The following is a 54977-nucleotide window of genomic DNA, read 5'->3' as shown; positions in this document are numbered from 1 at the left end:
GCAGGCTGTGCTGGACAACATCGAGCTGAGCGTCGAGCCCGGGCAGATCGTTACCCTGATCGGCCCCAACGGCGCCGGCAAGACTACGCTGGTGCGCGCCGTGCTTGGTTTGTTGAAGCCGGACAGCGGCAGTGTCTGGCGCAAGCCGAAACTGCGCGTCGGCTACATGCCGCAAAAACTTCACGTCGATCCGACCTTGCCGCTTTCGGTGTTGCGTTTTCTGCGCTTGGTACCGGGCGTTGACCGCCCGCGTGCGCTGGCTGCGCTGAAAGAAGTCGGCGCCGAACACGTCATCGATAGCCCGGTGCAAAGCGTTTCCGGCGGCGAAATGCAGCGCGTACTACTCGCTCGGGCGCTGCTGCGCGAACCGGAACTGCTGGTGCTTGATGAGCCGGTTCAAGGCGTCGATGTCGCTGGCCAGGCCGAGCTGTACAGCCTGATCACCCGTCTGCGCGACCGCCATGGCTGCGGCGTGTTGATGGTGTCCCACGATTTGCATTTGGTGATGAGCACCACCGATCAGGTGGTCTGCCTCAACCGTCACGTCTGCTGCTCCGGGCATCCCGAGCAGGTCAGTGGCGATCCGGCGTTCGTCGAGCTGTTCGGCAAGAACGCGCAGAGCCTGGCGGTTTATCACCACCATCACGACCACGCTCACGACCTGCACGGTTCGGTGGTCAAAGGGCCGGTTATTGGCCAACCTCACGTTCACGGAGACAACTGCAAGCATGGCTGATTTTCTGTTGTATGCCCTGCTTGCAGGTCTGGCGTTGGCGATCGTTGCAGGTCCGCTGGGTTCGTTCGTGGTCTGGCGGCGCATGGCGTATTTCGGCGACACCTTGTCCCACGCTGCCTTGCTCGGTGTGGCGTTGGGCTTTCTGCTGGATGTCAGTCCTACGGTCGCGGTGACGGTCGGATGCCTGCTGCTGGCGGTGCTGCTGGTCACGCTGCAACAGCGCCAACCGCTGGCGTCTGACACGCTTTTGGGAATTCTCGCACCGAGCACGCTCTCTCTCGGCCTGGTGGTACTAAGCTTCATGCATGAAGTGCGGATCGACCTGATGGCCTATCTGTTCGGCGACCTGCTGGCGATCAGTCCAACCGATCTGGCGTGGATCCTCGGCGGCAGTGCGGCGGTGCTGGTGTTGCTGGTGACGCTGTGGCGGCCGTTGCTGGCGATTACCGTGCACGAAGAGTTGGCCAAGGTCGAAGGCCTGCCGGTTGCAGGTCTGCGCATGGCGCTGATGTTGTTGATTGCGGTGGTGATCGCGGTGGCGATGAAAATTGTCGGCGTGTTGCTGATTACCTCACTGCTGATCATCCCGGCGGCTGCGGCACAGCGTCACGCCCGCTCGCCGGAGCAGATGGCGCTGGGCGCGAGCCTGCTGGGCATGCTCGCCGTGTGTGGCGGGCTGGCGTTGTCGTGGTTCAAGGACACCCCGGCCGGCCCGTCAATCGTTGTGACGGCGGCCGCACTGTTTCTGTTGAGTTTTGTTCTGCCCCGTCGTGGGGTGTAGACTTGGCCGCTTTTTGCGCAAATAGAGAGTCGCAGGAATGAAGCCGTTCGCCTCCCGTTATCTGCTCCTTGTCGCATTTTCAGTGCTACTGGGCGCCTGCCAAAGCACGCCGCCGGTGGCCGAAGTCCCCGATGCGCGAGCTACGGCCATCGCACAGCTGGAGCAAAGCCTGGCCAGCAGCGAACTGGCCACTGCCGAAGATCAGTTGGCCGCTTTGCAGAAAGAAACCCCAAACGATCAATCCCTTGAGCAATACCAGCGGCAATTGGCCGAAGCGTATCTGCGTCGCAGCCAGATCGTGCTGCAGAAGGGCGATGTGAATGCTGCCGCTACGGCGTTAAGCCGTGCTCGCGCGTTGATGCCGAAAGCGCCGGCGCTGACCGGTGGCGTCAACGGTGCCATTACTGAAGCGCGCAAGGCTGAGCTGGAAAAGGCTGAGGCTGCATTGCTGGCCGCCGAGGCCAAGCCGAAAGCTAAAGTGATTGATCCGACCGCTGAGAGCACTACGGTTGCGCTGAACATCACCGATAGCCGCAAACTTCGTCGTCAACTCGACGCGATCGCCGCTGATGTGGTGAATTACGAGTGTGGGGTGACCATTCAGGCACCGCGCACCGATGACTATCCGTGGCTGGCGACTCTGCTGACCAAGCGGGTGAAGAAGTTGAACCCGGATTTTGATCTGAAGATCGTGAAACAGACCGTGCGCACAGTGCCGGCGCAGATGGTTCTGAGCCCGCGTAAACCCTAAGAAGCTTCGCGAGCAGGCTCGCTCCCACAGGGATCTCCAGAGAACACAAAATTCGTGTTCAAAGGAGAACCCTTGTGGGAGCGAGCCTGCTCGCGAAAGCGGTCTTTCTATTCCCGAAGATCTTAAGCCGGAATGGCTTTCGCCTTAGGCTCCCGCGCCCAAACCCGATGCTGCCCGATCGCCGCAAAGAACGGCTTGGTCAACGCTGGCACATCCTTGCCCTGCAGCAATCCGTCATCCGCCTCCAGTTTCAGCAGATCCTGCAATTGCTTGGCCTCGCCGTGCAACGCAATCGCCTTCAGATGCTTGTACGCCTCCAGCAGGTAGTGCAGCGCCACGCCATCACCGCTCAACGCCTTCACCGACGCCGCGCCACCCGGCACGAACACCGCGTCAAAAATCACCGACGGCATGCCTTCCATCGAAGCATCTACTGGCAACATTTTGCCGTCAGCGGTCTTCACCGGCGCTGAAGTTGCGCCGAGTAACTTGGCATGCGCACCTTCAGCCGCCAGAGCCTTCTTCATCGCATCAATCGCTGCACCATCGACGCCATTCGCGGCAAGAATCGCCACTTTTCGCGTCTTGATGTTTTCCGGCAACAGGTTGGCCTGACTCAATGACGGCGAATGATCGAAAGAGGTTTTACGAGCCTCGACCGTGCCTTTGCCTGGTGCCGGCAGACCTAGATTGGCCGCAACGCGCTTGGCCAGTTCGAGGTCAATGTTGGCCAGAATCTCGTTCACTTCCCGCGCACGGATGAACTCGCGCTCAACCTTGCCCAGCTCGAAGCTGTAAGCGGCAATGATGTGCTCCTTCTCGTGATCGCTCATGCTGTTGAAGAACAAGGTCGCCTGAGAGAAGTGATCGCTGAACGACTCGCTGCGCTGGCGGATCTTGATCGCATCAATGCGCTCTGGATAACTTTCGAAACCACCGTCCTGCGCGGCCGGAGGGGTTTCTTTGGGCCAGCCGCCATCAATCGAGTTCGGCTCATACGAGGCGCGGCCCTTGTCGATCACCGTGCGGTGCTGCGCATCACGCTGGCCATTGTGGAACGGCGCAACCGGCCGGTTGATCGGCAACTCGTGAAAATTCGGCCCACCGAGTCGGCTGATTTGCGTGTCGGTGTAGGAAAACAGCCGACCTTGCAGCAGCGGGTCATTGGAGAAGTCGATGCCCGGCACGATGTGGCCAGGGCAGAACGCGACCTGCTCGGTCTCGGCAAAGAAGTTGTCCGGGTTGCGGTTCAGCGTCATCTTGCCCAGCGGCGTGATCGGCACGATTTCTTCGGGGATCAGCTTGGTCGGGTCGAGGATATCGAAGTCGAAGTCGTGCTCGTTTTCCTCCTCGATGATCTGTACGCCGAGTTCCCATTCCGGGTAATCGCCCATTTCGATCGCTTCCCAGAGGTCGCGACGGTGGTAGTCGGTGTCTTTACCGGCAAGCTTCTGCGCCTCGTCCCACACCAGCGAACAAGTGCCGGCGGTAGGGCGCCAGTGGAATTTGACGAAGCGCGATTTGCCCTCCGCGTTGATCAGACGGAAGGTGTGCACGCCGAAGCCCTGCATGCTGCGCAGGCTTTTCGGGATCGCCCGGTCGGACATTGCCCAGATGACCATGTGCGCCGATTCCGGCACCAGCGAAACGAAATCCCAGAAGGTATCGTGAGCTGAGCCACCGGTTGGGATTTCATTGTGCGGTTCGGGTTTGACCGCGTGGACGAAGTCGGGAAACTTGATCGCGTCCTGAATAAAGAACACCGGCATGTTGTTGCCGACCAGGTCGAAGTTGCCTTCATCGGTGAAGAACTTCACCGCGAAACCGCGTACGTCACGCACGGTGTCGCCGGAACCGCGTGGGCCCTGAACCGTGGAAAAGCGCACGAACACTGGAGTCTTCTTGCCCGGATCTTGTAGGAAACCGGCCTTGGTCAGCGTCGAATGGTTCTCGTAGGTCTGAAAGAAACCATGCGCGCCGGTGCCGCGCGCATGGACGATGCGTTCCGGGATCCGCTCATGGTCAAAATGCGTGATCTTTTCCCGCATGATGAAGTCTTCAAGCAGCGACGGCCCACGAGGGCCGGCCTTGAGGGTGTTCTGGTTGTCAGCGATCTTCACACCTTGGTTGGTGCGCAGGGCCTGGCCGGTGGCGTCGGAGCGAAACTTTTCCAGGCTGTCGAGTTTGGCGTTGGTGTTGGCGCGATCCGGGGCATCGGTTCCGGCCATCTGGCTTTTATCGGTCGTAGGCTTCTTGCTCATCAGTCGTAAACTCCTCGGTTGACCCCGATGCTGGCCGGGGACTCTTGAGTGGTTCCCGGGCACGGCACCCAGGGTTTTCAAGTCGCTTACTTAGTGACTGATGGGCTGCTTTGGACGTTCCTTTTTTATGACCTTTGATCTTGTTATTGCCAAATCGAAGGTTAATTGCGAAATAAATGCTAAGAACCTCTATACGGACAGGCTAAAATGCGCGCCCGGCTAACCGCTGATCCTTTTCTAACGCGCCCCACAAGGTTCGCTACGTGATCGAGTTTCAAAACGTCCACAAGACTTACCGCGTCGCCGGTAAGGACATTCCCGCGCTGCACCCGACCAGTCTCTCTATCGAGAACGGGCAGGTGTTCGGCCTCATCGGCCATTCCGGCGCGGGCAAAAGTACCCTGCTGCGTCTGATCAATCGCCTGGAGAACTCCAGTGGCGGCAAGATCATCGTCGACGGCGAAGAAGTTACCGCGCTCGACGCCAAAGGCCTGCGCCGTTTCCGCCAGCAAGTCGGGATGATCTTCCAGCACTTCAACCTGCTTGCCTCCAAGACCGTGGCCGACAACGTTGCGTTGCCGCTGACCCTGGCCGGCGAACTGTCGGGCAGCGAAATCGACAAGCGTGTTGCCGAATTGCTGGCGCGCGTCGGTCTGTCCGACCACGCCAAGAAGTACCCGGCGCAATTGTCCGGCGGTCAGAAGCAGCGCGTCGGCATCGCCCGCGCCCTGGCGACCAAGCCGAAGATTCTGCTGTGCGACGAGGCCACCAGTGCCCTCGACCCGCAGACCACCGCGTCGGTCCTGCAACTGCTGGCCGAGATCAACCGCGAACTGAAACTGACCATCGTCCTGATCACCCACGAGATGGACGTGATACGTCGCGTCTGCGATCAAGTGGCGGTGATGGACGCTGGCGTGATCGTCGAGCAAGGTTCGGTGGCCGATGTGTTCCTGCATCCAAAACACCCGACCACCAAGCGTTTTGTGCAGGAAAGCGAGCAGATCGACGAAAGCGAGCAGCGTGATGACTTCGCTCACGTGCCGGGCCGCATCGTGCGTCTGACCTTCCAGGGCGAAGCGACCTACGCGCCGTTGCTTGGCACCGTCGCCCGGGAAACCGGCGTCGACTACAGCATCCTCGCCGGTCGTATCGACCGCATCAAAGACATTCCGTACGGGCAATTGACCCTCGCCGTCACCGGTGGCGACATGGAAGCGGCGTTCGCCCGCTTCACCGCCGCTGACGTTCACATGGAGGTATTGCGCTAATGGAAGACCTGATCAGTTTCTTCACCAATATCGACTGGTACGAAATCTGGCTGGCAACCGGCGATACGATGCTGATGCTCGGTGGTTCGCTGCTGTTCACCGTATTGCTCGGCCTGCCGCTGGGCGTGTTGCTGTTTCTGTGCAGCCCGCGTCAGTTGCTGGAAAACCGTGGCCTCTACGCGTTTATGTCGCTGGCAGTGAACATCCTGCGTTCGCTGCCGTTCATCATTCTGTTGATCGTTATGATCCCGTTCACCGTGCTGATCACCGGCACGTCGTTGGGCGTGGCCGGTGCGATTCCGCCACTGGTGGTCGGTGCCACACCGTTCTTCGCACGTCTGGTGGAAACCGCGCTGCGTGAAGTCGATCGCGGGATCATCGAAGCGACCCAGTCGATGGGCGCGACCACGCGGCAGATCATCATGAACGCTTTGCTGCCGGAAGCCCGCCCGGGCATCTTCGCGGCGATTACGGTGACGGCGATTACACTGGTGTCCTACACGGCAATGGCCGGTGTGGTCGGTGCCGGTGGTCTCGGCGACCTGGCGATCCGTTTCGGTTACCAGCGTTTCCAGACAGACGTGATGATCGTCACTGTGGTGTTGCTGTTGATTCTGGTGCAAGTGCTGCAGATGGTCGGTGATCGACTGGTCGTGCATTTCTCGCGCAAATAAGCAGTTTTGTATTGAACAGATGAGCCGGCCATTCGCTGGCAGGCGCCAGACGGTCGCCTCATAAGGAGTTAGCTGAATGAAAAAACTGATCGCTGCTTTTGCTGCCGTTGCAGCATTCTCGGCCCACGCCGAAACCCTGACCGTTGCCGCCACTCCGGTGCCGCACGCAGAAATCCTCGAGTTCGTGAAGCCGGCGCTAGCCAAAGAAGGCGTGGAGCTGAAGGTCAAGGTCTTTACCGACTACATTCAGCCGAACGTACAGGTCGCGGAAAAGCGTCTGGACGCCAACTTCTTCCAGCACCAGCCGTATCTCGATGAGTTCAACAAGGCCAAGGGCACTAGTCTGGTTGCCGTGACCGGTGTGCACCTGGAGCCGCTGGGCGCTTACTCGAGCAAGCTCAAGGAGCTGAAGGATCTGCCAAGCGGCGCCAACGTGGTGATCCCGAACGACGCCACCAACGGCGGCCGCGCGCTGTTGCTGCTGGCCAAGGCTGGCGTGATCACTTTGAAGGATCCGACCAACATCCTGTCGACTGTCAAAGACATTGCGACAAACCCGAAAGACCTGAAAATCCGTGAACTGGAAGCCGCGACCATCCCGCGCGTGCTGACCCAGGTTGATCTGGCGCTGATCAACACCAACTACGCACTGGAAGCCAAGCTCGATCCGTCCAAGGATGCGCTGGTAATCGAAGGCAACGACTCGCCGTACGTGAACATCCTCGTGTCCCGCGCGGACAATAAGGACAGCGACGCGATGAAGAAACTCGCTGCTGCGCTGCACAGCCCGGAAGTGAAGAAATTCATTACCGAGAAGTACAAAGGCGCGGTGTTGCCGGCGTTCTGATTCAGGAATGCTGCAACGAAAAGGGGACGCCATGCGCGTCCCCTTTTTTGTGTCTTGTGCTTGGCTTTGGACCTGCTGTGAAGCTTCCCCTCACCCCAGCCCTCTCCCGAGGGAGAGGGGGCCTATCTTCAAGCTTTTCGAGCCTGAGTTCGACTCACAATTGCAGGTCGGCGCAACTCGAACAAACACCTCGGTCAGTTCCCTCTCCCTCTGGGAGAGGGCTAGGGTGAGGGGCTTTTCGCTCTTCAGCTTTTATTTGCGGTTAAGCATCACCGGCAGCTGCGCAACCAGTTTGGCATTATTCAACGGCGCCCGAATAAACCCCCGCTGCGTCCCGTCCGGGCCGATCACCGCGAGATTACCGCTGTGATCCACCGTGTAATTCGGCTTACTGGTATCCGCCGGAATAAACGGAATACTCACCGCGTTCGCCACCTTCTGCAGCTCTTCGATCGAAGTCGGCGTCAGGCCAATGAACTGGGGATCAAAATAGCCTAGGTACTGCTTCAACTGCTTGGGGTTATCGCGGTTCGGATCAACGCTGACCAGCACGATCTGCAACTTATCCACAGCGTCTTTCGGCAGCTCACTCTTGATCTGCCGCAGCTGCGCCAACGTTGTCGGGCAGATGTCCGGGCAGAACGTGTAGCCGAAGAACAGCAGGCTCCACTTGCCTTTCAACTCGTTGATCGCCACCGGTTTGCCGTCCTGATCGGTCATCGTCACATCCGGCAGATTGCGGCTCTGCGGCAGCAGGATAATGCCGGCGTCGATCAGCGCAGTCGGGTCGCCCTGGCCCTTGCCGCTCAGTACTTTGTTGACGGTAAGTCCCAGGATCAGCGCGATCACGGCGACGAGGATGAAGACGGTTTTCTGGGTTCGAGTCATAGGTTCAACAGTAAGTAGTGGTCTACGAGCAGGGCAATGAACAGCAGAAACAAGTACCAAATAGAGTACTTGAAGGTGTTGATCGCCGCGTGCGGCCGAGTGCCACGGTACAGCACCACGGCCCATTGCAGAAACCTTGCGCCGAGGGCGAGGGCGCAAATCAGGTAGAGCATGCCGCTCATGTGAATCACGTAAGGCAGCAGACTTACCGCCAGCAGCGCAAAGGTGTACAGCAGAATGTGTACTTTGGTGTAGTGCTCGCCGTGGGTGACCGGCAGCATCGGGATGTCGGCCTTGGCGTATTCCTCTTTGCGATGGATCGCCAGCGCCCAGAAGTGCGGCGGCGTCCAGGCGAAGATGATCAGCACCAGCAACAACGGTTCGGCACTGACGTGGCCGGTGGCAGCCGTCCAGCCGAGCAGCGGTGGCGCGGCGCCGGCGAGGCCACCGATAACGATGTTCTGTGGCGTCGCGCGTTTGAGGAAACCGGTGTAGATCACTGCGTAACCGAGCAGCGAAGCCAGGGTCAGCCAAGCCGTCAGCGGGTTGGTGAAGGTCAGCAACAAGGCCTGCCCGAGCAGCGCCAGCACCAGTGCAAAGGTCAGCGCCGCCGCGGGCGACACCCGGCCTTCCGCCAATGGCCGTTTGTGTGTGCGCGCCATCACCGCATCGATGCGCCGATCGACCACATGGTTGACCGCCGCCGCGCCACCGGCACACAACGCAATGCCCAGATTACCGAACACCAGTACCGTCCACGGCACCCCGGCGCGGGTCGCGAGGAACATGCCGACCAGCGAGGTGATCAGCATCAGCACCACGACTTTCGGTTTGGTCAGCTCCAGATAATCACGCCAGATCGCCTGATGCGGGCGCTCGCCAATCAGAATCGCCACGGTGTTTCTCCTTTTATGGTGATGGGCGCGGCCGCGTGTTTGCGCGGGCTCAGGCGCCAGCGCGCGAGCACCGGTTGTTTGACCCGGACCAGACTGGTGCGCGCGTGGTAATTGACCAGCACCATGGTCAGCAACAGCGCCGCACCGCCAGCGTTATGCGCGACCGCCACTGGCAGCGGCAGATGGAACAAGACATTGCTGATGCCGAGGGTGATCTGCGCCGCGAGGGCAATCAACACAAGACCGGCCAACCGCGTCATGCCAACCACTTTCAGTTGCCAAGCGAGACCGAGCAGCACCAGCGTCACCAGCAGCGCGCCGATACGATGAGTCAGGTGAATCGCCGTGCGTGCATCGCTGTCGAGTTGCCCACCCAGATAATTCGGGCCGATGTGCTGGGTCAGGTGAAAACCGTTGGCGAAATCCGCCGGTGGCAACCATTGCCCGTGGCAGGTCGGGAAATCAATGCAGGCCACCGCCGCGTAGTTGGAACTGACCCAGCCACCCAGCGCAATCTGGCCGATCACCAACAACAATCCCACCGTCGCCCAATACTGCAAACGCTTGGGCACGGTCAGCGCCGGCAGCACACCGGACAATCGCAACGTCAGTAAAAACAGCAGACTCAGCGTCGCAAAGCCGCCGAGCAAATGCCCGGTGACCACCTGCGGCCAGAGCTTGAGCGTCACCGTCCACATGCCGAACGCCGCTTGCGCGAACACTACGGCCAGCAGGAACAGCGGCAACTTCAACGGCTGCCCCGGATGACGACGGTTAACCCACGCGCGTCCGGCCAGAATCGAAATAAGCAGGCCGAGGGTGCCGGCGAAATAGCGGTGGATCATCTCGTTCCAGCCCTTGCGCGCCTCCACTGGCGAGTCGGGGTAATGCAGTTCGGCATGGGCCAGTTGGGCTTCGCTTTTCGGCACGCTGATAAACCCGTAGCAGCCCGGCCAGTCCGGACAGCCGAGGCCGGCGTGGGTCAGGCGCGTGTAGGCGCCGAGCAGCACCACAATAAGTGCCAGCAGGGTGGCAAACAGCGCGAGGCGAAATCCAGGTTTGGCCATGACGATGCCCTTATCCGATGTTCGACAGTTTCAGCAGGTGCCGCAGGTCGTTGAGCAGATCCTTGCCTTTTACATTCGGCTCGTAACGCAGTACGAGATTGCCGTGAGGGTCGATGATCCACAGTTGCGGCGTGGCTTTGTCTCCGGTTGTCTTGCTGAACACACCGGCGTCCAGCGGGTAGCGTTGCAGTTGCGGATATTCGCGGCTCAGCTTGGCGTCGTAATCAGCGCTCACCGGTTGCGCAGCAGCAAGGGCGTGGCTTGCGCGGCCGGCATCGCGACCGAGGCCGATCTGGATCTGCCGCGCCAGATACACCAGTTGCTGGCAGTCCACCGCGCAGTCTTTCGGTGCGGTGACCAGTATCTGCCAGCGCTCTTCCTCCGCTTGCACGCCGAGGTCGGCGCGGGTCTGGCCGTTGCCGATCAGTTCGCCGTGATAGCTGCGACCTTCTGGCACCCAGAACTGCAATTTGTACATGCCGGTGGCGAGCACCATCGGCCCGATCACGCCAAGCACAATCAGCAATAATTGAATGCGCCCGCGACGACGGGTGGCGGCAGGCTTCGCCTCAGACATGCTGGGTGGATTCATGGCCGTTCCCATGGTGGTTCTCCTTTGCGTTGTGCAAGCCCAAATAGACGTAGAGGCCGAGCAGGGCGGTGGCCATGGCGAACCACTGCACGGCGTAACCGAGGTGTTTTTCCGGGCCTATGGCGACCACCGGCCAATCGGCCTCGTAGCTGGCCGGGCCGGGTTCGGCGCGTAATTCGTAGGTGAAGCCGTCGCGCTCAAGGGTTTTCCACAGCTTGACGGGTTCGACGGCAGTGATGGTTTGCGGCCAGGTGCTGCTGACCGGGTCGGCGTGCAACTGAAAAGTGGAGCCAGGGGCGACGTAGACCCAGGCATCGACATTCAACGCTTCACTGGGCGTAGTGAATTGTGGCGGCACGCGGCGATCCGGCCACGGCAGCCAGCCGCGATTGACCAGCAGCCACAATCCGGTGCGTTGATCCTGAAAGGGTTGCAGCAACTCGACGCCGACCTTGCCGTTACGCTGGCGGTTATCCAGCAGCAAGCTGTGCGCGGCATCGAACTGACCGTGCAGATGCACGCGGCGATAAGCCGGATCAGCGCTATTGAGCAGTTCGCTGCTGGCCATCGGTTCGGCAGCGCGGCGTTCCGCGTAACGGGCGAGCAGGGCGGTTTTCTCGGCACCCCGACTCAATTGCCAGAAGCCCAGCGACACCAGCAGCGGCAGCAACAACGCCACCACCACGGTCGGTATCACGCCTGGGCGAAAGCGCTTCATGGCTGCGCCACAAAGTCAGTCGTTGCGATCGCTATACTCAACTGCATCGCCTGTCCCCCGGAGTTCTTCCCATGCTCAAAACAGCCATCGTCCTGATGCTGATTGCCACGGTGATCAGCCTGTTCAGCGGCCTGTTTTTCCTGGTCAAGGACGACAGCAGTTCCAATCGCCTGGTCATCGCCTTGAGTGTTCGGGTGGCATTGGCCGCCGCCACCGTCGGCTTGATCGCCTGGGGCTTTTACAGCGGCCAACTGGTGTCGCATGCGCCTTGGTAGCTCTGGTCCTCAGAGCACGTAAACGAAGATAAAGAGCCCGATCCACACCACGTCGACGAAGTGCCAATACCAGCTCGCCGCTTCGAAACCGAACTGGTGCTCGTTGTCGAAGTGGCCCTTCATGATGCGCATCAGCATCACAAACAGAATGATCGTGCCGATGGTCACGTGGGCGCCGTGGAAACCGGTGAGCATGAAGAACGTCGCGCCATAAATGCCCGAACCGAGGGTCAGGCCCAGTTCGTGATAGGCGTGAATGTATTCCTCAGCCTGGAAGCCGAGAAACGCGCAGCCGAGCAGCACGGTGATCGCCAGCCAGATTTTCAGCGCGCCGCGATGGCCCTTCTTCAAGGCATGGTGAGCGATGGTGATGGTCACACTGGAGCTGACCAGCAGGATTGTGTTGATCAGCGGCAGGCCCCACGGGCTGATGACGTCCTTGGGCGGCGGGAACAGTTTCGGATCCGGCGTGTGCAGCAGCGGCCAGGTGAACTGGAAGTTCGGCCACAGCATGTGCGCGATGCCTTTGGTGCCTTCACCGCCGAGTGCTGGTCCGGAAACGTGCCGCACATAAAACAGCGCGCCGAAGAAGGCAGCGAAGAACATCACCTCGGAGAAGATGAACCAACTCATGCCCCAGCGAAACGAGCGATCCAGCTGCGCGCTGTAAAGCCCCGCGCGGCTTTCCTTGATCACCGCCCCAAACCAGCCGAACAGCATGTACGCCAGCAACAGGCTGCCGACGAAAAAGATGTACGGGCCGTGGGATTCCGGGCGCGTCGCCTTCAGATCGTTGAACCAGACGGCCAGACCATAAACGGTGATGGCCATGCCGAAGGTGGCAATGATCGGCCATTTGCTTTGGGGCGGAACGTAATAATGCTCATGAGTTGCCATTTATTGTTCTCCTTATCGGGCACGCTCAACCGCCAGTGTTTACAGCCACCGGCGGATGTCGGGCGGTGATATCGAACAGCGTGTAGGACAGCGTCAGGTGCTTCACATCCTTGGGCATGTCGCGGTCAACAATGAAGCGCACTGGCATCTCGATCTGCTGACCGGGCTGCAGCACCTGCTGGGTAAAGCAAAAGCATTCGGTCTTGTGGAAATACGCCGCCGCGTTGCTCGGCGCGATGCTCGGTACGGCTTGCGCACTCATCGGTTTGTCAGTGGGATTGCGTGCGATAAAGATCATCTCGTTGACCGCGCCGGGATTGGCGGTGAGTTCGTCATGCTTGGGGTAGAAATCCCACGGCATGTCGACGTTATTGGTCGACAGAAACTGCACACGGACCTGGCGGGAAGTGTCGACCACCTGCTCACCCTCGTACTGCCCACCGGTCTTGCCATTGATGCCGAAGGCTTTGCACATCACGTCGTAGATCGGCACCAGGGCAAAACCGAACACAAACATCGCCACCACCACGCCGAGCAGGCGGGTGACGAGTTTTTTCATCGAGATCGAATCAGCCATGGTTCATGCCTCTCATCAGATCCCTTGTGGGAGCGAGCCTGCTCGCGAAGCAGACAACTCGGTGCATCAGATGAACCGCGTCATCGTTCTTCGCGAGCAGGCTCGCTCCCACAGGGAGATCTGTGTTCATTTCACTTCCGGCGGTGTGGTGAAGGTGTGATACGGCGCCGGTGACGGCACGCTCCACTCCAGACCTTCCGCACCATCCCAAGGCTTGGCCGGTGCTGGCGGGCCGCCGCGAATGGTCTTGATGACGATGAACAGGAAGAATATCTGCGTCGCGCCGAACATGAACGCGCCAATCGAGGAGACCATGTTGAAGTCGGCGAACTGCAGGTTGTAGTCCGGAATCCGTCGCGGCATTCCCGCAAGCCCGACGAAGTGCATCGGGAAGAAGGTCAGGTTCATGCCGACGAACGACAGCCAGAAATGCAGCTTGCCGAGGGTTTCGTCGTACATGTGGCCGGTCCATTTCGGCAGCCAGTAGTAGGTCGAGGCGAAGATCCCGAAGATCGCCCCCGGCACCAGCACGTAGTGGAAGTGCGCGACCACAAAGTAGGTGTCCTGGTACTGGAAGTCTGCCGGGGCGATGGCCAGCATCAGTCCGGAGAAACCGCCGATGGAAAACAGGATCACGAACGCCACCGCGAACAGCATCGGCGTTTCGAAGGTCAGCGAGCCTTGCCACATGGTGCTGGCCCAGTTGAACACCTTCACCCCGGTCGGCACCGCGATCAGCAGCGTGGCGTACATGAAGAACAGCTCGCCCACCAACGGAATGCCGACCACGAACATGTGGTGCGCCCAGACGATGAACGACAGGAAGGCGATGCTCGCCGTCGCGTAGACCATCGAGGTGTAGCCGAACAGCGGCTTGCGCGAGAAGGTCGGGATGATCGAGCTGACGGCGCCGAAGGCCGGCAGGATCATGATGTACACCTCGGGATGCCCGAAGAACCAGAACACATGCTGGAACAACACCGGGTCACCGCCACCGGCAGCACTGAAGAAACTGGTGCCGAAGTGGATGTCCATCAGCATCATCGTCACGCACCCGGCCAGCACCGGCATCACCGCGATCAGCAGGAACGCGGTGATCAGCCAGGTCCAGACGAACAGCGGCATTTTCATCAGCGTCATGCCGGGAGCGCGCAGGTTGAGGATGGTCGCGACCACGTTGATCGCGCCCATGATCGAACTGATCCCCATCAAGTGGATGGCGAAGATGAAGAAGGTCACGCTTTCCGGTGCATAAGTCGTCGACAGCGGCGCATAGAACGTCCAGCCGAAGTTCGGCCCGCCACCCGGGGTGAACAGGGTCGACACCAGGATCAGGAACGCCGCCGGCAGCAGCCAGAAGCTGAAGTTGTTCATCCGTGGCAGGGCCATGTCCGGCGCGCCGATCATCAACGGGATCATCCAGTTGGCGAGACCGACGAAGGCCGGCATCACCGCACCGAAGACCATCACCAGACCATGCATGGTGGTCATCTGGTTGAAGAACGCCGGTTCGACGATCTGCAGCCCTGGCTGGAACAGTTCGGCGCGAATCACCATCGCGAACGTACCGCCGAGCAGGAACATGGAGAACGCAAACCACAGGTACAGCGTGCCGATGTCCTTGTGGTTGGTGGTCAGCACCCAGCGCATCAGGCCTTTGGCGGGGCCGTGGGCGTGGTCGGCATGACCGTGGTCATCGATGACAGCGCTCATGGCCGGTCTCCTTTACGTGAGTGGGTGGGGCGGGCCGGGGCGCGCTGCCCCGGCCGGTTCACGAGGTATGCGATAGACCGGCTCATTTGCTTTCCGCCTGTTTCAGCTCCAGCACTTCTTTTGGCGTGACCATGTCGCCCTTGTTGTTGCCCCAGGCGTTACGTTCGTAGGTCACGACCGCTGCGATATCGACTTCCGACAGCTGCTTGCCGAACGCCGCCATGGCGGTGCCGGGTTTGCCGTGGAAGACAATGCTCAAGTGATCCTTGATCGGGCCGGTGGCAATTTTCGAGCCCTTGAGCGCCGGGAACATCGGCGGCAGGCCTTGGCCTTCGGCCTGGTGACAGGCAACGCAGGTGGTGTGGTAGACCTTGTCGCCGCGCTCCTTGAGTTCGTCGAGGGTCCATTCCTTGCTGGTCAGCTCTTTAAGCTGCGCGGCCTCGGCTTTGCGCTCGGCGAGCCACTTGTCGTAGTCGGCCTTGTCCTTGACCTCGACCACGATCGGCATGAAGCCGTGATCCTTGCCGCACAGTTCGGCGCACTGGCCACGGTAAATGCCGGGCTTGTCGATGCGCGTCCACGCCTCGTTGACGAATCCCGGGATCGCATCGCGTTTCACCGCGAAGGCCGGCACCCACCAGGAGTGAATGACGTCGGCGGAAGTCACGAGGAAGCGCACTTTGGCGCCGGTCGGCAGCACCAACGGCTTGTCGACCTCGAGCAAGTAATGCTCGCTCTTGGTTTCCTTGTTGTGGATCTGCTCGGCGGGGGTGGCCAGGTTGCTGAAGAACTCGACGTCCTGGCCCAGGTATTTGTAGTGCCACTTCCACTGATAACCGGTGATCTGGATATCGATATCCGGCTCACTGGTGTCGTACATCTTGATCAAGGTGGCGGTCGCCGGTACGGCCATCGCCACCAGAATCAGGAACGGTACGACGGTCCAGAGAATTTCGACGGTAGTGCTTTCGTGGAATTTTGCGGCGACCTGCCCGGTAGAACGGCGGTGCACCATCATCGACCAGAACATGGCGCCGAAGACGATGATCCCGATCACCACACAGATCCAGAAAATGGTCATGTGCAGGTCGAATACTGCGTGACTGATTTCAGTCGCTCCAGGCGCCATATTCACAGTCCAGGCAGCGTGTGCCGGACTGAAAATCGACCACAACAGGAGGCCCATCCAGACGTGTGGATGTCGCATCATTGCGGGTTCCCCTTATCGTTCTTGTTATCCCGCCGGCTTTCGCCTGCGGCAAGGGAGCGGCTGCATCAGACTACGAACTTGAATCGCCGGGCCTTGCTGCGGGTGCAGTCGGGCGTCATCAGCTAACTCCATTCAATGGCGAGTATAGACAGCGACGGGAAATTGCAATGTGCGCACGTAAATCAGCTGAAACAGCTGGCACTTGCGTTCAAGGGCACGAATGGAGAAGGATGCAGACGAGTGGTGGCAAACCGATATAACGCAGGTGCATCAAGGATGAAATAATTATGACAAATGCGTCTTAGCATTTTTCGTAAGCCAGCTAAGTTATGTCTTCCCTATTTCATTGCCTTGTTTCCTGGAGTTTTCATGAACACCGCCGCATTGCGCGAGCAGATCCAAAAAGCCCAACAACACGAAAAAGAAACCGGCCTGCTGACCCGTCAGCTGGAAAGCAAGCTGCCTCATTTACACCCGGCGATCCAATTGCCGGAAGCCGACGCCAACGGTGTGCTGACGCGTTTTGTCGCCGCCTACATTGATGAAGTGCCAGACCTGCTGGATGCAGCCAATGAAGTTGCCAGGGAAGCGGGAATCGAATCGCAGATCAAACCGGTGCTGAAAATCGCCGAGCAGTATTTCCTCCAGCCGCCAGCCATCATGGCCGGGCACGTTGGCCTGGACAGCCTGCTCGACGAAGCCTATCTGGCGCACCGTTTTGTTGAAGAGGTCAACGACCTGTACATCAAGCATTTCGGCCAGCCACTGATCCCCTTGGACATGACGGTCGCTAACTTGATTGCTCACCAATTGATCGGTGAGGAATTTGCCAACCAACTGGACGAAGCGGTGCATCACGCCATCGACGAGATGCTCAACGACGAGAGTTTTGCCTTGGAGTCGGTAGAAGCCTACCGCGGCAAACTCAGCAGCCCGGACACCGGCGCCGCGTGGAAACGCTGGCCATGCATGAGCCGACGCCTGGGTGTGGGCCTGGAACTGGACCAGCCTGCTGCCTGAGTTCACACGATCCAATGTAGGAGCTGCCGCATGCTGCGATCTTTTGATCTTGATTGTTAAAAACAACATCAAAAGATCGCAGCCTGCGGCAGCTCCTACAGGGGTTGAGTTCAACCAGCAAATTTAGCCGGCAGCGCCGATTCCGGTAGTTGTGCGAATCCGTCCCTCAAGCCTGCGCTTCAACCCGCGCGACTCAATCAACAGCTTCGAGCCCTTCGCCGCATTCGCCCGGCCCCACTCCTCCAGCAACTCCAGACACGAATGGTCGATGTAGCTCAGGTTATTGAGCGGCACATGCACCGTCGTCCCCTGCGGAATACTGCCCAGTACTTGCGTCAACGCCGGCACTTTGAGGAATGTCGCCGCGCCGACCAGACGCAACTCCATCTCGCCGTCCTGCGGCAGATCGATCAGGCTGATCTTCAATCGCGAAGCCTTGAACGCCAGTTTCAACATCGTCAGACCGAAACCGATCAACACCCCGGTCAGCAGGTCAGTGAAGATGATCGACAGCGCCGTCGCCGCATAGGTGAACATCGGCATCCGCCCATAACGACCCAGACCTCGAAACGCTTTGAGATCGACCAGTTTGAACCCGGTGTACACCAGCACACCCGCCAGACTCGCCACCGGAATGCTTTGCAGCACACTCGACAGCAACAGCACGAACGCCAGCAGCCACAGACCATGGAAGATCGTCGAGTAACGCGTGGTCGCACCAGCCTGTACGTTGGCCGAACTGCGCACGATCACCCCGGTCATCGGCAGCGCGCCGAGCAGACCGCAGAGCATGTTGCCGACACCTTGCGCCGACAGCTCACGGTCGAAGTCCGAACGCACGCCGCTGTGCATGCGATCCACCGCAGCGGCGGACAACAAGGTTTCGGCGCTGGCGATAAACGCCACGGCGAACGCGGCGATCAGCAGCGTCGGGTCGGCCAGGCTGAGCAGGTCCGCCGGTTTCAGCCAATCAATGGCTTCGGCCAGATTCGCCGGTACTTCAACACGTTTGACCTGCAACGCCAGCAGCAGACTGGCAGCTGTCGCCAGACCCACGCCGAGCAATGCACCGGGCACGAAACGTAGCGAATGCGGGCGAAATTTTTCCCATAGCCACATCACCGCAATCGTCGACAGCCCGAGGAGTCCGGCCTGCCAGCCGAACGACGGCAAGGCTTGCGCCACGGCTGCCGGGAATGCCGTGAGGTTGTCCAGTCCAGACGGTTTTGGTGAGGCATCGAGCATCACATGCACCTGCGACAGCACGATCAATACGCCAATCCCCGCCAGCATCCCGTAAACCACCGCTGGCGCCGTAACCCGAAACCAGCAACCGAGTTTCAAGCGCCCGGCCACCAGTTGCAGGAAACCGGCGAGCAGCAGAATCGGCCCTAGCATTTCAATGCCGTGCTGGCGCACCAGTTCAAACACCAACACCGCCAGACCCGCCGCCGGCCCGCTGACCTGCAAAGGCGAACCCGCCAGCCAGCCAACCACCAGACCGCCGATGATCCCGGTGATCAGACCTTTGGCCGGTGGCAATCCTGACGCAATCGCGATACCCATGCACAGCGGCAACGCGACCAGAAACACAACCACTGAAGCGAGCAACTCCCGTGGCAACACCGCTTTCAATTGAGCCGCACGCATGGCGATTCTCCCGAAGTTTTCTTCAGGCATGGCTTCGCCGAACCGCTGAAACAGCGGCCGGCGTCAAACCACACAGATGTTTAGGAAGATTTAGAAGCGCGCTTTGGGCGTCGCCACCGGAATCGGATGGCTACCATCGAGCGGCAGGAAACGTCCCTGATCCGCGTCGTAAGCTTTAATTTCGCTGGTTTCGATGTTGTAGACCCAGCCATGGATGAACAGATGACCGTTCGCCATGCGCGAGGCTACCGAAGGATGGGTACGCAAGTGCTGCAATTGGGCGATGACGTTTTCCTCGGTGAGGATCGGCATGCTTTCTTTTTCGTCGGCGCAGTGACAGTTGTCGTGCACCATGGTTTTCGCGACTTCAGCGTGGCGCAGCCAGGCTTTGACTGTCGGCATCTTTTCCAGGCTGTCCGGATTGAGCACCGCACGCATGGCGCCGCAATCGGAGTGGCCGCAGATGATGATGTGCTGCACGCCAAGCGCCAGTACCGCGTATTCGATCGCGGTGGATACGCCGCCGTTCATCTGGCCGTAAGGCGGGACAACGTTGCCGACGTTACGGGTCACGAACAGATCGCCCGGCGAGCTCTGGGTGATCAGCTCAGGGACGATGCGCGAGTCGGCGCAGGTGATGAACATCGCCTTTGGCGCTTGGGCCGTGGCGAGTTTCTTGAAGAGTTCTTCCTGCTGGGGAAAGACCTCATGATGAAAATGCAAAAAGCCGTCTACGATCTGTCGCAGCGCTGCATCGGCGGATTCCGCTTCAGGGGTTTGCGCCGACGCAGCCAACGGCTGTTTATCCTTGTCACTCATGATTCATCCTCTTTGGCGGATTAGGGGAGTCGTTCCCATGTATTCCGGTATGAAGCCAGTGGCTGTTTAAAACATCCGGGTCATCCCGACCCGTCAGTCACTCGATGAACAAGGTAGCCGCCGAAACTTAACTCAAACTGAATCAAACGCTCTAGCACGTGTGTTCCAGGTCACAAAAAACGTGACTGAGTGATTTCGGCGGAAGGATTCCAACCCCTCAACCATAGGCCAATTGTCGCTAAATCAACGACATCTGGCGACCCGGCGGACAGAAGGCAGTGCAATCGAGGTTGTAGCTTTCGCGGTGATTGATGCCCAGACGCTTGATGGCTTTGGCAAATCGTTGCGCGAGCAGGTCGGCGAACACCCCTTCGCCGCGCATGCGTGCGCCGAAACGGCTGTCGTAGAGCTCGCCGCCACGGCTCTGGCGGATCAGGCTCAGCACATGCGCGGCGCGTTGCGGATAGTGCGCCTGAAGCCATTCTTCGAACAGCGGCGCCACTTCCAGCGGCAGACGCAGCATCATATAGGCAGCGCTTTGTGCTCCGGCCGCGTGGGCTTCGTTAAGCAGGTTTTCGATCTCGCTGTCGTTGATCATCGGAATCATCGGTGAACACAGCACGCCGACCGGTATGCCTGCTTCGCGCATGACCCGAATGGCGCGCAATCGCGCTTTGGGTGCAGCAGCGCGCGGTTCGAGGATGCGTTTGAGCTCGTCATCGAGCGTGGTCAGGCTGATCATCACCGCGACCAGGCGTTGCTCGGCCAACTCGGTCAGCAGGTCGAGATCGCGCAGAATCAGCGAGCCTTTGGTGACGATGGTCACGGGATGTCGATAGCGCAGAAGCACTTCGAGGGTCTGCCGGGTGATTTTGTGTTCGCGCTCGATCGGCTGATACGGATCGGTGTTGGAGCCCAGGTTGATCGGCGCACATTGATAGCCTTTTTTCCCGAGCTGTTCCTCCAGCACTTGGGCGGCGTTGGTCTTGGCGATCAGCCTGGTTTCGAAGTCCAGCCCTGGCGACATGTCCCAATAAGCGTGGCTGGGCCGTGCGTAGCAATAGATGCAGCCATGCTCGCAGCCACGGTAGGGATTGATCGAGCGGTCGAAGGGCAGATCCGGAGAGGTATTGCGGGTAATGATGGTTTTCGCGGTTTCGATCATCACCTCGGTGCCTTGGGTCAGCGGCACCTCCTGATACCAGCCGTCATCCTCGGCCACCGAACGGTTCGGCGCGAAGCGGTTGTGCGGGTTGCTGGCGGTGCCGCGACCGCGCTGGGGGAGAGGGTTGATCATTGGGCAGGCTCCAGATCTGTATATGCATACAGTACATGAGCAAGCCCGCTGTGATCCAGTACCGTTCAGCGATGGGATACTTGTTGAGTTCCAAAATTTATATATAGGTGCAGAGCCGAAGTACAACCAGAGATACATATGTTTGATTGTCGCGACAAGTTATCAAAGATAGCCTTGGCTACTCCGAGTGGCACTTGTCCGATAACTAAATTAAAAGGATTTAATTCATGTCTTACCTCAATCAACGCGGTGTCTTTGTGCAAATGATGCAACCCAATGCATCGGAACCCAACACCATTGTTTCGATGCAACTGGCACGAAAGGAACTGGGCTGGAACGCCGAACAGGAACTGCCTACCGAGGCGCTGGTCGACTCGATCTACGTAGTGGCGGTGTCCAGCGACCGTGGCAAAACGTTCACTGTTCGCACCAACAAGAAAGATGTGGACGGTGATGGCGATATTGATAACGACGACAAAGCGAAGTTGATTGCACTGGCCAAGGCTTATGTAAGTATCGTTAATCCGTAATTGAAAATGTAAGAATCTCACAGCAAATAAAAATAAAGCCCTGCATGACGACTCATGCAGGGCTTTATTATTTTAGAAGAAGAGACGGTAAATGGCAGGTGGCCGGTAAAGGACTGGCTGGGCATACACCCTGTCAACTCTGACAGTAGACCGGAATTTTCGCCAACCCTAATCTCAAGCACGCAATCAATCTGCAGGGTTTCATCCATGGCTATCAGAATACTGCTGGAAATCGCGGATATGGATCGGGATGCAAGTCCGGAAATCGCTTTTTATCACTACAGCGAGGACGCGACCGAAATGATGGATTACGACTATTCGCTTTTTGCTTCGTCGTCGCAGGCCAATGGTCGTTATGACGTGATCTGCGAAGACGCCGTCGATACTGACGGCGATGGCGACATCGACAAATACGACGAGAAGCTTTATCTGCAGCTGGCCGATGCATTTGCGCAGTTTAAAGGCTTTCAGCCCAAGCGTTGATCGGCCGCTGACACCGCACGAAAAGTCGAACCGTGCCAACGGCGTATCAATCACATCCGTCAGTTATGCGTAGTGACTTGCCCCAAATCATCCCCGGAAGTCGTTTGCATATCGTTCTTGCGTAGATTGGCTACATCTTCAGCGTCAACTGGCGCGCCTTTGTTGCCCCAACTGCCACGAATGAAACTCACCACATCCGCCACTTCCTGGTCCGACAGGCGCCAGGCAAAGCCCGGCATGGTGAACGTCGACGGTGCCGTGTGCGTCGCCGGCAACGTACCGCCCTTGAGCACAATGTGAATCAACGAAGTCGGGTCTTCCGATTGCAGCACCGGATTGCCCGCCAGCGCCGGGAACACCCGGGTGTAGCCGTGACCATCGGTGCGGTGGCACGCCGCGCAGTTGTCGATGTACACCGCAGCACCACGCTGACTGTCGTCACCGTTCCACAGTGCTTTGGCGGCTTTCTCATCGTACTGATGCGGTTGATCGTTCGGATCAGTGGCCGGCAGTGATTTGAGGTAGCGGGCAATCGCGGTCAGGTCGGCATCGGTCATGTATTGCATGCTGTGGGTGACCACGTCGCTCATGCCGCCGAACACCGCGCTGCGATCGCTGCGCCCGGTCTTGAGAAACTGCACCAGTTGCTCTTCGCTCCAGCCGCCGAGGCCATCCTTGTGATCGCCGCGCAGGCTTTTGGCGATCCAGCCTTCCAGCGGCGCACTGCCGGCGAGGAAGGTTGTACCGTCAGCCGCACTCAGGGATTTTTCCTGCATGGTCAGCGCGCGTGGTGTATGGCAGGCACCGCAGTGGCCGAGGCCTTCGACCAGATACGCGCCACGACTGATGACGGCGTCGTCACCGACTGGCGTGTAGTCCTCGACCTTCGGCGCAAACATCCAGCGCCAGCCCATCAGCGGCCAGCGCATGCTCAACGGCCATGGAATATCACTGCCCTTGTTCTCCTGTGCCACCGGTTCTACGCCGTGCATGAAATACGCGTACAGCGCTTGCATGTCGGTTTCGCTGACACGCGCGTAGGACGGATACGGCATCGCCGGGTACAACGTACTGCCGTTTTTGGCGACGCCATGGCGTACGGCCTGATCGAAGTCTTCGAAGATGTATTCACCGACGCCGGTTTTATCCGGGGTGATGTTGGTCGAGTAGATCGTGCCGATCGGCGTTTCCATTGGCAGGCCACCGGCGAACGGTTTGCCGCCCTTGGCGGTGTGGCAGGCTACGCAGTCACCGGCGCGGGCGAGGTATTCGCCCTGTTTGATCAAACTTTGATCAACTTCAGCCGCATGGATTGCGGCGCTGCCGAGCAGCGCCAGAGTCGCGATAACGAGATTTTTCATGGTCATCGCTCCTTAAGCCTGAACCAGCGGGCCGGGGGTTTTCAGGTACTGCTCGCGGATCGCCTTCGCCGACCAGTAGGTCAGTGCGGCAACCAGCCCGGTCGGGTTGTAACCCAGGCCCTGCGGGAACGCCGAGGCGCCCGGAACGAAGACGTTGTGCACGTCCCAGCTCTGCAGGTAGCGGTTCAACGCGCTCTTCTTCGGATCGGTACCCATGATCGCGCCACCGTTGAGGTGCGTGGTCTGGTAAGACGCGGTGTTGAAGTGGTCGCCGACTTTCTTGCCGATCACCGCAATGGCTTTCGGGCCCATCGCTTCGGCGACCTTGCCCATTTTCTCGACCATGAAGCGGTTCATCTTGATGTCGTTTTCCTGCCAGTCGAAGGTCATCCGCAGCAGCGGCAGACCGTAGGCATCGCGGTACACCGGATCGAGATCGAGGTAGTTGCCACGGTAGGACTGATGCGCGCCGTGGGCGTCCATCGACACCTGGTGGGTGTAGTAATCGGCGGTCGCGCGTTTCCAGGCACTGCCCCACGCAGGTGTGCCCGGCGGGTTCGAAGTGCCGGCAATCGGCCGGCTGCCGGCCTGGTTGACCCACATCGGCGAGCCGCCGACGAAGCCGTGCGGGCCGTGGTCGAAGTTATCGGCGTTGAAGTCATCCAGCGCCACGCCGTTACCGCCGGCGCCAATGAAGTTGTTGGTGTGGGTGTCCTTGTCAAAGAACGCCTTGATGGTCGCCATGTTCTGGTAGGCAAAGTTACGCCCGACCACGCCTTCGCCGCTGATCGGGTCGTATGGCTTGCCGATGCCGGACAGCAGCATCAGACGCACGTTGTGCAACTGGAACGCGCCGAGAATCACCAGATCCGCCGGTTGCTCGATCTCGCGACCCTGACCGTCGATGTAGGTCACGCCGGTGGCTTTGGATTTGCTGCTGTCGAGATTGACCCGCAACACATGCGAGTTAGGCCGCAGCTCGAAATTCGGCAGCGGCTTGAGCGCCGGCAGAATGTTCACGTTCGGCGACGCCTTGGAGTACATGTAGCACACGTAACCGCTACAGAAACCGCAGAAGTTGCACGGGCCCATCTGTGCGCCGTAAGGGTTGGTGTAAGGCCCCGAGGTGTTTGCCGAAGGCAAGTTGTAGGGCTTGTAACCGACTTCAGTCGCTGCTTTGCCGAACAGCTGTGCGGAGACTGTGTTTTTCTGCGCTTCCAGCGGGAACGGATTGGAGCGATCCGGCGCGTACGGGTTGCCGCCCTTGCCCTGACCGACCAATTGGCCTTTCACCGTCCAGGCCTGGCCCGAGGTGCCGAAGACTTTTTCGGCGAAATCGAAGAACGGCTCCAGCTCTTCATAGCTGACGCCGAAGTCCTGGATGGTCATGTCCTTGGGGATAAAGCTTTTGCCGTAGCGCTCTTCGTAGTGGCTGCGCATGCGCAACTCGATCGGATCGACCCGGAAGTGCACGCCCGACCAGTGCAGTCCGGCGCCGCCAACACCATTGCCTGGCAGGAACGCGCCCAACTGGCGGTTCGGCAGGGCGATGTCGTTGACGCTATGACGAATGGTGACGGTCTCTTTGGAGATGTCCTGAAAGAGTTTTTTGCGCACGCTGTAGGTGAGTTCGTCGATCACCTGCGGATAGTTGCCGTCCGGGTAGGTGTCCTGCATCGGCCCGCGCTCCAGCGCCAGCACGTTGAGACCCGCTTCGGTCAGTTCCTTGGCCATGATCGCGCCGGTCCAGCCGAAACCCACGATCACTGCGTCAACCTTCTTCATTACCGTTGCCATGCTTACGCCCTCTCGCCGCGAATCGAAACTGCCGGGAAGGGGTATTGCTCGTTACGTTCCACCCAATCCATGAAATCGGCGCGGGCGCCGGGGAAGCCGATCATGGTCCAGCCGACCATGCCTTTGTTGCCACCGTGGATCGGGTCGCAGAAGAACCCTTCCTTGGTGTTTTGCAGCAGCAGATTGAAGAAAATCTTTGCCGGAACCGCATCGAATTGCGGCTTGCCAGCTTCGAGTTGCTTGAGCAAATCGTCTCGGGTAGCGCTGTCTTGCTCAGCAAATACTTTACCGTTGAGGGATTTTGCCCACTGATCCGTGGCGGCGATGCCGAGTCGATAGATCTCTTTGGGCACCAGTTTGCTCTGCCAACCCATTTCCGGAGCGGCGTCGGCATTGAACGGGCCTTGCATGTACCAAAGCGCACCGGCGGCGTACGGCGTGTTCATCTGGCGGTCGATGTATTCCGGCACACCGGCTTCGAGCGCGCCCGGTCCTTGAGTATCGTTGGGGATCAGTTGAGCAACGGCGGCATTGATGAACGCCCACTCTTCGGCGGTGAAATAACTCGGTTGGTAGACGCTGGCATCAGCGTGAACCGGTTGCGGCGCGGGCGCAGCCGGCGCCGCTTCAGGCGCTGCTTGCAGGACGCTGCTGCCCAGACCGGTGCCGGCCAGGGTGACAACCGGGATCAGGGTCAGGGATTTGCGCAAAAACTCACGCCGCGGGTTGTCTCGATCTTCATCAGACATTGGGGTGCACCTCATCAGGCATTAGAGGACAGCCGCTTCTGCGAGCGGCTTGAGGATTTTTCGTCGCGACGGATCCGGTCTGACCCGGAAAAAGGGGACGCGTCTGCAACATGATGTGACAAATGGTAGCAGGCTAAGCTTCCGGATAAACCGATTCAGCGGAAAAAACACCGGTTTTCTTTACGGCAGTGCTGGAAAGCGTGCGGATTCACGTTTCTTTGACAGGCGCCTCACAGGGCTTTGACCGCGCAACGCCGAAGCTGCGTTTCCCCCTCATCGATGAATCCCGACACGGTAAAACCAGCATGTCCCGAGTGCGTTTTTTTCCTGCTTTGTGTATAGCTTTTTTAGCACTGTTGCCCTGGATACCGGCCCAGGCGGCGACGGCATCGACGGTTCGTCCGACTGAGTGGGCGCAACCGGTCGAAGTGCAATACAACCTGTTCCAGCTGTCGCCATTGCTCTATCGCAGCGCCTTGCCGGATGACGGCGCGGTGCCGCTGCTGAAAAGTCTCAAGGTCGCCACGGTGATCAACTTTCTGCCAGAAGCGGACGACTGGTTGTCTGACCCCGACATTCATCAGGTGCAACTTCCCTATCGCACCAATCACGTTGACGACGCCGATGTACTCAAGACCCTGCGGGCTATTCAGGCTGCCGAAGCCAATGGCCCGGTGCTGATGCATTGCAAGCACGGTTCCGACCGCACCGGACTGATGGCGGCGATGTATCGAGTGGTGATTCAGGGGTGGAGCAAAGAGGATGCCTTGAGCGAGATGACCCAAGGCGGTTTTGGCGACAGTATTCATTTCAAGGATGGTGTGCGTTACATGACGCAGGTGGATGTCGAAAAATTGCGCACGGCGTTGGTCAATGGCGATTGCAGTACCAGTGCTTTCGCCACCTGTTCAATGAAAAGCTGGTTCAAGTCCGCCCACATTGAGTGATCGGCGCGTCAGTCCGGTTGCGCTGCCAGATCAGCAGCCACCGGCTGACCCATAAAGGTCTCCAGCGCGCTGAGCAGCGAAGTCGAATCACCGGAGAAGAACGCTTCACGCAGTTCCCGGCCGGTTTGCGTATTGAATATCCCATCACGCCCAAAGCGCTTGAACGCTTTGCTGGCCAATACGCCTGACCACTTGTAGGCGTAGACCGAGGCTTCGTAACCGGTCACCAGATAATCGAAACTGTTGGCAAAGCGGCAATAGGCGGGTAATTGCAGCTGCGGAATTTTTTGCAGCACCGCTTCGAAGCACGATTGCGCGTTTCGGCCATTTTCCTCGCTACGGTGCAATTCAAGATCGAGTAAAGACTCAAGCAGCAGCGTGGCGGTATCGCGACTGGTGTGCGTCGCGATCGCGGTCAGTGCTGACGTTAGCCGTGTGCGGCTTAGCGGCGCGCGGGTTTTGTAATGTGCTGACAGCCACTGAAGCAGTTCCTCTGAAAGGCTCAATTGCTCGAACAGTTGCCCGGCGAACTCACCTGTATCGCGCGCCAGTTGCGAGATCCCCGACAGGTTGTGGTGGGGCGAGCGGGTCAGCACCTGTTGCAGGCAATGCCCGAACTCGTGGAATAGCACGCGCAGGTTCTTGTGTGAAAGCAGGCAGGGATACTCGCTGGTCGCGGGCGGGAAGTTGCAGTGAAGGATGGCAATCGGCAGGGCCGGCCGGCCCTCGGCATTGATTCGTCGGTTGCGCACGGTATTGGTCAAGGCAAAGTCGGGGCCGTCCTCACGATGAAACGGATCAAAGTAGATGTACCCCATCACCTGATCGTATTCGCTGACTTCAAACAGCCGCACCTCCTCGTGCCAATTGCTTAGGTCTTGTTGCTCGGCCAATTTGATACCGAACAGGTATTCATTGAACTGGCAGAACCGGCGTAGCGTTTCATCTAGCGGGAAATACTCGCGAAGTCCTTTCAGTGTGCTCGCCGAGCGTAGCTGGCGTAATTGCTCAGCAAAAAACTCGAAATCCCAGGCCTGCAGTTCTGCGACGCCCTGCGTTGCGGCGAATGCTTGCAGCGCCTGCATGTCCTGATCCAGTGCGGCACGATTTTGCTCGATCTGTTGCTTTAAAAAATGTTCGACCTGAGTGGGTGAGGTGGCCATGTGATTTGCAAGCCGCAGTTGGGCGAAGCTCTCGAAACCCAGCAACCTGGCTTTTTCATGGCGTAACCCGAGTAACTTTTGCAAAACCGGACCGTTGTCGAACTGAAGAGCATGCGGTCCTTGATCCGAGGCCCGGGTGCAATAAGCGCGGAAATACTCTTCGCGCAAACTCCGGTCTCGCGCATTTTTCATGATGTATTCGTAAGTGTTGCGATCCAGCGTCAGCAACCAGCCGCTTTTTCCCGTTCGACGCGCATTGAGCGCCAGCCGATCCTTGAACGCGGCTGACAGGCCGTCGAGCGTCGCCGATTGGTCAATCTGCTTGCTCCAGGCGGCATTGCTGCGCTCCAGATTGATTTGGAACAATTGCTCCTGAAGCTCGATGTCGAGGTTTATCGAGGTTAACCGCTGGCGCTGTTCGGAGGGCAATTCGATGCCCGACAGACGAAAAGAGCGCAGGGTCTTGGCTAACGACGCTTTGCGAAAGTCATCGAAGCTGTCGGCGATCGAACTCTGCTGCAGACGTTGATAGGTGTGATAGAGCTCCAGGTTGGCAGACTTCTGCACCCGATAGCGTGCCGCAGTAATACTGCACAGGGCGCTCTGCTCTACCCAGTCGACATCAGCACTTTTGACCGTCGAGAGCACGTCGATGAGAACCATGGTTTCAGCGAGCCGTGCGTCGGCTTCGGCGACGGCTATCACCAGATCATCCCAGTTGGGGTGGTCGGTCTGGGTGGCGATCACTTCGGCGATGATCCGCTGGTTATCGGCCACGATGGCATTGATGGCGGGTGCCAGGTGCTCGGCCTTTACGTCGGACCAGGCCGGCAGTTGCCAGCGTTGTAGCAGGGGATTGGTAGGGGGCATCGCGTCTTCCTTGACCGTAGGCTGAAAAAATCAGCCTACGGAGAAAGCGCAAGGGCAAGGCATTACATAGATACCACCTCGCACCGTTGATTCGGTGCGAAGTAGCCACAGCTCAATTGGGCTGGTCAGGTTTCTTTTTCAGTTTCGGGTTGGGAAAAAACTGCACCGCCTGCACGGTCTTGTCCGGCGCAGGTTTGTTCAGCGCGCTGGTGTTGACCCGCGTGCCCAGCTCTTTCGGTACCGACAGCCCTTGCTCGTTGAGCGTGTCCGAGTAACCGCAGGCCACACACTCACGGTGCGGCACGCTGTCTTCGTTCCACATCATCAACTTGTCCGGCTCGCTGCACGCCGGGCAGACCGCCCCGGCGATAAAGCGTTTCTTGGTAATCACAGGTGCCTCACTCATGCTGCCGCGTCCTCACTCAGGCCGCTGTGGCGCAAGAGTGCGTCAATCGATGGCTCACGGCCACGGAAGTCGACGAACAGCACCATCGGTGCCTGCGAACCGCCGCGCGCCAGAATCGCTTCGCGGAAAGCCCGGCCGGTTTCAGCGTTGAGCACGCCGTCCTCTTCAAACTTGGAGAAGGCATCCGCCGACAGTACTTCAGCCCACTTGTAGCTGTAATAACCCGCCGCGTAGCCACCGGCGAAGATGTGCGCGAAGCTGTTCGGGAAGCGGTTGTAGGCCGGCGGACGCATCACCGATACCTCGTCACGCACGCCTTCGAGCACTTGCAGCACGCTACGGCCGTCGCCGTGGGTGGCATGCAGTTCGAAGTCGAACAGCGAGAACTCGAGTTGGCGGACCATCATCAGGCCCGACTGGAAATTCTTCGCCGCGAGCATTTTTTCCAGCAGGTCCTGGGGCAGCGGCTCGCCGCTTTCGTAGTGACCGGAAATCAGTGCGAGGCCTTCTGGTTCCCAGCACCAGTTTTCCATGAACTGGCTTGGCAGCTCGACCGCGTCCCATGCCACACCGTTTATTCCGGAAACGCCGGCGTGATCCACGCGGGTCAGCAGGTGATGCAGGCCATGGCCGAATTCGTGGAACAGCGTGGTCACTTCATCGTGGGTCAGCAGCGCAGGCTTGCCGCTGTCGGCCGGGGTGAAGTTGCACACCAGATTGGCCACCGGGCTTTGCAGTACGCCATCAACCGTGCGGCGACGGTCGCGGGCGCCGTCCATCCACGCACCGCCACGCTTGTTGGCGCGGGCATAGAGATCGAAGAAGAAGCGGCCGACGTGCTGACCGTTTTCCTTGATTTCGAACAGGCGCACGTCCGGATGCCAGGTGTCGAAACCTTTCTGTTCAGCGATTTCGATGCCGTATAGACGCTGAACGATGGCGAACAGGCCGCTTAGCACTTTGTCGATCGGGAAGTAGGCGCGCAGCGTTTCCTGAGCAACGCTGTAACGTTGTTCACGCAGCTTTTCACCGTAGAAGCCGCTGTCCCAGCTTTGCAGGTCGGTGCAGCCCTGTTCGGCGGCGTAGGCGCGCAGCTGTTGCAGATCCTGCGCAGCGAACGGCTTGCTGCGCTTGGCCAGATCGCGCAGGAAGCTCAGCACCTGATCGCTGGATTCAGCCATTTTGGTGGCCAGGCTCAGCTCGGAGAAACTGGCGAAGCCCAAGAGTTTGGCTAGCTCCTGGCGCAGGTCGAGGATCTCTTCCATCACCGGGCCGTTGTCGTGCTGACCGGCGTTCGGGCCTTGATCCGAGGCGCGGGTGCAGTAGGCGGCGTAGACTTCTTCACGCAGGGCGCGGTCTTGCGCGTAGGTCATCACCGCGTAGTAGCTCGGGAATTCCAGGGTGATCAGCCAGCCGTCGAGGCCTTTGGCTTGTGCGGCAGCAGCCATTTGCGCCTTGGCCGAATTGGTCAGGCCGGCGAGGGCGGCTTCGTCGGTGACGTGCTTGGTCCACGCCTGAGTGGCGTCGAGCAGTTGATTGGAGAAACGGCTGCCCAGCTCGGACAGTTTGCTCTGCACTTCGGCGTAGCGTTTCTGCTCGGCTTCCGGAAGGTCGATACCCGACAGACGGAAATCACGTAGGGCGTGTTCCAGAATAGTCTTTTGCGCCACGTCGAAACCGGCGGCTTCCGGACTGTTGGCCAGCGCTTCATAAGCCTGGAACAGCTCGCGGTTCTGGCCCATCTCGGTGGAGTAGACGCTCAGGGCTGGCAGGCACGACTCGTAGGCTTCGCGCAGTTCGGCGCTGTTGCACACGGCGTTGAGGTGGCTGACCGGGCTCCAGGCAGCACCGAGGCGATCATTAAGTTCGTCCATCGCCAGTACCAGGCCGGCCCAAGTCGGGTTCTGAACCTGAGTCTTGAGGATTTCGGCAATGGCGGCGCGGTTGTCGGCCAGGATCGTTTCGATGGCGGGCAGGACGTGTTCGGCACGGATCGTGGAGAACGGTGGCAGGTCGTAGGACTGCAGCAGAGGGTTGTTCACGCTCACGGTTGGCACCTTGGCTGGGGAAACATTGCCCCATCTTAATTACAATCGACATTCACCGCAGCTATCGGCGACAGAGAGAGAAATTATCGTGTCCGTTCGCAAGTACCAGAATCACACCCCAAGCCTTTGCAAAGGCGCGTTTGTCGACGGCTCGGCGGTGGTCATCGGCGACGTCGAAATCGGTGAAGACAGCTCTGTCTGGCCGCTGACCGTGATCCGTGGCGACATGCACCGCATTCGTATAGGTGCGCGCACCAGCGTCCAGGACGGTTGCGTGCTGCACATCACCCACGCCGGCCCGTTCAATCCCGACGGCTTCCCGCTGCTGATCGGCGATGACGTCACCATCGCCCACAAAGTCATGCTGCATGGCTGCAGTGTTGGCAGCCGCGTGTTGATCGGCATGGGCAGCATTGTCATGGACGGCGCGGTGGTCGAGGACGATGTGATCATTGGCGCCGGCAGCCTTGTGCCACCGGGCAAGCATCTGCAAAGCGGCTTCCTCTATGTGGGTAGCCCGGTGAAACAGGTGCGAGAACTCACCGACAAGGAAAAAGCCTTCTTCACTTACAGCGCGGCGAACTACGTGAAGCTCAAGGACCTGCATCTTGCCGAAGGTTACGACCAGCTCTGAATTGCCTTACAACTGCTCAGGATTTCTCATGCATTACCAGACCGTACTGTTCGACCTCGATGGCACCCTGACCGACCCGCGTGAGGGCATCACCCGTTCCATCCAGTTCGCCCTCGCCAAGCTCGGCATCGATGAGCCGGACTTGACCAAGCTGGAACACTTCATCGGCCCGCCGTTATTGCAGGCGTTCATGCAGTTTTACGGATTCGATGAGGCCAAGGCATGGCAGGCGGTGAATTTCTATCGCGAGCGCTTCAAAGTGACGGGCCTGTACGAGAACCGTGTGTTCGATGGCGTCACGCCGTTGCTGGAAACCCTCAGTGGCCAAGGCCGGCAGCTGTATATCGCCACCTCGAAGCCGTGGGAATTTGCCCGCGAGATTGCCCGGCATTTTGATTTTGCCCGGCACTTCAAGGTGATTTACGGCAGTGAGCTGGATGGCACGCGGACCAACAAGGTTGAGTTGATTGCGCATCTGATCAAGGAAGAAGGGCTGGACCCGGCGAATACGTTGATGATCGGTGACCGTAAACATGATCTGATCGGGGCGCGCAGCAATGGGCTGGATGCGGCGGCAGTGGGGTATGGGTTTGGCAGTTTTGAAGAGTTGAGTGCCGAGGCGCCGGCGTATCATTTTGAAACGCTGGACGAGTTGCATCAGGCGTTTCTGCGGCGCTGATCAGTACGCCTTCGCTGGCAAGCCAGCTCCCACAGGTGAGCGATGTGTTCAGGCTCACCGCTGTCCCTGTGGGAGCTGGCTTGCCAGCGATGAGGCCAGATCAGCCACTGATATCTCATCATCTGCCAATGCTTTCAGTGCCGCTTTACGCTCAGTCACCGGTAACCCACCCAACCGCTCTACCTCAGCATAAAATCTCAGCCAATCCCCCCCGACCTTTTTGAACAACGCCGAAAACGCCGGCACCCACTGGTCATAGAGTCCAAACGGCAACAACCGCGCATTGTTCAACGGCGCATTCACCCAAGCGTCATAACGCTTGTCCCCGGCCCACTGGCTGTCTTTCATCAGCCGATAATCCCGGCGAAACCGTTCGAACTCTGCCGCTTTGCGTTCGCGCATCTGCTCCGCCGGTAATGGCTGCGCATACAACTTCTCCAGCCGTGAGCGGGTTTCGAGCACCAACTCAATAAACTGATCGCGTTGTTTGAGCCGCGAATCGGTATCCACCGGCAACCCGCGAAATGCTCGCCACTGCCGCGTGCCTTCCTGCTCGACAAACGTGGCGAAGGATTCGTTGAATTCGGTGTCGTCTTTCACATAAAAGCGCTGATGCGCCAGCTCATGAAAGATCAGCGTGGCCAGGCGCTCGTCGCCCCAGCCCATCATCGAATTAAGAATCGGGTCATTGAACCAGCCGAGCGTCGAATAGGCCTCGACGCCGCCAATCGATACGTCCATGCCCTGCAATCGCTGGATCGCCGCTTCACCGCGCGCCGCGCTCTGGCTGTAATAACCGCGATAGGCCACGCAGCCGGCAATCGGGAAGCAATGGTTCTGCGGTGTCAGGGAGAACTCTTGAGTGGCGAACACATTCCACACCACGTACGGGCGATGGATGTCGGCGTACAGGCGATAGCTCTGGTTATCCGGCAAATGCAGATGCTCGCTGGCAAAGGTACGGGCCTTTTGCGACTGCGCCAAGTGGGTGCGCAGAGTGGCGTCGCGGCTCGGATCGTTGATCACCTTTTCCACAGGCTCGCGCGCCCGCAGCAATTGCAGTTGGCCGCTGGCCAACTGCGTGTAATAGCTGACGCTGGCGCAACCGTTGAGCAACAAAAACATCACACCCGGAAACAAAATCCGAAAAACGCGATCAAGTAACCCAAGGCTTGGAAACGGCCTGCTCAAAATAAGAAATCCCCCGGAGAGTCTGCCCGCAAGACTATCCCGCCTTAAGGAGCACCGCTATGCGCATGTTGATGCTGTCAGGAGGCCTGCTGACGCTGGCCGGTTGTGCCGGATTCGGAATGCCCGATCCTGACCCTTCGCAAGCCTGGATCGATCTTGATGCCCGGCAGCAGGACACGGCGCTGCAAGCGCTGCAGGTCGATACCCAAGCGACTGCCGACAAACGCTACTTCGAAGTACAGCCCGGCAGCCATGAGTTGAAGGTGCGTTATCAATTCCCGGTCGAGGCGACCAACATCGGTCCTGACGCTGAGCCGCTGTGGCGCGATTGCCAGTTGAGCGTGAAATTCAAGGACTTCAACGCCGGCCAGCGTTATCAGTTGCAGGCCGGCAGTATTGGTTTCCGGCCTTGGGCCAAGCTCTATGACGAGCAGCGCAAAGTGGTAGGCCAGGGCACGCCGGCAGGCTGTCAGCGCACCTGAACGGCGCTATGCTGAGTATTCAGATCAGTGGATATTCGTCATGCGCCAGTTGCTGTTGTTGCTCGTTGCTACTCTTGTGGCCGGTTGTCAGACGCCATTGCCCCCGGTCGATCCGCAGATGGCCTGGGTCGATTTTTCGACGCCGACACCCGGCGGTAAAGTGCTGATGGCCGAGCGCCTCGACAAACAGCGACTGAATGACGGGCGCTACTTTCAGGTCACCCCGGGCAGCCACGAATTGCGCGTGCGGTTTGATTTCGAAGTGTTTGGCGGTGGTGGCGCCCTGATGACTGGCCCCGTAGAGCGGCTGTGCTACCTGTACATCCGCTACGACCATTTCGAGGCCGGGCAGCGTTATGTGCTGGAAGGGCGTTCGCTGGGGTTCACACCTAGCGCCCGGCTGTATAACGCCAAGCGTGAAATCGTCGCCGAGGATTACGACTACAACTGCATTATCTGAGGTGACTCAGCTGTCGTTCTTCTGATAGATGATTTTCTTGCGGCCATAATCGCAAGTGCCGACAACCATGGCGATATCGTGTTTTGCAGCCTCTTTCTTGCTGACGATTTCCAGCGTGTAGGAGGGCACGGCTTTGGCCTGAATCTTTACTTCGATTTCTTTTTTCAGTTCTTCACAGTCTTTGGGTGCCGCAATGACAGAAGTGGCCAGTGCACTGCAGAGAATCGCCAAGCCAATACGTTTCATGAGTGAAGCTCCCTGAGGCAGCGCGCACGGGCGTGCGCTGAAGCTGCTGTCATTTATTCGACCATACTTTTACAGCGAGGGTTCTGACTTCGCTCACAACTTGTGCTGAAGGTTTCAAACCTTGGGTGATCTGCAGATGGCTATCGCGAGCAGGCTCACTCCTACAGGGGATCTTCGACGCCCACAATAATTGTGTTCGCTGGAGATCAACTGTAGGAGTGAGCCTGCTCGCGATAGCGACAGACCAGTCAGAGTCGAATCAACTGACCAGCGAAGCCTCAAGCGTAATCTTCGCATTCAGCACTTTCGAGACCGGGCACCCTTCCTTGGCCTTGTTGCTCAGCTCTTCAAACTGCGCCTGCGTCGCCCCAGGGATTTTCGCCTTGAGGATCAGCTTCACCGCGGTGATCGCGAACCCGCCATCCACCTGATCGAGAGTCACTTCAGCCTGGGTATCAATGCTGTCGGCCTTCAGGCCCGCATCGCCCAGAATCATCGAAAACGCCATGGAGAAGCAGCCGGCATGCGCCGCGCCGATCAGCTCCTCCGGGTTGGTACCTTTGCCGCCCTCAAAGCGCGCCTTGAAACCGTAGGGCGCTTCTCTGAGGACACCGGTTTCAGTGGAGATCGAGCCGATGCCGGTTTTCAGATCGCCTGCCCAATGTGCGGATGCTTTCTTCACGATAGCCATGTCTGCCTCCTCAAGATCTGACGCGGAAACGCCGCGTCGTCGTGGTTTTTGCTTGCAAGGCTTCTGAGGATAGACGCCGCAGCAAAGTTCAGCCCGGCTGAATCGTTGACTTTTTTAGTAGGAAATTTCATCACTGCTATTGAAACTCGGGTATATGCCCTCATTGCACAAAACACGCTTATGGATTCGGCAGGTTTTCGTTTGCAAGAAGAACCTGCCTCCTCACTCGGAGACGCAGGTTTATGAAGCAACTGTCCGACGTAAAATTTTCCACCCTCGATCTGGTGCCGGTGCGCGAGAACGGCAGCCCGGCGCAATCGCTGCGCAACTCGCTGGATTTGGCGCAGCACGTCGAGAAATTTGGCTACACGCGGTTCTGGGTGGCCGAACACCACAACATGGACGGCATTGCCAGTTCGGCAACGTCGGTGCTGCTGGGTTATCTGGCGGGCGGAACGTCGACCATCCGCGTTGGCTCCGGCGGCGTGATGCTGCCCAACCATGCGCCGCTGGTGATCGCCGAGCAGTTCGGCACCCTCGAAAGTCTCTATCCGGGACGGATCGATCTCGGCCTGGGCCGCGCGCCCGGCTCCGATCAAATGACTGCTCGGGCGTTGCGCCGTGAACGCTCCGGCAGCGCTGATGATTTCCCCGAAGACGTCGCCGAACTGGTGCGCTACCTCGGCCCGCGCACGCCGGATCAGCGCGTGATCGCGATGCCGGGCACCGGCACCAATGTGCCGATCTGGCTGCTCGGTTCCAGCCTGTTCAGTGCGCAACTGGCCGGTGAGCGCGGCTTGCCTTACGCCTTCGCCTCGCACTTCGCCCCGCGTTTCATGCACGAGGCGATTCGCGTTTATCGCAATCACTTCAAACCCTCGGCGGTGCTCGACAAGCCGTACGTGATGCTCGGCGTGCCGCTGGTGGCCGCCGATACTGATGAGCAAGCCGATTACCTGGCGACTTCGGTGTACCAGCGCATTCTCGCGTTGATGCGTGGGCAGAGCCTGGTGCAGCGTCCGCCGGTGAAAACCATGGATGGCTTGTGGTTGCCCCATGAGCGTGAGGCGGTGGGTGATTTCCTCGGTCTGGCGATGGTTGGTAGCCCGCAGAAGATTCGCGCGAAGCTGGAGGTGCTGGTTGAGCAGACCCAGGCGGATGAGCTGATTTTTACCAGTGATCTCTACGAACACGCCGATCGCGTGCATTCGTACGAGTTGTTGGCGCAGGTGATGAAGGGCTGAAAAGCCCCTCACCCTAACCCTCTCCCGGAGGGAGAGGGGACTGATTGAGGTGTTCTCGCGCTCGACATCGACCTGAAAAATCGAGTCGAACTCAGGTTTTGAACAGCCCCCCGATCTGCTCCCTTTCCCCCTCGCCCCCTTTGGGGGAGAGGGCTGGGGTGAGGGGGTTCGATTTCAAATCCACTAAAAATCCCAAATCCTGAACACAAAAAAGCCGACGCCTTCACGTCGGCTTTTGCATTTCAGGCGCACTCAACCGCGCTTGTAGACGATTTCCTTGGTGCCACCTTCGCAGGTACCGACGACGTCGCCGCCAGCCGCTGCGCCCTTATCGACAATCTCCAGCGAATACCCGGAAACGCCCTTGGCATCCAGCTTCGCCGCAATCTCGCTTTTCAGCTCTTCACATGGCTTGCCGGCAGCAAACGCACCACCCGCAAGGCTCAACAAACCTACTGCCAACATGAACTTCTTCATCGGTCGCACTCCCTGGTCGGATTAAAAGAGGCGGGCATCGAGCGTTGACCCGATGCACTCACCCTGTAGCGCTTTGCCATTCCTATGGCACTCGGCCAGCGCGCAAGTTCAGAAGACTAGACCAAACTCAGCTGCTGGCAATGCGGAAGCCGACTTTCAGCGTCACCTGAAAGTGCGCCGCCTTGCCGTCCTTGATGTGGCCACGGGTGTCGACCACTTCAAACCACTCAAGATGCTTGATGCTCTTGTTGGCTTCGGCCAGCGCGTTGTTGATGGCGTCTTCGATGCTGCTGGCGGACGAACCGACCAGCTCGACTTTCTTGTACGTGTGATGGTCACTCATGGCGATCTCCTTGGCGTGTGGAATTGAGACTAGCAGTGAATCTGCGCTGTTGATTTCGGCGGCATCGCGCAGGCGAAGTTCAGATTTTCTGCACTTTCTCAAACCGCTGAAGTCCCAACCAACACACGCCACTCATCACCAATGCAGGAGAGCCACCATGGCCAACACCTCTTTACGTAAAGCCTCGTTGCAAAGCATGGAAGCCGAGATCGAGAGTCTGCTCAAATCGTTGGAAAGCTTGAAAGACGACGCTTCGGACGAGTCGCGCAAGACCCTCAAGGCGCTGAAAAGCAATGCCGAAAGTGCGCTGAAGCACTCGCGCCATCTGCTCAGCGATGCCTATGAAGAAGTCAAAGTGAAAACCCGCGAAACCGGGATCGCTACCCGTGATTACGCCCAGGAACATCCATGGACGACGGCCGGTGTGGCAGTCGGTGCGATCGGTCTGCTGGCGGCTTACTTGCTGTTCAAGCGCGGCGAGTGATCCGTCTGGCGCAGTTCGTTCTTGAGCCACTGCGCCAGTTGCCGAGCGCGCCCGTCTGCGGCGCGCTTGGGTAGCCACAACGCCAGTTGCGCCGGGGTTTCACAAAAGCCCCATGGCGCAACCAGGCGACCGGCCTTCAAATCTTCCGTCACTAGCGGCTCCGGCGCGATGGCCACGCCAAGCCCAGCAACTGCTGCCTCCAGCAAATAATACAAATGCTCGAAACCTTGCCCCAGCTTCAATGCTTTTGCGTCGAGTGCGTTCTGCTGCGCCCAACTCGGCCAGGCTTGCGGGCGCGAAGTGGTGTGCAGCAACGGTTCGTTTAGCAGTGCCGAGGCTGGCGCGGTTTGCAGACGTTGATAGCCGCTGAACAGCGGACTTATCACCGGGCCGATACGTTCTGCGGCCAGTTCATAGACTTGCATGTCCGCCGGCCACGGTGGTTCGGCGAACAGCAGCAAAGCATCCAGCCCCGGGCGTCGTGGATCGAGATCGCCTTCGCCCGCCGACAGGTGCAGCCGCAAATCCGGCAGATCGGCATTCAATCGCCCCAAACGCGGAATAAACCAGCGCGCTAACAGACTTCCAGAGCAACCCAAGACGAACGGTGCATCGGCGGTGCTCTGCGTCAGCTCGGCGCAAACACTGCGCAAGCGGTCAAACGCCTCGCCACTTGCATCGCGTAACCGCATGCCGGCATCTGTGAGTTTCAAGCCGCGCCCATCTTTGACGAACAGACTGACGCCAAGGTGTTCTTCCAACACCTTGAGCTGACGACTGACCGCGCCATGGGTGACGTGCAGCTGTTCGGCAGCCTGACTGACGCTGTTCAGCCGGGCGGTGGCTTCGAACGCACGCAAGGCGTTCAGCGGGGGAAGGTCGTGGCTCATGGTATCTGTGAGTTTTCCTGACAGGTTGTGGCGATCTTATCGGTTTTCAGCGTAGAAGGTCAGGGGTAGAGTGGTCGTCATTGTCTTTTGACCCGAATTCACCTGGAGCGACTCATGACCCAGACTTCGAACACCTCTGATCTGCGTAACGGCCCTGACGCCAACGGCCTGTTCGGCTCGTTCGGTGGCCGCTACGTGGCGGAAACCCTGATGCCGTTGATCCTCGATCTGGCCCGCGAATACGAAGCGGCCAAGGAAGATCCGGCGTTCAAAGAAGAATTGGCCTACTTCCAGCGTGATTACGTCGGCCGTCCGAGTCCGCTGTATTTCGCTGAACGCCTGACCGAGTTCTGCGGCGGCGCAAAGATTTATCTCAAGCGCGAAGAGCTGAACCACACCGGCGCGCACAAGATTAACAACTGCATCGGCCAGATCCTGCTGGCACGGCGCATGGGCAAGAAACGCATCATCGCCGAGACCGGCGCCGGCATGCACGGCGTGGCCACTGCCACCGTCGCCGCACGTTTCGGTCTGGACTGCGTGATCTACATGGGCACCACTGACATCGAACGTCAGCAGGCCAACGTGTTCCGCATGAAGTTGCTGGGCGCTGAAGTGATCCCGGTGGTGGCTGGCACCGGCACCCTGAAAGATGCGATGAATGAAGCCCTGCGTGACTGGGTGACCAACGTCGACAACACCTTTTACCTGATCGGCACCGTGGCCGGCCCACATCCATACCCAGCGATGGTTCGCGACTTCCAGGCCGTGATCGGCAAGGAAACCCGCGATCAGTTGCAGGCTCAGGAAGGTCGCCTGCCGGACAGCCTGGTGGCGTGCATCGGTGGCGGGTCTAACGCCATGGGCCTGTTCCACCCGTTCCTTGATGACAAGAGCGTCGAGATCATCGGCGTTGAAGCCGCGGGTTACGGCATCGAAACCGGCAAGCATGCAGCGAGCCTGAATGGCGGCGTTCCGGGTGTGCTGCACGGCAACCGTACCTTCCTGCTGCAGGACGACGATGGCCAGATCATCGACGCCCACTCGATATCCGCTGGCCTCGATTACCCAGGCATCGGCCCTGAACACGCTTGGTTGCATGACATCGGCCGCGTTCAATACACCTCGGTGACTGACGACGAAGCGCTGGATGCGTTCCACAAATGCTGCCGCCTGGAGGGGATCATTCCTGCCCTGGAAAGCGCCCACGCCCTGGCTGAAGTGTTCAAACGTGCACCGAAGCTACCGAAGGATCACCTGATGGTGGTCAACCTGTCGGGCCGTGGCGACAAAGACATGCAGACCGTCATGCACCATATGGAACAGTCGAAGCAGGAGAAACACTGATGAGCCGCCTGCAAACCCGTTTTGCCGATCTCAAAGAACAGAACCGCGCCGCGCTGGTGACCTTCGTCACCGCCGGCGATCCGGACTACGACACCTCGCTGGCGATCCTCAAAGGCTTGCCGGGCGCCGGCGCCGACGTGATCGAGTTGGGCATGCCGTTCACCGACCCGATGGCCGACGGCCCGGCGATTCAACTGGCGAACATCCGTGCCTTGGGCGCCAAACAGAACCTGGCGAAAACCCTGCAAATGGTTCGCGAGTTCCGTGAAGGCAACAGCGATACGCCGCTGGTGCTGATGGGCTACTTCAACCCGATCCATATGTATGGCGTTGAGCGCTTCATCGCCGATGCGAAAGAGGCCGGCGTCGATGGTCTGATCGTGGTCGACATGCCGCCTGAGCATAACGCCGAGCTGTGCGACCCGGCGCAGGCTGCGGGTCTGGACTTCATCCGCCTGACCACGCCGACCACTGACGACGCGCGTCTGCCGAAGGTGCTCAACGGCAGTTCCGGTTTCGTTTACTACGTGTCGGTCGCCGGTGTGACCGGTGCTGGCGCCGCAACGCTGGAACACGTTGAAGAGGCGCTGACCCGTCTGCGTCGTCATACCGATCTGCCGATCAGCATCGGTTTCGGCATCCGTACGCCGGAGCAGGCAGCGTCAATCGCGCGTCTGGCCGACGGTGTGGTGGTGGGTTCGGCATTGATCGATCACATCGCCAACGCGACCACACCCGACCAGGCCATCGACGGCGTGCTGAGCCTGTGCTCGGCTCTCTCCGAAGGCGTGCGTAAGGCCCGCGTCAGCTAAAGGTAAAGTTCCTGATACAGAGGAATTAGCACCTCGCGGCACAGACTAATCCAGCAAGACCGAGGGATTCAGAACCAGGTTCTGAGTCCCTTTTTGCTGTTTGTGCCGTGAGGAAAGACCCGATGAAAATGCCGAAACGTCTGATGGCCGGACTGGGCGTGCTGATGATCAGCGCGACACCGCTGCTGGCCAGCGCCGATCCGCGCGACGATCATGATCACGGCGGCCCGCAACAGGGCCAGCACGATAACCGCGGCGATAATCACGGTGACGACCACCGTGGCCCACAGAACGACCACCGTGGTGGCCCGCCCCCGCGCGATTTTGGCCCGGTGCGCCGAACCATTCGTGACAATCATGGCTACTTTGTACGCGGTGCGCCGCCGCCTCCGGGGATCCATCTGGAGCGTGGCCGGCCGTTGCCGCACGGCTATTACGGCGAGCGTCTGGATAATCGGGCGTTAGGTCGTCTGCCGGTGTACCCGGGTTACGAATGGCGCCGGGCGGGGGGTGATATCGTGCTGATCGCGGTGGGCACCGGGATCGTCTACGAAATTCTCGATGGCGTTTTGTATTGATCTGCAGGCAATAAAAAAGATCGCAGCCAAGGGCTGCGATCTTTTTTTCAGGGCAATTCCAGTCCGCCCGAGGCCTTGTGCAATTTTCGTAAATGCGCGCCGATCTGCTTCACGTTCTCCTCACTGGCCGCAATTTCCGCAGCCCGCTTGGGCTCCAGTAACTTACGCACTTCTGCATCCAGATCTCCGGACAGTGCCAGCAGCTTCTTCTGCCGCTGACTGCTCTCCGCTTCGAGTCGACTGAACTCGGTCGGCTGGGGCAGTCCGTAACCCTTGGAATCGAGCAATTCCGCCGGACGACTGAGGAACCCGCTGTTGGCGAGAATTTCCTGCAAGGTCGCGTTGGCTTTATCCATCCCGCCGTTTTCCAGTTCCCGCGCGCCGAGGTAACGCTGCTTCACCTCATCCTGCGCCAGCAGCAATTGGCGGCGATAGCTGGCTTGCTCCAGCAACAGCAGCGCGGCGCTGGTACGCAAGTCGGCGCGTTCGAACCACTCGCGGCGTTCTTCGGCTGTCAGTGAAAGCCATTCCTCAACGGTATTCTGCTTGATCGGCAATTGCTTCTTCAGCACATCGAACATCGCCTGATAGCGATCGCGGAACGAGTCGAAGCGGTAACCCAGGCGCAGGGCTTCTTTCGGATCATCCAGCACACTGGTGTCCGCCAGACCACGGCCCTTCATCACTTCCAGCAAACCGTTGGGCATGATGCTGTCCAGACCCACGAACTGGTTGTTGTTACTGCCGCTGCGCAACAGCTTCAGACCTTCCACCGCGCAGTTGTTGGAGAGGAAGAAGTAGTTGCCGTCGTAGCTCCAATGCATTTCGGCCGCGTGCTCGACCACGCCTTCGATCTCGTCCCGTGACAGGTTCAGCGGCACGGAAGCAAGGCTGCGCAATTCGGTCTTGGTGTATTCGTCGATGACCTGCGCGAGCGGCAGCACGAACAATCGCGATGGGTATTTGCCGACCAGTCCGTCCCAGCTCGACAGCTGCACATCGCCGACAAAGGCGCGGTAGGACAGCACCAGATGCTGATCCAGATCGAGCCGGCAATCCGGCCCAAGCGGGCGGCCCGGCGCGCAAATCACCAGACGCAACATGCTGTGGCCCCAGCGGCTGACCCAGTTCTGATTGGCTTCGGCCAACAGGTAATCGACGGCGTAAACCCGTTCCGGATCAACTTGCCCCAAGGGTTGCTTGGCGAAGTCGTTACCGGCATTCAAAAAGGAGAAGGTCTTGCTGCAGGTGTCCTTGGCCGGCGGTGCCCAGCCGAAGTGCTCCTGGTAATAGCGATACAGCGCCGGGCGACGGCAGGCATAGCTCGGGTCGAGGAGGAAATACTCCATGTTGACCGCGACAAACTCCTTCGGGCTGGAGATTTCGTACAGGTCCGGGCTGCGGGCGATCTGGCGGTTGTGCTGTTCACGCTCACCCCGACGACCGACGTATTGCTGCCAACCGGCGAGATCGAGCAGGCGCGGGTCATCACTGAGGGTGAAACGCCGGCCGTTCTGCCCGCGACACTCATCGGGAATGCCGATCAGCCCGGCGCTGTTGAAGCGGCGGGTGCAGCGCTGGATTCGCGTGCGCTCGGCGTCCGGCCACAAGCGCGCGCGATCGTAAATGTGGGTAATTTCGTGCAGCACCGTGGCGAGCAGTTCCTGACGCACAGTGCCGTGGGGGCGATTGGTTTTTTCTTTGGCGGCGCTGCCGTCAGTCAGGCTGGCGAGCAGTTTGCGATTCAGGTCGAGTTCGGCGACCAGCGTGGCTTGGCCATAGGCGTTGCTCGGCATGTCGTCGGTCCAGCCGACATCGATGCGCCGATCCAGCCGCTCGATAAAGCTCGGCGGCAGCTTTTGCATCGCCTCATCGATCAGCGCCTGGCTGGCCTGTTGTTGGGCAGGGCTCAGACCGTCGGTCTTGAGCCGCAATTGCAGGCCGGCGTGGGCGCTGTTGCCAAGCAGCAACAACGCCCCGACCAGCAGCCAGGTGCCGAGTGACTTCACAGTGCGAGGATGGCTTCGGCGAGAACCTGATCGCTGGCGTCGCGCGCTTCCGGCACACGGGTGCGCAGGGTGTTGAGCGCGGCTTCCAGATGCGCGCCACGGATATCACCGTTAGTGGCGACGAAACTGGCGGCATCATCGTGTGCTTCGCGGATGATTTTCGAATCGCGGATCGACGTGGTGGTGTCGGAAGTGAAATCGATAGTGCGCTGGGAGGCACGAACGATGATGTTACTGGTGGCTACCAGGGTGTGCGCCTGGGCCACGTCGGCCAACAAAAACAGGCCAAGGGCGGCAGCAATCAGCGGGCTACGCATGGAACGACTCCGGAAGGGCAAGGATAACAGGGGTACAGGATAACTATTGGACGAGAATTGCCTCTGCCAGTTCAAGGTCGCTGACATGAAGTTTCGGCCGGGTTTTGCGCAGGTAATGCAGCGCGGATTCCAGTCGAGCACCTCGCCATTCACCGTCACTGGCAACAAAAGCTGCGGCATCATCGTGGGCCGCGAGCAGCAGTTTACGGTCGAACGGTGCGGAAGACACCATGCTGGTGGCGTAACCACTGACGACGGTGCCTTGCGTCGACGCATTGAAAGCATCAAAGGCATCGACCGATGTCGCCCAGCAGGCGGTGAACAATACGGAGGGAATCAGTAGATTTGGAAGAAAGCGCATCGGACTCGGTAATTTTTGGTGAGCCCAAAGGCTAGCGCAATGCCCGGGCCAGAGCCAGCGCCGAAACATCGGGACACGCCTGGCGTGTCCCGCATGGCTGCGATCGTTTAGATCGTCAGAATAGCTTGAGCCAGTTGTGCGTCAGTGGCTTGCAGCTGTGGCGCCTGGTGACGGATGTGATCCAGCGCGCTTTCCAGTTTCACCCCACGGATTTCACCTTCGCTGGCGACGAAGCTGGCGGCATCGTCACGGGCGGCGAGCACGATCTTGTCGTCACGGAAGGAGGAGGTTACGTCGGAAGTCGCGTCGGACGAGGACTTCAGTGCACCGACAACGGCGTCGGTGGTGACGATGAAACTGGTGGCGCTGGCGTTGGCAGCCACGGCCAACAGGGCGGCAGCGCTGAGCAGACGAAGACGGGACATGGTGTAACTCCTATGGATAAACCGTATTGAGAGGTGGCTCGGTATCTGAGGAGTCAGACGCCAGTGACACAACATTCGCCACGTTCTGTGTGGATATTAGGCCTGCTTTGCGGGATTCGCACAGTGGGCAGAATGCTAGCGCCAGAAGGGTTTATCCAGTTCATGCAGGCGATCGGCGTGGCTGAGGCCAAGATCGGCGAGGTCACGGCCATCCAGTTGAGCCAGCAGTTGCCGCGTTTTGGCGCGTGCCAGGCTGTCCCGAAGTCCGAGAAACAGGCGACGCAGAGCGTTTGGGCGAGGGTAGGGTTGGCTGAAGCTTTCTGAAACATCCTGTAAGTCATTCATGACGTATTCCTTATTGCCGGTGAAGGCGGAAGGTCATGTTGAGCCTGCGACAGAGGAATAGGCAGATACAGAAGAGGCAAATTGTACTGGTTCAGGTAGAGATTCTAATAAACTGTACCTGCCGGTGATAAAGCCAGCTGTATAGAGACTTAAAACCCCCCAAAAACGACGAAACCCGTCGTGGTTTCCCACGACGGGTTTCGTTTGTTCAATTCGGGTTGCTGGCGGTGGGTCTAACGACCAGAGCCAGCGACGCTACTTAGCGCCAGAACGGCTTGCTCAGCTCTTCGTAGCGTTGTGCTTCGCTGATACCGGCGTCAGCCAGCAAACGCGAATCCAGGCGAGCCAGTTGATGGCGGCTGGAGATGCGGCGCTGCCACAACATCAGGTTGGCGATAACGCGCAGAGGCAGGGAAGCCTGGGTGTTTACAGCTTTGTCTTCGAAGAACAGTTCGGAACTGAGTGTACGTTCCATGGTTGACATCCTTCCGCTTGTGGCGGGATCAGGTAGTGGTTTGACTGGTGCCCATGATCCTCTCGTTTGCCAAGTCTCTCTAGATACAGTTCAACTGTATTGTGAGTGACCAGTTAACTGTTTATGGGGGGTGTACGGGTCAAAAACGAGCAAACTGTACCTGTCCGCACTTAAGTGGTGCGTTTTTGCTCGATTCGAGGAAAAAGGTAGGCAAAAGCTGTAGGAAAAGACCAGTACAGCAGTACAGTTTTTGTCGGCTTTGAGGATTGCAACAATCCGCTGACGCAAACTGTGTTTGCGCCAACGGTTTATCTGTGTGAATTACACCGCAAGCATGCGCCCGGTTTCTTCCAGGTTCACATGCCAGCTCAACGCTTCACGCAGAATGTGTGGGGTATGGCCACCAATTGCACAGGCCTTCGTGAAGTAATCATCCAGCGCTTGACGGAAGTCCGGGTGCACACAGTTATCGATGATCACCCGCGCCCGTTCCCGTGGCGCCAGGCCGCGCAAGTCAGCCAGCCCAACTTCGGTCACCAGAATGTCGACATCGTGCTCGGTGTGGTCAACGTGGCTGACCATCGGCACCACGCTGGAAATCGCGCCGCCCTTGGCGATCGACTTGGTCACGAACACCGCCAGATGCGCGTTACGCGCGAAGTCGCCGGAACCGCCGATGCCGTTCATCATCCGCGTGCCGCAAACGTGGGTGGAGTTGACGTTGCCGTAGATGTCGAACTCCAGCGCCGTGTTGATCCCGATGATGCCTAGGCGGCGCACCACTTCCGGGTGGTTGGAGATTTCCTGCGGACGCAGCACCAGTTTTTCCTTGTACTTCTCCAGATTGCCGAACACGTCGCTGTTGCGGCGTTCCGACAGGGTGATCGAGCTGCCCGACGCAAAGCTCAGCTTGCCGGCGTCGATCAGATCGAAGGTCGAATCCTGCAGCACTTCGGAGTACATCGTCAGGTCTTCAAACGGCGAATCGATCAGACCGCACATCACCGCGTTGGCAATGTTGCCGATCCCCGCCTGCAACGGGCCGAGCTTGTTGGTCATGCGCCCGGCGTCGACTTCCTGCTTGAAGAAGGTGATCAGGTGATCGGCAATGGCGTTGGTGTCGACGTCCGGCGACGACACGGTAGACGGCGAATCGGCCTGCTGAGTGATGACGATGGCGACAATCTTCTCCGGCGGAATCGGAATCGCGGTGCTGCCGATGCGATCATCGACTTTTACCAGCGGGATCGGCGTGCGCGTCGGGCGGTAAGTCGGGATATAGATGTCATGCAGGCCTTCGAGGTTGGCGTTGTGCGCCATATTGATTTCGACGATTACCTGTTTGGCGAAAATCGCGAAGCTCGCCGAGTTGCCCACCGAGGTGGTCGGCACGATGTGGCCTTGCTCGGTGATGGCCACGGCTTCGATGACCGCGATGTCCGGCAGCTTCAGTTGTTGGTTGCGCAGTTGCTCGACGGTTTCCGACAGATGCTGGTCGATAAACATAACCTGGCCGGCATTGATCGCCTTGCGCAGGGTGCTGTCGACCTGGAACGGCATGCGACGCGACAGCACGCCGGCTTCGGTCAGTTGCTTGTCGAGGTCGTTGCCCAGGCTGGCGCCGGTCATCAGGCTGATCTTCAGCGGCGTGACCTTGGCCCGCTCGGCCAGTGCGTGAGGGACTGCTTTGGCTTCGCCGGCGCGGGTGAAACCGCTCATGCCGACGGTCATGCCGTCCTCAATCAAAGCGGCTGCGTCGGCGGCGCTCATCACTTTATCCAACAACGAAGGCAGGCGAATACGGTCACGGTACATGGATTATTATCTCGGGAAGCGAGTAGCAGGATGCGCAGTCTAGTGAATTTGACGAGCGCCTGTCCCGCTACCAAGGTCGCAAACGAGGCGTCTATTTAGCGGTTTTGAAGTAAAACACCGTTACCGGATCTGCAACAACGCGGCAAATTGTCCGACTGTTTGCGCAAACAAAAACGCCCCGACAAGTCGGGGCGTTCGCTATTGCAGCGGGGAATTATTCGACCGCTTTGACCATGTCTTCGATGACTTTCTTCGCGTCGCCGAACACCATCATGGTTTTGTCCAGGTAGAACAATTCGTTGTCCAGACCGGCATAGCCGCTGGCCATCGAGCGCTTGTTGACGATGATGGTCTTGGCTTTGAACGCTTCGAGAATCGGCATGCCGGCAATCGGCGATTTGGGATCGTTCTTTGCGGCCGGGTTGACCACATCGTTCGCGCCGAGCACCAGCACCACGTCGGCCTGACCGAACTCGGAGTTGATGTCCTCCATCTCAAACACCTGGTCGTAAGGCACTTCGGCCTCGGCGAGCAGAACGTTCATGTGCCCCGGCATACGGCCCGCCACGGGGTGGATCGCGTACTTCACAGTCACGCCACGGTGGGTCAGCTTCTCGGTCAGCTCTTTCAGCGCATGTTGCGCACGTGCCACTGCCAGACCGTAGCCCGGGACGATGATCACGGTGTCGGCGTTGGTCAGCAGGAAGGTCGCGTCGTCAGCCGAACCGGATTTCACCGGACGTGCTTCTTTCGCACCGGCAGGACCTGCGTCTGCCGTGTTGCCGAAGCCGCCGAGCAGTACATTAAAGAAGGAACGGTTCATCGCTTTGCACATGATGTACGAGAGGATCGCGCCGCTCGAACCCACCAGCGAACCGGCGATGATCAGCATCGAGTTGTTCAGCGAGAAGCCAATTCCCGCCGCCGCCCAGCCCGAGTAGCTGTTGAGCATCGACACCACGACCGGCATGTCGGCGCCGCCAATCGGGATGATGATCAGCACGCCCATCACGAAGGCCAGCGCCAGCATCAGCGCGAACGCGGTGAGGTTGCCGGTGAACATGAAGGTCAGACCGAGTGCCAGTGTTGCCAGACCCAGCACGGCATTGAGCTTGTGCTGACCAGCGAACTGTACCGGGGCGCCCTGGAACAGACGGAACTTGTACTTGCCCGACAGCTTGCCGAACGCAATCACCGAACCGGAGAAGGTGATCGCACCGATCGCAGCGCCGAGGAACAGCTCCAGACGGTTGCCCGCCGGAATCGAGTCGCCCAGTTGCTTGACGATGCCCAGCGATTGCGGCTCCACCACAGCGGCGATGGCAATGAACACTGCCGCAAGGCCGATCATGCTGTGCATGAAGGCGACCAATTCCGGCATCTTGGTCATTTCAACGCGCTTGGCCATGATCGAACCGGCGGTGCCGCCGACCAGCAGGCCAACGATCACGTAACCGATACCGGCCGTGGCCAGCTCAGCGCCCAACTTATAGATAAGGCCGACGGTGGTCAGGATGGCCAACGCCATGCCGAGCATGCCGAACAGGTTGCCGCGCCGCGAGGTAGTCGGGTGCGACAAGCCTTTGAGGGCCTGGATAAAGCAGATCGACGCGATCAGATAGAGCGTCGTGACGAGATTCATGCTCATTACTTCGGCGCCTCTTCTTTTACTTTCGGGGCTTTCTTCTTGAACATCTCAAGCATGCGGCGGGTGACCAGGAAGCCACCGAACACGTTGACCGCAGCCAGTGCCACGGCGAGGGTGCCCATGGTTTTGCCCAGCGGCGTAACGGTCAGTGCGGCCGCGAGCATGGCGCCGACGATCACGATCGCCGAGATGGCGTTGGTTACTGCCATCAAAGGCGTGTGCAGCGCAGGTGTAACGTTCCAGACCACGTGGTAACCGACATAAATCGCCAGCACGAAGATGATCAGGTTGTAGATACCGGGGGAGATAAGCTCTTCCATCGTCTGAATCCCTGCTTAGGCGTTTTTGCGGATGACTTGGCCGTCGCGGCACATCAGGCACGCGGCGACGATGTCGTCTTCGAGGTTGACGTCGAACTGGCCTTCTTTGGTGAATACCAGCTTGAGGAAGTCCAGCAGGTTGCGCGCGTAAAGTGCCGAGGCGTCTGCTGCGACTTCACCGGCCAGATTGGTTGGGCCGCAAATGGTCACGCCATTTTCGACCACGACCTGATCGGCCACGGTCAACGGGCAGTTGCCGCCCTGAGCCGCCGCGAGATCGATGACCACCGAACCCGGTTTCATCTGCGCCACGGTTTCCGCGCTCAATAGCGTCGGTGCCTTGCGGCCCGGAATCAGCGCGGTGGTGATGACGATGTCAGCCTGCTTGGCGCGTTCGTGCACAGCCTGGGCCTGACGCTGCATCCAGCTCGCCGGCATTGGTCGCGCGTAACCGCCGACACCGACGGCGCATTCACGCTCTTCATCGGTCTCGTACGGCACGTCGACGAATTTGGCACCGAGGGATTCAATTTGCTCTTTTACCGCCGGACGCACGTCAGAAGCTTCGATCACCGCACCCAGACGTTTCGCCGTGGCGATCGCCTGCAACCCGGCCACACCGGCACCAAGAATCAGCACGCGCGCCGCTTTCACGGTGCCCGCAGCGGTCATCAGCATCGGCATGAAGCGAGGATAGTAGTGAGCGGCCAACAACACAGCCTTATAGCCGGCAATGTTCGCCTGCGACGACAACACATCGAGACTCTGCGCGCGTGAGGTGCGCGGCGCCGCTTCGAGGGCGAACGCGGTAATGCCGCACTCGGCCATCTTCGCGATGGTTTCGTTGTTGAACGGGTTGAGCATGCCCACCAGCACCGTACCGCGCTTGATCAGCGTCAGTTCGGCGTCGCTTGGGGCGACCACTTTGAGAATCAGCTCGGCGCCAAACGCGTCATTGGCACTGCCAATGGTTGCGCCTGCCGCTTCATAGGCACTGTCAACAACGCTGGCTTTAACGCCGGCGCCGGTTTGCACAGTGACCTTATGACCTTGGCTGATCAGCTTTTTTATGGTTTCCGGGGTTGCAGCAACCCGTGTTTCACCGGTCTGGGTTTCGAGAGGAACACCAATGTGCACGTCAAATCTCCTGCGTGATCTTATTGAGTAAACCCATGCACTACGGATGGTGCGACTGGGGCGGCCGATCAGCACGATCCCGCCAAATCAGGGCGGGGCGCGGCATTTTGCAGGCGAACTTTATGCCCTTCAAGGGATTATGACGGGTGACGGAAAATTAACTACAAGTCATCCCGTGACCGAATGTCGCAGTGGCCGGCGCAACCCCTTGCAGGCCGTGCCCTGTAAGGATTCTGGCTGAATATGGAAAAATTTCTCATCGGTGGCGTGAATAGGCAGTAATGAGTCGCCGATGAAGGCTCAAAGCCACGTCGATAGGCGCTTGTGGGACGTCTGTACGACTTTCGGATACAGTCTGTTGAATTGCGACAAATACTTATATCTGTAGGGCTTTTGTTTTCCTGACTACGGGGTTAGGTAACGTTGTAAGCCTTTACCCTTCTAGGCTGTAGCTCTGTGCCTGAGTTACCAGCCAGTCACGAAATGCCTTTAATGACGCTGATTCGACCTTTCGCTCAGGAATCATCAGGTAGTAGGCCTTGATGCTGGAAAGCGCCTGCGGGTTTGCAATCACCAAGCGTTTCTCGGCCAGCTCGCGCTGAATCAGGAACGGTGGAATCAGCGCAATGCCCATGTCGTGCATGGCCGCTTGGGCGAGCATGGAGAATAGCTCGTAGCGCGGGCCTGTCATGTCGCGGGGGATATTCAGCTGTTGCGAGTTGAACCACTGGCGCCAGGCGTAAGGTCGGGTGGTCTGCTGCAGCAGCGGCAGTTCGGCGATGGCTGCGGCTGTCAGAAGCGTCTTGTTGCCGAGTAGGGCGGGGCTGCACACCGGCATCGGATTCTCGCCCATCAGCCTGTGGGATTCGGTACCGGACCAATCGGCATCACCGAAGTAGATCGCTGCATCGAATTCGGTATCGGCAAACAGAAAGGGCCGGGTGCGGTTGGTCAGGTTGACCGTGACTTCCGGATGCTTGAGCTGGAAATCTTTCAGACGTGGCAGCAGCCATTGCGTGCCGAAGGTCGGCACCACCGCCAGTTCAATTACGTTGGTGCCTTGCTGGCCCATCACTGACAGCGTGTCGCGTTCGACTGCATCCAGTTGCGTCGCGACTCGGCGGCTGTAGGAAAGCCCCGCCTCGGTCAGCTTCACTCCGCGTCGCGAGCGTCGGAACAGTTCCACACTGAGGAACTCCTCAAGGCTGGCTATTTGTCGGCAAATGGCGCCTTGAGTCAGGGAAAGTTCTTCGGCAGCGCGGGTAAAGCTCTCGTGGCGCGCGGCAGCTTCGAAACTGATCAGGGCGGTGGTGCTGGGGATCTTCCTGCGCATGTACGTCAACCTCACTAATGCGCCGCATAAAAGGCATTTCGCGACGTTTCGGAGTGAGAAATTAGCACAACAGAATGCGAAATCCTCGTTTGCCGCGACGGCGAACCGCGCCTAGGATCAATGCCACGTTAATTCACCGATTTGCGAGGACAGACTCATGGGCGGTAAAGCTAGCTTCAACTGGATCGATCCCCTGCTGCTGGATCAACAGCTCACTGAAGAAGAGCGCATGATCCGCGACACCGCCGAGCAGTTCGCTCAGCAGAAGCTCGCGCCACGCGTTCTTGAAGCCTTCCGTCATGAGAAAACCGACCCGGCGATCTTCCGCGAGATGGGCGAAGTCGGTCTGTTGGGCGCGACCATCCCTGAACAGTACGGCGGCAGCGGCCTGAACTATGTCAGCTACGGTCTGATTGCCCGTGAAGTCGAGCGTGTCGACTCCGGCTACCGCTCGATGATGAGCGTACAGTCGTCGCTGGTGATGGTGCCGATCAACGAATTCGGCACCGAAGCGCAAAAGCAGAAGTACCTGCCGAAGCTGGCTTCCGGCGAATGGATCGGCTGCTTCGGTCTGACCGAACCCAACCACGGTTCCGACCCGGGCGCGATGATCACTCGTGCACGTAAGGTCGACGGCGGCTACAGCCTGACCGGCGCGAAAATGTGGATCACCAACAGCCCGATCGCCGATGTGTTCGTGGTCTGGGCCAAAGACGACGCCGGTGACATTCGTGGCTTCGTCCTGGAAAAAGGCTGGAAAGGCCTGAGCGCTCCGGCGATTCACGGCAAGGTCGGCCTGCGTGCGTCGATCACTGGTGAAATCGTTATGGATAACGTGTTTGTACCGGAAGAGAACATCTTCCCGGACGTGCGTGGCCTGAAAGGTCCGTTTACCTGCCTCAACTCCGCGCGTTATGGCATCTCTTGGGGCGCACTGGGCGCTGCCGAGTTCTGCTGGCACACCGCTCGCCAATACACCCTCGATCGTCAGCAGTTCGGTCGCCCATTGGCTGCCACTCAGTTGATCCAGAAAAAACTGGCAGACATGCAGACCGAAATCACCTTGGCCCTGCAAGGCTGCCTGCGGTTGGGGCGTATGAAAGATGAAGGCACTGCTGCGGTCGAGATCACTTCGATCATGAAGCGCAACTCGTGCGGCAAGTCCCTGGATATCGCCCGTATGGCTCGCGACATGTTGGGTGGTAACGGCATCTCCGACGAATTCGGCGTGGCCCGTCATCTGGTCAACCTGGAAGTGGTGAATACCTATGAAGGGACTCACGACGTTCACGCGCTGATCCTCGGGCGTGCGCAAACCGGTCTGCAGGCGTTCTATTAATAGGAGAGCGACCATGGGCGCGCTGTCGCATCTGCGGGTACTGGATTTATCGCGAGTATTGGCCGGACCGTGGGCCGGGCAGATCCTTGCCGACCTTGGCGCCGAAGTGATCAAGGTCGAGCGCCCGGGCAATGGTGATGATACGCGCGCCTGGGGGCCGCCCTTCCTTAAAGACGCTTATGGCGAGAATACGTCTGAGGCGGCTTATTACCTGTCGGCCAACCGCAACAAGCAATCGGTGACCATCGACTTCACGCGGCCCGAAGGTCAGAAGCTGGTGCGCGAGCTAGCGGCGAAGTCGGACATCCTCATTGAGAATTTCAAGGTCGGTGGTCTGGCGGCGTATGGGCTGGACTACGAATCGCTGAAAGCGATCAATCCGGACCTGATCTATTGCTCGATTACCGGATTCGGCCAGACCGGGCCGTATGCCAAGCGCGCCGGCTATGACTTCATGATTCAGGGGCTGGGTGGGCTGATGAGCCTGACCGGGCGTCCTGAGGGTGATGAGGGTGCCGGTCCGGTGAAAGTTGGTGTGGCGCTGACGGATATTCTCACCGGTCTGTATTCGACGGTAGCCATTCTGGCTGCGCTGGCTCATCGCGATCACGACGGTGGTGGGCAGCACATCGACATGGCATTGCTGGATGTCCAGGTGGCGTGTCTGGCTAACCAGGCGATGAACTACCTGACAACGGGCAACGCACCGAAGCGCTTGGGCAATGCGCATCCGAACATCGTGCCTTATCAGGATTTTCCTACGGCCGATGGTGATTTCATCCTCACCGTGGGTAATGACGGGCAGTTCCGCAAGTTTGCCGAAGTGGCGGGGCAGCCGCAGTGGGCGGATGATCCGCGTTTCGCGACCAATAAGTTGCGGGTGGCGAATCGCGCGGAGCTGATTCCTTTGATTCGTCAGGCAACCGTGTTCAAGACGACTGCCGAGTGGGTTGCTCAGCTGGAGCAGGCGGGCGTGCCGTGCGGGCCAATCAATGATTTGTCGCAAGTGTTTGAGGACCCTCAGGTCAAGGCGCGTGGCTTGGCGATAGAGATGCCGCATGCGTTGGCGGGTTTGGTGCCTCAGGTAGCCAGCCCCATTCGTTTGTCGCAGACGCCGGTTGAGTATCGTCGGGCGCCTCCCTTGTTGGGTGAGCATACGCTGGATGTTTTGCAGCGGGTGCTTGGGATGGGGGCGGGTGCGGTGGCTGATTTGAAAGCCGCTGGAGTGCTGTAGACATTCCTTCTATATAGAAGCGCGGCGTTTACTTCCTATATAGAGAAGCGGTTGACTGTTTTTCAGCCAATCTGCAAGTGATTGAAAGAAAAGTGAAATTAACGGTTGACGGCAGATTCAGGATGTCTATAATTCGCCCCACTTCCGGCGCAGTCGAAAAGGAAAACTCCTTGATATTCAATGAGTTATGTAGGTTTCGGCGGCAGGTTGCTTCAGTTCATCGAAGCCAAAAGGAAGTTGAAAAAGAGGTGTTGACAGCAGCGTGTAACGCTGTAGAATTCGCCTCCCGCTGACGAGAGATCGGAAGCGCAAGTGGTTGAAGTTGTTGAAGAATTCTTCGAAAACTTCTGAAAATAATCACTTGACA

58 protein-coding genes (1 of these 58 running past the window's edge) are annotated in these 54977 nt (G+C 59.1%); 22 read left to right on the top strand and 36 right to left on the bottom strand.

The genetic code is table 11. The annotated features are described in order from the left end of the window. The 3 genes in view from znuC to CKW26_RS17715 are tightly spaced (at most 37 nt apart) and all read left to right on the top strand, a layout consistent with a single transcriptional unit that may run on beyond the window. A protein-coding gene (znuC, locus tag CKW26_RS17725) for a zinc ABC transporter ATP-binding protein ZnuC (RefSeq protein ID WP_007911759.1) crosses the window boundary here: on the top strand, positions 1-736 show its 3' portion. It extends 50 nt beyond the left edge of the window; 736 of the gene's 786 nt are visible here — the last part of the coding sequence; its start codon lies beyond the left edge, outside the window; its stop codon occupies positions 734-736. Then, on the top strand, positions 729-1517 hold the full coding sequence (gene znuB, locus CKW26_RS17720; protein WP_007911758.1) for a zinc ABC transporter permease subunit ZnuB: 789 nt from the start codon (positions 729-731) through the stop codon (positions 1515-1517). The genes znuC and znuB overlap by 8 nt, the downstream gene beginning before the upstream one ends. 37 nt (positions 1518-1554) lie before the next feature. Beyond that, entirely contained in the window at positions 1555-2268 is a 714-nt protein-coding gene (locus CKW26_RS17715) for a PA5502 family lipoprotein (protein ID WP_095049537.1), read from the top strand. Positions 2269-2390: 122 nt separating this feature from the next. On the opposite strand, the gene katE is transcribed toward CKW26_RS17715, so the two are convergent. Next, a complete protein-coding gene (gene katE, locus CKW26_RS17710; protein WP_095049676.1) occupies positions 2391-4532 on the bottom strand; it encodes a catalase HPII in 2142 nt (713 codons plus the stop codon). A gap of 260 nt (positions 4533-4792) precedes the next feature. Between katE and CKW26_RS17705 the strand changes: the two genes are divergently transcribed. The 3 genes from CKW26_RS17705 (at position 4793) to CKW26_RS17695 (ending at position 7321) form a co-directional block, all read left to right on the top strand. Then, the gene (locus CKW26_RS17705) at positions 4793-5800 is read left to right on the top strand and encodes a methionine ABC transporter ATP-binding protein (protein WP_095049536.1); all 1008 of its coding nucleotides are present in this window, start codon (positions 4793-4795) and stop codon (positions 5798-5800) included. Further along, complete coding sequence (locus tag CKW26_RS17700) at positions 5800-6474, top strand: methionine ABC transporter permease (RefSeq protein ID WP_016986455.1); 675 nt, start codon at positions 5800-5802, stop codon at positions 6472-6474. Before CKW26_RS17705 ends, CKW26_RS17700 begins: the two co-directional genes overlap by 1 nt. A gap of 76 nt (positions 6475-6550) precedes the next feature. Then, positions 6551-7321 carry a MetQ/NlpA family ABC transporter substrate-binding protein gene (locus CKW26_RS17695; RefSeq protein WP_095049535.1) on the top strand — a complete coding sequence of 257 codons (771 nt, stop codon included), beginning with the start codon at positions 6551-6553 and terminating at the stop codon, positions 7319-7321. Between the two features lie 252 nt (positions 7322-7573). Here the strand turns inward: CKW26_RS17695 and CKW26_RS17690 are convergent, their stop codons facing one another. From CKW26_RS17690 to CKW26_RS17670, 5 genes are read right to left on the bottom strand one after another with little or no spacing between them, the layout of a single operon-like run. Then, positions 7574-8209 (bottom strand): SCO family protein, encoded by a 636-nt coding sequence (locus CKW26_RS17690; protein WP_008081211.1) that lies wholly within the window; start codon positions 8207-8209, stop codon positions 7574-7576. Next, on the bottom strand, positions 8206-9105 hold the full coding sequence (cyoE, locus tag CKW26_RS17685; protein WP_077575206.1) for a heme o synthase: 900 nt from the start codon (positions 9103-9105) through the stop codon (positions 8206-8208). Before cyoE ends, CKW26_RS17690 begins: the two co-directional genes overlap by 4 nt. Next, a complete protein-coding gene (locus tag CKW26_RS17680) occupies positions 9093-10172 on the bottom strand; it encodes a heme A synthase (RefSeq protein ID WP_095049534.1) in 1080 nt (359 codons plus the stop codon). Before CKW26_RS17680 ends, cyoE begins: the two co-directional genes overlap by 13 nt. A 10-nt stretch (positions 10173-10182) precedes the next feature. Further along, positions 10183-10776, bottom strand: a complete 594-nt coding sequence (locus CKW26_RS17675) for a hypothetical protein (protein WP_095049675.1) — start codon at positions 10774-10776, stop codon at positions 10183-10185. Then, a complete protein-coding gene (locus tag CKW26_RS17670; RefSeq protein WP_095049533.1) occupies positions 10742-11482 on the bottom strand; it encodes an SURF1 family protein in 741 nt (246 codons plus the stop codon). The genes CKW26_RS17675 and CKW26_RS17670 overlap by 35 nt, the downstream gene beginning before the upstream one ends. A gap of 71 nt (positions 11483-11553) precedes the next feature. On the opposite strand from CKW26_RS17670, the gene CKW26_RS17665 reads away from it, so the two are divergent. Then, entirely contained in the window at positions 11554-11757 is a 204-nt protein-coding gene (locus CKW26_RS17665) for a twin transmembrane helix small protein (protein ID WP_007911731.1), read from the top strand. A 9-nt stretch (positions 11758-11766) separates the two neighbouring features. Here CKW26_RS17665 and CKW26_RS17660 read toward each other — a convergent pair whose 3' ends face one another. From CKW26_RS17660 to coxB, 4 genes are all read right to left on the bottom strand, one after another. Then, positions 11767-12654 carry a cytochrome c oxidase subunit 3 gene (locus tag CKW26_RS17660; protein WP_095049532.1) on the bottom strand — a complete coding sequence of 296 codons (888 nt, stop codon included), beginning with the start codon at positions 12652-12654 and terminating at the stop codon, positions 11767-11769. Between the two features lie 25 nt (positions 12655-12679). Then, positions 12680-13231 carry a cytochrome c oxidase assembly protein gene (locus CKW26_RS17655; RefSeq protein ID WP_053125438.1) on the bottom strand — a complete coding sequence of 184 codons (552 nt, stop codon included), beginning with the start codon at positions 13229-13231 and terminating at the stop codon, positions 12680-12682. Positions 13232-13357: 126 nt separating this feature from the next. After that, positions 13358-14944, bottom strand: a complete 1587-nt coding sequence (gene ctaD / locus CKW26_RS17650) for a cytochrome c oxidase subunit I (protein WP_007911725.1) — start codon at positions 14942-14944, stop codon at positions 13358-13360. A gap of 82 nt (positions 14945-15026) precedes the next feature. After that, the gene (coxB, locus tag CKW26_RS17645) at positions 15027-16154 is read right to left on the bottom strand and encodes a cytochrome c oxidase subunit II (RefSeq protein WP_095049531.1); all 1128 of its coding nucleotides are present in this window, start codon (positions 16152-16154) and stop codon (positions 15027-15029) included. Positions 16155-16523: 369 nt separating this feature from the next. Between coxB and CKW26_RS17640 the strand changes: the two genes are divergently transcribed. Next, entirely contained in the window at positions 16524-17174 is a 651-nt protein-coding gene (locus CKW26_RS17640) for a hypothetical protein (RefSeq protein ID WP_095049530.1), read from the top strand. Between the two features lie 123 nt (positions 17175-17297). On the opposite strand, the gene CKW26_RS17635 is transcribed toward CKW26_RS17640, so the two are convergent. The 3 genes from CKW26_RS17635 to CKW26_RS17625 form a co-directional block, all read right to left on the bottom strand. Beyond that, entirely contained in the window at positions 17298-18824 is a 1527-nt protein-coding gene (locus CKW26_RS17635) for a SulP family inorganic anion transporter (RefSeq protein ID WP_095049529.1), read from the bottom strand. A gap of 90 nt (positions 18825-18914) precedes the next feature. Next, positions 18915-19643 carry a carbonic anhydrase gene (locus CKW26_RS17630; RefSeq protein WP_064116616.1) on the bottom strand — a complete coding sequence of 243 codons (729 nt, stop codon included), beginning with the start codon at positions 19641-19643 and terminating at the stop codon, positions 18915-18917. Between the two features lie 238 nt (positions 19644-19881). Further along, a complete protein-coding gene (locus tag CKW26_RS17625) occupies positions 19882-20940 on the bottom strand; it encodes a PA0069 family radical SAM protein (RefSeq protein WP_093429491.1) in 1059 nt (352 codons plus the stop codon). Positions 20941-21167: 227 nt separating this feature from the next. On the opposite strand from CKW26_RS17625, the gene CKW26_RS17620 reads away from it, so the two are divergent. Then, positions 21168-21470: a hypothetical protein gene (locus tag CKW26_RS17620; RefSeq protein WP_095049528.1), complete on the top strand. Its 303-nt coding sequence runs from the start codon at positions 21168-21170 to the stop codon at positions 21468-21470. A gap of 207 nt (positions 21471-21677) precedes the next feature. Continuing rightward, the gene (locus CKW26_RS17615; protein WP_095049527.1) at positions 21678-21953 is read left to right on the top strand and encodes a hypothetical protein; all 276 of its coding nucleotides are present in this window, start codon (positions 21678-21680) and stop codon (positions 21951-21953) included. A 59-nt stretch (positions 21954-22012) separates the two neighbouring features. On the opposite strand, the gene CKW26_RS17610 is transcribed toward CKW26_RS17615, so the two are convergent. From CKW26_RS17610 to CKW26_RS17600, 3 genes are read right to left on the bottom strand one after another with little or no spacing between them, the layout of a single operon-like run. Next, positions 22013-23314 (bottom strand): cytochrome c, encoded by a 1302-nt coding sequence (locus CKW26_RS17610; RefSeq protein WP_095049526.1) that lies wholly within the window; start codon positions 23312-23314, stop codon positions 22013-22015. Between the two features lie 12 nt (positions 23315-23326). Then, on the bottom strand, positions 23327-25111 hold the full coding sequence (locus tag CKW26_RS17605) for a GMC family oxidoreductase (protein WP_095049525.1): 1785 nt from the start codon (positions 25109-25111) through the stop codon (positions 23327-23329). A 2-nt stretch (positions 25112-25113) separates the two neighbouring features. Further along, the gene (locus tag CKW26_RS17600; RefSeq protein WP_095049524.1) at positions 25114-25860 is read right to left on the bottom strand and encodes a gluconate 2-dehydrogenase subunit 3 family protein; all 747 of its coding nucleotides are present in this window, start codon (positions 25858-25860) and stop codon (positions 25114-25116) included. A 305-nt stretch (positions 25861-26165) separates the two neighbouring features. Between CKW26_RS17600 and CKW26_RS17595 the strand changes: the two genes are divergently transcribed. Then, on the top strand, positions 26166-26807 hold the full coding sequence (locus CKW26_RS17595) for a tyrosine-protein phosphatase (RefSeq protein ID WP_095049523.1): 642 nt from the start codon (positions 26166-26168) through the stop codon (positions 26805-26807). Positions 26808-26815: 8 nt separating this feature from the next. Here CKW26_RS17595 and CKW26_RS17590 read toward each other — a convergent pair whose 3' ends face one another. The 3 genes from CKW26_RS17590 to prlC form a co-directional block, all read right to left on the bottom strand. Next, positions 26816-28840 (bottom strand): M3 family metallopeptidase, encoded by a 2025-nt coding sequence (locus tag CKW26_RS17590; RefSeq protein WP_095049522.1) that lies wholly within the window; start codon positions 28838-28840, stop codon positions 26816-26818. Between the two features lie 112 nt (positions 28841-28952). Beyond that, complete coding sequence (locus CKW26_RS17585; RefSeq protein WP_095049521.1) at positions 28953-29246, bottom strand: YheV family putative zinc ribbon protein; 294 nt, start codon at positions 29244-29246, stop codon at positions 28953-28955. Further along, on the bottom strand, positions 29243-31294 hold the full coding sequence (prlC, locus tag CKW26_RS17580; protein WP_095049520.1) for an oligopeptidase A: 2052 nt from the start codon (positions 31292-31294) through the stop codon (positions 29243-29245). The genes CKW26_RS17585 and prlC overlap by 4 nt, the downstream gene beginning before the upstream one ends. 88 nt (positions 31295-31382) lie before the next feature. On the opposite strand from prlC, the gene CKW26_RS17575 reads away from it, so the two are divergent. Continuing rightward, entirely contained in the window at positions 31383-31928 is a 546-nt protein-coding gene (locus CKW26_RS17575; RefSeq protein ID WP_095049519.1) for a gamma carbonic anhydrase family protein, read from the top strand. Positions 31929-31956: 28 nt separating this feature from the next. Then, on the top strand, positions 31957-32607 hold the full coding sequence (locus CKW26_RS17570) for an HAD family hydrolase (RefSeq protein WP_095049518.1): 651 nt from the start codon (positions 31957-31959) through the stop codon (positions 32605-32607). A gap of 54 nt (positions 32608-32661) precedes the next feature. Here the strand turns inward: CKW26_RS17570 and CKW26_RS17565 are convergent, their stop codons facing one another. After that, positions 32662-33798, bottom strand: coding sequence for an aminopeptidase (locus CKW26_RS17565; protein WP_095049517.1), 1137 nt, complete (start codon positions 33796-33798; stop codon positions 32662-32664). A gap of 59 nt (positions 33799-33857) precedes the next feature. Between CKW26_RS17565 and CKW26_RS17560 the strand changes: the two genes are divergently transcribed. Then, on the top strand, positions 33858-34280 hold the full coding sequence (locus tag CKW26_RS17560) for a hypothetical protein (protein WP_034152270.1): 423 nt from the start codon (positions 33858-33860) through the stop codon (positions 34278-34280). A gap of 40 nt (positions 34281-34320) precedes the next feature. Then, positions 34321-34740 (top strand): hypothetical protein, encoded by a 420-nt coding sequence (locus CKW26_RS17555; protein ID WP_095049516.1) that lies wholly within the window; start codon positions 34321-34323, stop codon positions 34738-34740. Between the two features lie 6 nt (positions 34741-34746). On the opposite strand, the gene CKW26_RS17550 is transcribed toward CKW26_RS17555, so the two are convergent. Beyond that, positions 34747-34986 carry a DUF1161 domain-containing protein gene (locus tag CKW26_RS17550; RefSeq protein ID WP_093429479.1) on the bottom strand — a complete coding sequence of 80 codons (240 nt, stop codon included), beginning with the start codon at positions 34984-34986 and terminating at the stop codon, positions 34747-34749. Positions 34987-35245: 259 nt separating this feature from the next. Continuing rightward, positions 35246-35677, bottom strand: coding sequence for an OsmC family protein (locus CKW26_RS17545; RefSeq protein ID WP_034152273.1), 432 nt, complete (start codon positions 35675-35677; stop codon positions 35246-35248). Positions 35678-35919: 242 nt separating this feature from the next. On the opposite strand from CKW26_RS17545, the gene CKW26_RS17540 reads away from it, so the two are divergent. Further along, the gene (locus CKW26_RS17540; RefSeq protein ID WP_034152274.1) at positions 35920-36921 is read left to right on the top strand and encodes an LLM class flavin-dependent oxidoreductase; all 1002 of its coding nucleotides are present in this window, start codon (positions 35920-35922) and stop codon (positions 36919-36921) included. A 252-nt stretch (positions 36922-37173) separates the two neighbouring features. Here the strand turns inward: CKW26_RS17540 and CKW26_RS17535 are convergent, their stop codons facing one another. Continuing rightward, on the bottom strand, positions 37174-37398 hold the full coding sequence (locus CKW26_RS17535; RefSeq protein ID WP_007911690.1) for a DUF1161 domain-containing protein: 225 nt from the start codon (positions 37396-37398) through the stop codon (positions 37174-37176). A gap of 127 nt (positions 37399-37525) precedes the next feature. Further along, complete coding sequence (locus tag CKW26_RS17530) at positions 37526-37741, bottom strand: dodecin (RefSeq protein ID WP_007911688.1); 216 nt, start codon at positions 37739-37741, stop codon at positions 37526-37528. Positions 37742-37898: 157 nt separating this feature from the next. Here CKW26_RS17530 and CKW26_RS17525 point away from each other — a divergent pair, with 157 nt between their 5' ends. Beyond that, a complete protein-coding gene (locus tag CKW26_RS17525; RefSeq protein WP_007911686.1) occupies positions 37899-38225 on the top strand; it encodes a YqjD family protein in 327 nt (108 codons plus the stop codon). On the opposite strand, the gene CKW26_RS17520 is transcribed toward CKW26_RS17525, so the two are convergent. After that, a complete protein-coding gene (locus tag CKW26_RS17520; protein WP_095049515.1) occupies positions 38198-39115 on the bottom strand; it encodes a LysR family transcriptional regulator in 918 nt (305 codons plus the stop codon). The genes CKW26_RS17525 and CKW26_RS17520 overlap by 28 nt on opposite strands. Before the next feature lie 114 nt (positions 39116-39229). Here CKW26_RS17520 and trpB point away from each other — a divergent pair, with 114 nt between their 5' ends. The 3 genes from trpB to CKW26_RS17505 all read left to right on the top strand — a co-directional run bounded on the left by trpB (position 39230) and on the right by CKW26_RS17505 (position 41852). Continuing rightward, complete coding sequence (trpB, locus tag CKW26_RS17515; RefSeq protein ID WP_095049514.1) at positions 39230-40462, top strand: tryptophan synthase subunit beta; 1233 nt, start codon at positions 39230-39232, stop codon at positions 40460-40462. Beyond that, positions 40462-41274: a tryptophan synthase subunit alpha gene (gene trpA / locus CKW26_RS17510; RefSeq protein WP_095049513.1), complete on the top strand. Its 813-nt coding sequence runs from the start codon at positions 40462-40464 to the stop codon at positions 41272-41274. Before trpB ends, trpA begins: the two co-directional genes overlap by 1 nt. 122 nt (positions 41275-41396) lie before the next feature. Then, positions 41397-41852 carry an anti-virulence regulator CigR family protein gene (locus CKW26_RS17505; RefSeq protein WP_095049512.1) on the top strand — a complete coding sequence of 152 codons (456 nt, stop codon included), beginning with the start codon at positions 41397-41399 and terminating at the stop codon, positions 41850-41852. A 47-nt stretch (positions 41853-41899) separates the two neighbouring features. Here CKW26_RS17505 and CKW26_RS17500 read toward each other — a convergent pair whose 3' ends face one another. The 11 genes from CKW26_RS17500 to CKW26_RS17450 all read right to left on the bottom strand — a co-directional run bounded on the left by CKW26_RS17500 (position 41900) and on the right by CKW26_RS17450 (position 52037). Then, a complete protein-coding gene (locus tag CKW26_RS17500; RefSeq protein WP_095049511.1) occupies positions 41900-43861 on the bottom strand; it encodes a DUF4105 domain-containing protein in 1962 nt (653 codons plus the stop codon). Next, positions 43858-44178, bottom strand: a complete 321-nt coding sequence (locus CKW26_RS17495) for a DUF2388 domain-containing protein (RefSeq protein ID WP_007911662.1) — start codon at positions 44176-44178, stop codon at positions 43858-43860. Before CKW26_RS17495 ends, CKW26_RS17500 begins: the two co-directional genes overlap by 4 nt. A 43-nt stretch (positions 44179-44221) precedes the next feature. Further along, positions 44222-44539: a DUF2388 domain-containing protein gene (locus CKW26_RS17490; protein ID WP_093429472.1), complete on the bottom strand. Its 318-nt coding sequence runs from the start codon at positions 44537-44539 to the stop codon at positions 44222-44224. A 107-nt stretch (positions 44540-44646) separates the two neighbouring features. Further along, positions 44647-44964 carry a DUF2388 domain-containing protein gene (locus CKW26_RS17485; RefSeq protein WP_007911658.1) on the bottom strand — a complete coding sequence of 106 codons (318 nt, stop codon included), beginning with the start codon at positions 44962-44964 and terminating at the stop codon, positions 44647-44649. 135 nt (positions 44965-45099) lie between these two features. Next, positions 45100-45309 (bottom strand): DUF1127 domain-containing protein, encoded by a 210-nt coding sequence (locus tag CKW26_RS17480; protein WP_095049510.1) that lies wholly within the window; start codon positions 45307-45309, stop codon positions 45100-45102. A gap of 259 nt (positions 45310-45568) precedes the next feature. Further along, complete coding sequence (locus tag CKW26_RS17475) at positions 45569-45784, bottom strand: DUF1127 domain-containing protein (protein ID WP_007911656.1); 216 nt, start codon at positions 45782-45784, stop codon at positions 45569-45571. A gap of 321 nt (positions 45785-46105) precedes the next feature. Continuing rightward, positions 46106-47599 carry an acetyl-CoA hydrolase/transferase family protein gene (locus CKW26_RS17470; RefSeq protein ID WP_095049509.1) on the bottom strand — a complete coding sequence of 498 codons (1494 nt, stop codon included), beginning with the start codon at positions 47597-47599 and terminating at the stop codon, positions 46106-46108. Between the two features lie 214 nt (positions 47600-47813). Continuing rightward, entirely contained in the window at positions 47814-49247 is a 1434-nt protein-coding gene (locus tag CKW26_RS17465; protein ID WP_007911651.1) for an NAD(P)(+) transhydrogenase (Re/Si-specific) subunit beta, read from the bottom strand. Continuing rightward, positions 49247-49567 (bottom strand): NAD(P) transhydrogenase subunit alpha, encoded by a 321-nt coding sequence (locus CKW26_RS17460; protein WP_003187417.1) that lies wholly within the window; start codon positions 49565-49567, stop codon positions 49247-49249. Before CKW26_RS17460 ends, CKW26_RS17465 begins: the two co-directional genes overlap by 1 nt. A gap of 15 nt (positions 49568-49582) precedes the next feature. Next, a complete protein-coding gene (locus CKW26_RS17455; RefSeq protein WP_093429467.1) occupies positions 49583-50704 on the bottom strand; it encodes a Re/Si-specific NAD(P)(+) transhydrogenase subunit alpha in 1122 nt (373 codons plus the stop codon). A 433-nt stretch (positions 50705-51137) separates the two neighbouring features. Next, complete coding sequence (locus tag CKW26_RS17450; RefSeq protein ID WP_093429466.1) at positions 51138-52037, bottom strand: LysR family transcriptional regulator; 900 nt, start codon at positions 52035-52037, stop codon at positions 51138-51140. Between the two features lie 157 nt (positions 52038-52194). Between CKW26_RS17450 and CKW26_RS17445 the strand changes: the two genes are divergently transcribed. Next, positions 52195-53376, top strand: a complete 1182-nt coding sequence (locus tag CKW26_RS17445; protein WP_095049508.1) for an acyl-CoA dehydrogenase — start codon at positions 52195-52197, stop codon at positions 53374-53376. 13 nt (positions 53377-53389) lie between these two features. Beyond that, positions 53390-54610: a CaiB/BaiF CoA-transferase family protein gene (locus CKW26_RS17440; RefSeq protein ID WP_095049507.1), complete on the top strand. Its 1221-nt coding sequence runs from the start codon at positions 53390-53392 to the stop codon at positions 54608-54610. Positions 54611-54977: the final 367 nt, after the last annotated feature.

Origin of the sequence: Pseudomonas sp. Irchel s3h9 (genome assembly GCF_900187475.1) — a bacterium.
GTDB lineage: Bacteria > Pseudomonadota > Gammaproteobacteria > Pseudomonadales > Pseudomonadaceae > Aquipseudomonas > Aquipseudomonas neuropathica.
This window is presented reverse-complemented; position numbering and strand designations above follow the sequence as displayed.

Bases quoted from the DNA above. Each gene is read 5' to 3' on its own strand.
- CKW26_RS17505 (WP_095049512.1), top strand. From the start codon at position 41,397: ATGAAAATGCCGAAACGTCTGATGGCCGGACTGGGCGTGCTGATGATC.
- CKW26_RS17465 (WP_007911651.1), bottom strand. From the start codon at position 49,247: ATGAGCATGAATCTCGTCACGACGCTCTATCTGATCGCGTCGATCTGC.
- CKW26_RS17655 (WP_053125438.1), bottom strand. From the start codon at position 13,231: ATGGCTGATTCGATCTCGATGAAAAAACTCGTCACCCGCCTGCTCGGC.
- CKW26_RS17590 (WP_095049522.1), bottom strand. From the start codon at position 28,840: ATGCCCCCTACCAATCCCCTGCTACAACGCTGGCAACTGCCGGCCTGG.
- CKW26_RS17620 (WP_095049528.1), top strand. From the start codon at position 21,168: ATGTCTTACCTCAATCAACGCGGTGTCTTTGTGCAAATGATGCAACCC.
- CKW26_RS17440 (WP_095049507.1), top strand. From the start codon at position 53,390: ATGGGCGCGCTGTCGCATCTGCGGGTACTGGATTTATCGCGAGTATTG.
- CKW26_RS17695 (WP_095049535.1), top strand. From the start codon at position 6,551: ATGAAAAAACTGATCGCTGCTTTTGCTGCCGTTGCAGCATTCTCGGCC.
- CKW26_RS17475 (WP_007911656.1), bottom strand. From the start codon at position 45,784: ATGGAACGTACACTCAGTTCCGAACTGTTCTTCGAAGACAAAGCTGTA.
- CKW26_RS17480 (WP_095049510.1), bottom strand. From the start codon at position 45,309: ATGAATGACTTACAGGATGTTTCAGAAAGCTTCAGCCAACCCTACCCT.
- CKW26_RS17520 (WP_095049515.1), bottom strand. From the start codon at position 39,115: ATGAGCCACGACCTTCCCCCGCTGAACGCCTTGCGTGCGTTCGAAGCC.
- coxB (WP_095049531.1), bottom strand. From the start codon at position 16,154: ATGATGCGACATCCACACGTCTGGATGGGCCTCCTGTTGTGGTCGATT.
- CKW26_RS17585 (WP_095049521.1), bottom strand. From the start codon at position 29,246: ATGAGTGAGGCACCTGTGATTACCAAGAAACGCTTTATCGCCGGGGCG.
- CKW26_RS17615 (WP_095049527.1), top strand. From the start codon at position 21,678: ATGGCTATCAGAATACTGCTGGAAATCGCGGATATGGATCGGGATGCA.
- CKW26_RS17635 (WP_095049529.1), bottom strand. From the start codon at position 18,824: ATGCGTGCGGCTCAATTGAAAGCGGTGTTGCCACGGGAGTTGCTCGCT.
- CKW26_RS17445 (WP_095049508.1), top strand. From the start codon at position 52,195: ATGGGCGGTAAAGCTAGCTTCAACTGGATCGATCCCCTGCTGCTGGAT.
- ctaD (WP_007911725.1), bottom strand. From the start codon at position 14,944: ATGAGCGCTGTCATCGATGACCACGGTCATGCCGACCACGCCCACGGC.
- CKW26_RS17690 (WP_008081211.1), bottom strand. From the start codon at position 8,209: ATGACTCGAACCCAGAAAACCGTCTTCATCCTCGTCGCCGTGATCGCG.
- CKW26_RS17605 (WP_095049525.1), bottom strand. From the start codon at position 25,111: ATGGCAACGGTAATGAAGAAGGTTGACGCAGTGATCGTGGGTTTCGGC.
- CKW26_RS17610 (WP_095049526.1), bottom strand. From the start codon at position 23,314: ATGAAAAATCTCGTTATCGCGACTCTGGCGCTGCTCGGCAGCGCCGCA.
- CKW26_RS17630 (WP_064116616.1), bottom strand. From the start codon at position 19,643: ATGAGTGACAAGGATAAACAGCCGTTGGCTGCGTCGGCGCAAACCCCT.
- CKW26_RS17625 (WP_093429491.1), bottom strand. From the start codon at position 20,940: ATGATCAACCCTCTCCCCCAGCGCGGTCGCGGCACCGCCAGCAACCCG.
- CKW26_RS17535 (WP_007911690.1), bottom strand. From the start codon at position 37,398: ATGAAGAAGTTCATGTTGGCAGTAGGTTTGTTGAGCCTTGCGGGTGGT.
- CKW26_RS17715 (WP_095049537.1), top strand. From the start codon at position 1,555: ATGAAGCCGTTCGCCTCCCGTTATCTGCTCCTTGTCGCATTTTCAGTG.
- CKW26_RS17495 (WP_007911662.1), bottom strand. From the start codon at position 44,178: ATGCGTAGCCCGCTGATTGCTGCCGCCCTTGGCCTGTTTTTGTTGGCC.
- CKW26_RS17675 (WP_095049675.1), bottom strand. From the start codon at position 10,776: ATGGGAACGGCCATGAATCCACCCAGCATGTCTGAGGCGAAGCCTGCC.
- CKW26_RS17670 (WP_095049533.1), bottom strand. From the start codon at position 11,482: ATGAAGCGCTTTCGCCCAGGCGTGATACCGACCGTGGTGGTGGCGTTG.
- CKW26_RS17660 (WP_095049532.1), bottom strand. From the start codon at position 12,654: ATGGCAACTCATGAGCATTATTACGTTCCGCCCCAAAGCAAATGGCCG.
- CKW26_RS17545 (WP_034152273.1), bottom strand. From the start codon at position 35,677: ATGGCTATCGTGAAGAAAGCATCCGCACATTGGGCAGGCGATCTGAAA.
- CKW26_RS17525 (WP_007911686.1), top strand. From the start codon at position 37,899: ATGGCCAACACCTCTTTACGTAAAGCCTCGTTGCAAAGCATGGAAGCC.
- trpA (WP_095049513.1), top strand. From the start codon at position 40,462: ATGAGCCGCCTGCAAACCCGTTTTGCCGATCTCAAAGAACAGAACCGC.
- znuB (WP_007911758.1), top strand. From the start codon at position 729: ATGGCTGATTTTCTGTTGTATGCCCTGCTTGCAGGTCTGGCGTTGGCG.
- CKW26_RS17530 (WP_007911688.1), bottom strand. From the start codon at position 37,741: ATGAGTGACCATCACACGTACAAGAAAGTCGAGCTGGTCGGTTCGTCC.
- CKW26_RS17665 (WP_007911731.1), top strand. From the start codon at position 11,554: ATGCTCAAAACAGCCATCGTCCTGATGCTGATTGCCACGGTGATCAGC.
- CKW26_RS17555 (WP_095049516.1), top strand. From the start codon at position 34,321: ATGCGCCAGTTGCTGTTGTTGCTCGTTGCTACTCTTGTGGCCGGTTGT.
- CKW26_RS17640 (WP_095049530.1), top strand. From the start codon at position 16,524: ATGAACACCGCCGCATTGCGCGAGCAGATCCAAAAAGCCCAACAACAC.
- CKW26_RS17485 (WP_007911658.1), bottom strand. From the start codon at position 44,964: ATGTCCCGTCTTCGTCTGCTCAGCGCTGCCGCCCTGTTGGCCGTGGCT.
- CKW26_RS17540 (WP_034152274.1), top strand. From the start codon at position 35,920: ATGAAGCAACTGTCCGACGTAAAATTTTCCACCCTCGATCTGGTGCCG.
- CKW26_RS17595 (WP_095049523.1), top strand. From the start codon at position 26,166: ATGTCCCGAGTGCGTTTTTTTCCTGCTTTGTGTATAGCTTTTTTAGCA.
- CKW26_RS17550 (WP_093429479.1), bottom strand. From the start codon at position 34,986: ATGAAACGTATTGGCTTGGCGATTCTCTGCAGTGCACTGGCCACTTCT.
- CKW26_RS17490 (WP_093429472.1), bottom strand. From the start codon at position 44,539: ATGCGCTTTCTTCCAAATCTACTGATTCCCTCCGTATTGTTCACCGCC.
- CKW26_RS17450 (WP_093429466.1), bottom strand. From the start codon at position 52,037: ATGCGCAGGAAGATCCCCAGCACCACCGCCCTGATCAGTTTCGAAGCT.
- CKW26_RS17700 (WP_016986455.1), top strand. From the start codon at position 5,800: ATGGAAGACCTGATCAGTTTCTTCACCAATATCGACTGGTACGAAATC.
- CKW26_RS17460 (WP_003187417.1), bottom strand. From the start codon at position 49,567: ATGGAAGAGCTTATCTCCCCCGGTATCTACAACCTGATCATCTTCGTG.
- CKW26_RS17680 (WP_095049534.1), bottom strand. From the start codon at position 10,172: ATGGCCAAACCTGGATTTCGCCTCGCGCTGTTTGCCACCCTGCTGGCA.
- CKW26_RS17570 (WP_095049518.1), top strand. From the start codon at position 31,957: ATGCATTACCAGACCGTACTGTTCGACCTCGATGGCACCCTGACCGAC.
- trpB (WP_095049514.1), top strand. From the start codon at position 39,230: ATGACCCAGACTTCGAACACCTCTGATCTGCGTAACGGCCCTGACGCC.
- CKW26_RS17560 (WP_034152270.1), top strand. From the start codon at position 33,858: ATGCGCATGTTGATGCTGTCAGGAGGCCTGCTGACGCTGGCCGGTTGT.
- CKW26_RS17470 (WP_095049509.1), bottom strand. From the start codon at position 47,599: ATGTACCGTGACCGTATTCGCCTGCCTTCGTTGTTGGATAAAGTGATG.
- CKW26_RS17600 (WP_095049524.1), bottom strand. From the start codon at position 25,860: ATGTCTGATGAAGATCGAGACAACCCGCGGCGTGAGTTTTTGCGCAAA.